The sequence below is a fragment of the Arthrobacter humicola genome, from assembly GCF_039531445.1.
GTDB classification, from domain to species: Bacteria; Actinomycetota; Actinomycetes; order Actinomycetales; family Micrococcaceae; genus Arthrobacter; species Arthrobacter humicola.
The window spans coordinates 1-57,032 of sequence record NZ_BAAAQB010000043.1 but is presented as its reverse complement, the minus strand read 5'-3'; the positions used below and the strand labels follow the sequence as shown (position 1 = coordinate 57,032).

Here is a 57,032-nt window from a genome sequence, read left to right as displayed (position 1 = left end):
GGCGGCGTCGACGAAATCCACGTCGTCTACACCCGCTTCAAGTCGATGGTGACCCAGGAGCCGACGGTCGTCCGTCTGCTGCCGCTCGAAGTTGTCGAAGAGACGGCCGCGTCCGAATCGGACCTGCTGCCCCTCTACGAGTTCGAGCCGGAAACGGAGCAGGTTCTCGATGCCCTGCTGCCGCGCTACATCGAATCACGTATCTTCGCCGCCATGTTGCAGGCAGCAGCTTCCGAGCTCGCAGCCCGCCAGCGGGCGATGAAGTCCGCCGGCGACAATGCGACGGACCTCATCAAGAAGTACACGCGTCTGCGCAACACTGCCCGCCAGGCTGAAATTACGCAGGAGCTTTCCGAAATCGTGGCCGGTGCCGACGCGTTGAACGCGTCCTAGCCAGCCCGGGTCCGGATCCAGCTGTACCTGCACTAAAAGATAAACTTAACCCCACGCCATCTACTGAGTGAAGTGAGAGAGATGACTGCCACTGCTACCGAACACGTAGCCGCAACGTCCGGTGCTACCGGCCGTATTGCACGTGTTATTGGCCCGGTTGTCGACGTCGAATTCCCGGCTGACGCAATCCCCTCGATTTACCACGCACTCACCACCGAGATCACTCTCAACGGTGAGACCAAGACCATCACCTTTGAGGTTGCCCTGCACCTGGGCGACAACCTCATCCGTGCCATCTCCCTCCAGGCCACCGACGGACTTGTCCGCGGTACCAGCGTGGTGGACACCGGTGCCCCGATCTCCGTGCCCGTGGGCGACGGCGTCAAGGGACACATCTTCAACGTGCTGGGACAGCCCCTCGACGTTGCCGAGTCCGAACTCCAGATCACCGAACGTTGGCCGATCCACCGCAAGGCTCCCGCCTTCGCGACCCTGGAAGGCTCCACGGAGATGCTGGAAACCGGCATCAAGGTGATCGACCTCCTCACCCCGTACATCAAGGGTGGCAAGATCGGTCTGTTCGGTGGTGCCGGCGTCGGCAAGACCGTGCTGATCCAGGAAATGATCACCCGTGTTGCCCGCAACTTCGGTGGCACCTCGGTGTTCGCCGGTGTCGGCGAGCGTACCCGTGAAGGTAACGACCTCTGGGTCGAAATGGAAGAGGCAGGCGTCCTCAAGGACACCGCCCTTGTATTCGGCCAGATGGACGAGCCGCCGGGAACGCGTCTGCGCGTGGCACTGTCCGCCCTGACCATGGCGGAGTACTTCCGCGATGTGCAGAACCAGGACGTGCTGCTCTTCATCGACAACATCTTCCGCTTCACCCAGGCAGGTTCCGAGGTCTCCACCCTCCTCGGCCGCATGCCCTCGGCCGTGGGCTACCAGCCCAACCTGGCTGACGAGATGGGTCTCCTCCAGGAGCGCATCACGTCCACCAAGGGCCACTCCATCACCTCGATGCAGGCCATCTACGTTCCCGCAGATGACTACACCGACCCGGCTCCGGCCACGACCTTCGCACACCTCGACGCGACCACGGAACTTTCCCGTGAAATCGCCTCCCGTGGTCTGTACCCGGCCGTTGACCCGCTGACGTCGACCTCCCGCATCCTGGATCCGCAGTACATCGGCCACGACCACTACAACACGGCCGTCCGCGTCAAGCAGATCCTGCAGAAGAACAAGGAACTTCAGGACATCATCGCCATCCTCGGCGTTGACGAACTTTCTGAAGAAGACAAGATCGTCGTGTCGCGTGCACGCCGCATCCAGCAGTTCCTCTCACAGAACACCTACACCGCCAAGCAGTTCACCGGCGTCGAAGGCTCCACCGTGTCCATCAAGGACACCGTTGAAGGCTTCACCGCGATCTGCGACGGCGACCTCGACCACGTAGCAGAGCAGGCGTTCTTCAACGTCGGCGGCCTGGACGACGTCGAGCGCCAGTGGGCCAAGATCCAGGAACAGACCAAGTAATATGGCTGAGCTTGAGGTTGAGATTGTCGCAGCGGACCACTTCGTGTGGTCCGGAGCGGCCAAGATGGTCAAGGCCCGCACCAGCGATGGTGAAATCGGAATCCTGCCCGGCCACTCGCCCCTGCTGGCGATTCTGGCCGAAGGTGAGCTGGCAATCGAGCCGGTGTCCGGTGACCGCATCTCTGTAGTTGTTGATGGCGGGTTCTTCTCCGTCGACAACAACAGGGTGGTCATTGTTGCTGACAACGCCCAAATGGGCGAAGCGGCTACTGCGGGGATCCGCTAGCACGACCTTGATGAACGATATTGGTTTGCCGTTCATCGTCCTGGCAACTGCGTTTGCGTTGCTGGTCTTTGCACTGTGTCTTTCGGGGGTGCGCCGCTTCAATCTGCGGCGTGCCCTCGGCACGGTGGACGCCTCCATCTGCACGGCTGGAAAAAGCTGGCAGATGGGGGTTTGTCGTTATCAGGACAACGAGCTCGAGTGGTTCCGGCTGGTCTCACTGAGTGTCCGTCCCAAGCACACCTTCCGGCGCAGCTCACTGGAGCTGCTGGGCCGGCGCAAGCCCACCGAATCAGAGCTCCTCAAGGTCCAGCCTGACGCCGTGATCGTGGAGCTTCGCTACGAAGGCCAGGAGGTCCTTCTTGCGATGCGGTTCGACGCCTACACGGGATTGTCTTCCTGGCTTGAGGCCGGACCGGTCATCGGCGTCGGCACCTGGCGCTAGCGCCTGTGGACGCATCATGGCTGGGCGTCTGGAAGCAGGGCGTGCGCCGGACGCTGGCGCATTTCCGGGCTGTACCGTTCACTCTGACAGTCCTCACGGCCTTCCTTGCCATCGGGGCGCTCACGGGCAGTTTCCTGTCCGGGCCGCCGCACGCGTTGCTGCCCATTGCTTCCGTCAGCGCCCCGGGCCTGAAGGCAGGGCACTGGTGGTCGCTGTTCACCTCCCTGTTCTTCGCCACCAATCTGCTGGCCTACCTCGCCGCGTCGCTCATGATCCTGCTGCTGCTGGGCCTCGCCGAGCGGCATCTGGGCACGCTCCGGACGGCCGTGTTCTTCTTCGTGGGCCAGTTCGCGGCTGTGACCCTGTTCCTGCTGATCACGCAGCTTGCCCGGTACCTCGGCGACGGCTGGCTGGGCCTCATGGTCAGCGCCCGGTTGATCGGCCCCTACGCGGCCGTCCTTGCCGTCGTCCTGGCGGCCAGCGCGCTTCTGCCGACGCTATGGCAACGACGCCTGCGGACCGCCGTCGTGTCCGTCTCCCTACTGCTGGTGCTTTACGTGGGCCATGCGGAGACTGTGGTGGGGCTCTGCGGGGCACTCGCCGGCCTGGCCGCGGGCTGGTGGATCCAGGGCGACCGGGGCACCCTGCACCGCCACCGTTCAACGGGACGGGAAACGCGGAACCTGCTGGCCCTCACGGTGACCATCTTCGCGGTGGGACCGATCCTTACTGCCGTTGTCAGCAGTCCCACCGGGCCCCTTGCCTTGTTGCGCGACGTCGTGCTGAACCCGTTGCCCACGCTGAGCCAGCTGGAGGAAAACTGCGGCGGTACCGTTGACGTCAACTGCCTGGAGGCCGGCCGTGCCGGTTTCGCCGGTCCGCTCGGCCTCGCGCTGGCGGTCGTCCCGGTGGTCCTCCTGCTGATCTGCGCGGACGGCATGCGGCAGGGCCGCCGGCTTGCCCTGCGGATCGCCATCATTGTCCAGCTGGGGGTGACGGCCCTGGCCGCCGTGTACCTCGCCCTGTTCGCCCGCATTCCGCACTATCCCAACCGGCCCGGCCCGGCCGTGATGGGCTCAGGCTTCGTCCACGTCCTCCCGCTCGTGGCCGTTCCGCTGCTGGTCGTGGTGCTGCTCTGGTTCAACCGGCGGCAATTCAGGGTGGAGACGGCTCCGCAGGCACGGCGGACCCTGGCCCTTGTGGTCGGCGGCACGTGGCTGGCGCTCACCGGCGCCTACACGGGGGCGTGGCTGGCGGCCGGCGGGATGGACCGCGACGGCGGACCGCTGGGCCTGGTGGCGGAACTGGCCCGGCAGTACCTGCCGCTGCCCATTCCCGGCGCCTACAGCCGGCTGTTCCAGAACCGCAACGCCGTCGAGGCCTTCTTGTTCGCCTATGCCGGCATCATCTTCTGGGGCGTCGCCCTGGCCGCGGTCTGGCTGGTCCTGCGGCGGCGGCTTCACGGTACCGGGATGAACAGTACCGACGTCGGTTCCTGGGACCGGGACACGGCCCGTGAGCTCATCCGCCAGGGCGGCGACTCGCTGTCCTGGATGGCGCTCTGGGAACCGAACAAATACTGGTTCACGCCGGACCGTCGCGGCGGGATCGCCTATCAGCAGCACGGCAACGTTGCCCTGACGCTGGCCGGACCGTTCGGACCCGCGGCGCTCCATCAGGAGACCGCGGCCGGCTTCATGCGTTACTGCGCCGAGAACGCCCTGATCCCGTGCTTCTACTCCTGCACCGACGGTCTCTGGCCGATGCTGAGTGCCCGTGGCTTCCGCAGGGTGGCCGTGGCCCAGGAAACCAGGCTTGCGGTGCGCGAACTCGAGTTCAAGGGCAAGCAATGGCAGAACGTCCGCACAGCCCTGAACCGTGCCGCGAAGACCGGCGTCCGGGCCGTCTGGGGCCGCTACAGCGGGTTTCCGGCCCCGCTGCGCGCCCAGCTCAGCGAGGTCTCCGAAGAATGGGCGGCTCAAAAGCACGTCCCCGAAATGGGTTTCACGCTCGGCAGCATGGACGAGCTCGACGACGACGAGGTGCTCTGCTGCCTGGCCGTGGACGCCGCGGGACGGGTGCACGGCGTCACCAGCTGGCTGCCGGTGTTCGAGGACGGGCGGATCGTCAGCTGGACCCTGGACTTCATGCGCCGGCGCGGGGACGCTTTCCCCGGCGTCATGGAGTTCCTCATCGCCTCCGCCGTCCAGGAGCTCAAGCGCACCGTGGAGGTCATCTCCCTGTCCGGCTCACCGCTGGCCAAGGACCGCTCCGGAGACGATGCGGGGGAGCGGGAAGGCGACGACGGCGGCGGTGCCTTGGGCGGTGGCCCGGGGGGAGGAAGCACGGGGGACGGCGACGCGGGGCCGGGGGACGGCGGACGCGGCGACGCGGGACCGGAGGGCCTGGCCGGAATCCTCGACGTCGTGGGCCGAGCCCTGGAGCCGGTCTACGGCTTCCGGTCGCTGGCAACCTTCAAATCGCGCTTCAAACCCGACTACCGCACGCTGTACCTGTATTACCAGGATCCGCTGCAGCTGCCCGCGATGGGCAGGGCCCTGAGCCGGGCGTACCTTCCCGGGTTATCCGTCCGGCAGAGCGCACGCCTGCTGCGGACCCTGGTGCGCTAGCGCATTTGCGGCGCGGCAATTCGGACGAGCATTGGTTCCGCCGCAGCGGCGCCCGCGCAAAAGCAGTGCGGCCGAAACAGGGAGCCCAACAATGCAGGGCGCCTAACAATGCAGGGCGCCCAACAATGCAAAAAAATGATCCCCGGCACTAATGCCGGGGATCATTTATTGCGGGAATTGCCGTAGCAGTTCCCTGCGGGAGACTAGACCAGCGTCACGCCGGTAGCCTGGGGGCCCTTGGCGCCCTGGCCGATCTCGAACTGAACGCGCTGGTTCTCGTCGAGGGTCTTGAATCCGCCGGTCTGGATCTCGGAGTAGTGAACGAAGACATCGCCATCGGAGTCATCCGGGGTGATGAAGCCGAAGCCCTTTTCTGCGTTGAACCACTTGACGGTTCCCTGTGCCATTTGTTTCTCCTCATTGTGGATCTTGAATAAGTCCGGCGCACTTCACACCGGCCTTGGTCACTCTGCGAGAAGAACCTTGGCTTCGGGCCCGGATCCCGGACCGTGGCGGCAGGAGCTTCACGCTCGCAACATGTCTTGCGAGCATGAAAAAACACCTACACAAAGACTCGTATAAGAATTTCATGACACTTGCGTCAGGTCAACGGGCGCAAGCGAGAATTGCATAAATTTTGTGCAAAGAATCCCTTAACGCGAATCTGCGCCCGGAAAAGCCTGCCGCGGGGCGTACTCAGAAGAGCCGGGACTCGCTGTCGTCAACGCCGCGCATGGCGTCGTAGTCCAGGGTGACGCAGTCAATTCCGCGGTCCTTGGCGAGGACCTTGGCCTGCGGCTTGATCTGCTGGGCCGCGAAGATCCCCCGGACCGGTGCCAGTAGCGGGTCCCGATTGAGCAGTTCCAGGTAGCGGGTGAGCTGTTCGACGCCGTCGATGTCACCGCGCCGCTTGAGCTCAATGGCCACGGTGGCGCCGTCGGCGTCCCGGGCGAGGATGTCCACCGGGCCGATCGCGGTGAAGTATTCGCGGCGGATCAGGGAGAACCCTGTGCCGAGCAGTTCAATCTGCGCGGCCAGCAGCCGCTGGAGGTCCGCCTCGACGCCGTCCTTGATCAGGCCGGGATCCTGGCCCAGTTCGTGGGAGGTGTCGTGCAGCTGCTCATGGATGTTGATGATGAGCCGGTCATCGGTCTTGGCGGACTGGACCGTCCACTGCTCGATGACGCCGACCTCGACGTCGACCTCGTCCGGGGTGGAGACCCGCAGCGAGGCAGGCGGGCTCATCCAGTTCAGCGGCTTGTAGGACCCGCCGTCGGAATGGACCAGGACCGAGCCGTCGGCCTTGACCAGCAACAGCCGGGTGGCCAGCGGGAGGTGGGCTTTGAGGCGGCCGACATAATCGACGGAGCAACGGGCTATGACTAAACGCACCCGGTCCACTCTACCGTCTGTGCCGGCGGAGCAGGGAGGCAGCCGGGCTGGGGCAGAATGGAACCATGCCACGTTCCAACCGACCCCGTCGCACAGTGTCAGGAAAGACCGTGTCAGGAAAATCAGGCTCCGGTGCCAAACACGGAGCCAGGAACGGTCCGGCGCCGGAACTTGATCTGGAGCGCGCACGCTCGGGTTTTGCCCGCCGGGAGAGCGCACCGGACGGCGAATGGATGGTCCGCTCCATCACCGCAAGCCGTGCCGAGAAAACCTACATCTGCCCCGGCTGCTCCACGGCCGTGCTGCCCGGGATCGCCCACCTGGTGGTCTGGTCCGAGGACCACCTCTTTGGCGCCGCCGCTGGCCTCGCGGAGCGCCGGCACTGGCACAGCAACTGCTGGCGGTCACGGACGTACTGGTACCGCTGACGGGTAGGGGTAACAGGTATCGCCAAGCGTTATAGCTAAGCTTGTCAGCATGACTTTTGATCCGGCGTCGTACGTCTTCACCCAGCCGTCCGCGCCCACCCCCATCCGCGCTTCCACCGTCCTGCCGGCCCGCCGCGAGAACGTCGAACTCCGGACCTCGGACGGACACCGCCTGGTGGGCGAGCTGGCGGTCCCGGAATCGGGCGAGATCAAGGCAACGCTCATTACGCTGCACCCGCTGCCGACGCACGGCGGCTTCATGGACTCGCACGTCTACCGAAAGGCGTCCTACCGGCTGCCGGCCCTGGCCGGGATCGCCGTGCTGCGCTTCAACACCAGGGGCACGTCCTCGCCGCGGGGGACCAGCGGGGGCGCCTTCGAGGAAGGCGTCGGCGAGCGGCTCGACGTCGAGGCCGCCGTTCGGTTCGCAGTGGACCGCGGCCTGCCGAACCGATGGCTCGTTGGCTGGTCCTTCGGTACCGAGCTCGCCCTCATGTACGGCGCCACGGAGCCGGTGGCCTCGGAGATCGGGGGGGCTGTCCTGCTCTCACCCCCGCTGCACCGGGCCACGGACGTGCACCTGAAGGAGTGGGCCGAGGCCGGCAAACCGATCAAGGTGCTGGTCCCCGAACACGACGACTACCTGCAGCCCGCGGCGGCAGCGGAGAGGTTCGCCGTCGTCCCGCAGGCCGTAGTGGTAGGCGTCGAGGGCGCCAAGCACCTGTGGGTGGGGGAAAAGTACGCCGGGCGCGTGCTTAACGAAATCGTGGACGAGGTCCTCCCTGGACGCGCCGCGAGAGGCAGTGCCGGAACCGGAAGCGCCGGAACCGTGCTGCCGCAGGAATGGGACGGGCCGGTGGCCACGGCGCACGCCTGATCAAAACCGCACCGGAAAAGGACAGCCGCACCGTGGATCCACGGTGCGGCTGTCCTTTTCCGGTGTGAAAACGACTTAGCGGTTGTCCTGGCGGGCGATGAAGATCTCCTTGAGCAGCAGTAGGACCGCCGCCGCAGTGGGGATGGCGATCAAGGCGCCGAGCACGCCGAGCAGGCTGCCGCCGGCGATGACCGAGATGACGGCGACGGCACCGGGTACTGCCACGGCTTTCTGCATGATCCGCGGCGAGATGAAGTAGGCCTCGAACTGGAGGTAGGCGAAGTAGCAGATGGCGAACACGAGCGCCGTCTGCCAGCCGGCCGTCAGCGCAACGAGTGTCACCAGGCAGCCGGCAATCATGCCGCCCACGAGCGGGATGAACGCCAGTAGGGCCACGACGAACGCGAGCAGTGTTCCGAACGGCACGCCGATGATCGACATCACGATGAAGGCGAAGGTGGCGTTCAGTACCGCCACAGCGGCCTGGCCGATCACGTAGTTGCCCACCGAGCCGGTGATTTCCTCCGACAGGGCTTGAACCCGGTGGCGGCGCGAGCGCGGCGCGAGCCGGTAGCCCCATTTCTTCATGGCGGGCAAAGCCGCGAGGAAGTACAGGCTCAGGACCAGCACGATCAGCGCGCCGAACAGCCCGTTGGCCACCGTGGAGCCGAAGCCCACAACGCCGCCGAAGATTCCGCCCATGGCATCCGGGTTGTTGACGAACTTCTCGAGCTCCTGCGTGATGCGGTCCCGGATGCCGAACTGCTGGTCAATGCTCCGGAAGAAGTCCGAGTCAACGAACTCCTGGACCCACTTCGGCGCCTGCTGCACAATTTGCGTCACCTGCTGCACGATCGTGGGGATCAGGGTGGCAAAAAACGCCGCGACCGCGAGGGCCAGGGTGGCAACGGCCATGAGGATGCCGGCGGCCCGGGGGACGTTCTTGCCTTCGAGCCAGCGCACCACCGGGTCCAGTCCGAGGGTGATGAACAGCGCCGTGACGATCCACAGGAGCAGCTGGGTGGTATTCGAGCCGATCCAGTAGACCAGGAGTGCGACGCCTACGCCCACCGTGCCCATGAAGCCCATATATAGGGGATGCTGGGCGGACATCCGGGGGCCGGGGCTGCCGAAGCGTCCGGCGTCACCGGCCTCGGCTGCCCCTTCGTCCCCGGCCTCGTGCTCCGGAGGCATTTCGAAGCGGAGCCGCGGCTGGGCTCCCGGCAGGGGCTGACGCAACCGCCGGGCCAAGGACAAAAGCACGCCGGCGGCGGCCACCCGGGGGCGGGAGGCAATCGGCTGCGGGGCAGGTTTCTGGCTGCCGGATTCCTGGGCTTCTTCCGGTCCTGCGGAGGACGAATCCGTATCTTCAGTCACTGCGGTGAATGCCCTTAATTCTCTGCGGCGCCATGGCGGCTGCGCTGGTGTGATGATCACCGCAAACACTATCAGCAGGCTTGTCAGCTCAAGGGCGGGGCGCCGGCGCGGGGGCCCCGGACGGGGGCGGGCCGGGCCGCCGATCTGACTCGCGGGTAACAAAACGGTTACTATTGAAGCTACGTGTCCGCTGATGATTGGTGTATTTTGCGTTTCAAGACTGCAGTCGCCCTGGTGCTGCTCGGCCTCCTGACACTGCTGGCTGGAATTGGCCAGAAGACCTTTTGGGCTCCTCCGGAGACCATCACGGCCACCGCTCCGGCCGGTACTGCGGCGCCGCTGACCGTCTTCGACGAGAAGCTGAGGACGCTGCACCCCGGGACCGTGAAGATCAACGTCAAGGGCGAGGGCAGCTTCATGCTGGCGGCAGGACGCCCGGACGACGTCAACGCCTGGGTGGGCAAGACCGCGCACAACACGGTCGCCGGCGTGTCCGACGACGGCACGGCGCTGCAGCTGACGCATACCGACGGCGAAGCAACCGCGCCGTCGCCCGCCGGATCGGATCTTTGGGTCACCACCGAAAACGCCAGCGGTGAAATGAACTATTCCTGGAACGCGCCGGCAGACGGCGACTGGTCCCTCCTTCTCGCAACGGACGGCACCAAGCCCGCCCCGAGCACCATCACGATGACCTTCCCGAACGACACCTCCACGCCCTGGGCCATTCCGTTCATGGTGCTCGGCGGCCTGCTGATCATCGCCGGCGTGGCACTGCTGGTCCTCAAGCCCAAGGCCGGCAACCGGAGCTCCGGCACCCCGACCGGCGGGGGTGAAGGCAGCCCGTTCGCCCGCCGCGCGCAGGCCAAGGCCGCGGCACGCCGCGGGAGCCGGGGTTCAACCGGCGGCACGCTGCCGGCCGGCCCTGGAGAGACTGCCCCCGACACCGCGCCGCAGCCGGCCACGCCTGAAAAGACCGCGCCTGAAAAGACCACGCCTGAAAAGACCACGCCGGAACAAACCGTGCGTGAACAAACTCTGCGTGAACAAACTGTGCCCGAGCAGAAGCGGGGTGCCCGCACCGCACGCCGAACCGGCGTCGTGGTTGCCGTGTTGACGGCCGCCGCCGTCACCGGAACCTCCGTGGCAGCCCAGGCCAGCCAGACGCCGGTCCCCTCGCCGAGCGCCAGCGCCCCGGCATCCAGTGCTCCGGCTGCCAGTGCCCCTGCCTCCGCCAGTGCGACTCCGGGCACCTCCAGTCCGGACCAGGCCGCCGATGCCCCGGTACTCCTGGACGCCCAGTTCCGCCGCGTCCTTGAACAGGTTGCCGGTGCCGTCGATGCCGGCGACGCGGCCAAAGACGCCGCCAAGCTGCAGCCGCGCGTGGCACAGTCCGAGCTCGAGGTGCGTACGCAGAATTACAAGATCCGGTCCCAGGTGGGCTCCTACGAGGCCCGGATGCCGGTCCGCTCCACGAAGCTCCTGACCACCGTGGTCACCAACAAGCGCAGCTGGCCCCGGTCCGTCATGGCCGTGACGCAGGGCGAAGGCAACGTTGTCCCGCAGGTGCTGACCCTGACGCAGGCCTCCCCGCGGGATAACTACAAGCTCGTCAGCAGCACGCCGCTGCAGCCCGGAGCCACGTTCCCGGCGATCGGGCGGGGCGGCACGGAGACGCTGGCACCCTCAGACAAGTCGGGCCTGCTGTACAGCGGCGAGGAAGCGCTCGCCGGGCTGGGTGACCGCCTGACCAAGGCCGACTCCGCCTTCAAGGACAAGCTCGTCGAAGGCCAGTCCTCCCCGTACATCGCCGACACCCTCGCCTACCAGGCCGACGTCGTCACGTCCGGCGTCAACGGCACCTTTGCCTTCACGCACAAGGTAGCCCCCGAGAACACTGTCGTGTTCCGTACGGCCGACGGCGGGGCGCTGGTCCTGGGCCGCCTGAACTTCTCCTTCGACGGCACTCCGAAGGCCGAGGGAGACAAGCTCACGATCGGCGACGACGCGGCTGCCCTGGCCGGCGGCAAGGAGACGAGCACCGGCATGGTGCTCAACTTCGCCGAGTCGGTGGCGGTCTATGTTCCGCCGGCCGGGTCCAAGGATCCGATGAAGCTCGTGGCCGCCACCCGCGGCCTGGTCGGGGCGGCTTTCAAGTAGCCGCCACCGGCGGCGCGGGTGGCGCCGGGCGGGGCTTCAATGGCTAGAGTGGAGCTATGACAACGCCAGCTTCCCGACCGGTCCCGCCAGTTGCCGCCAACCCGCTGAACCTGCGCGGCGCCGTCGATCTCTCCGCCCTGAAACAGCGCCCCGCGCCGCCGGCTGCAGGTGCGGGCCGGACAGGCTCCGCCGACGCTCCGCCCGCTCCGGCAGCCGGCGGGGCCGAGCACGCCAATCGTCCGCTGCGGGTAGACGTCACCGAAGGCAACTTCCAGGAACTGGTGGAGCTCTCGGCGCAGGTGCCCGTGGTGATCGCCCTGTGGGCCTCCTATTCGCCGGACTCCGGGCAACTCGTGGGCATCCTGGAGGACATCGTCGAAAGCTACGACGGCCGGCTGGTGCTCGGCGCCGCGGACATCGACGCCTTTCCGCAACTGGCCCAGGCCTTCCAGGTCCAAGCCGTGCCGACCGCCGTCGCCGTCGTCAAGGGCCAGCCCGTCCCGCTCTTCCAGGGCGGTGCCGACGAGGAGCAGGTGCGCAGCCTGTTCGATGAACTCCTCAAGGTCGCCGCGGCCAACGGGGTGACCGGACGGATCGGCGCCGGCGGTCCCGGCAGCGGGGAACCGGAGGCTCCGCCGCTGTCGCCGCTGCACCAGGCCGCTTTCGACGCGATCGAGGCCGGCCACTACGACGCGGCCGCCGCCGCCTACCGGCAGGCCCTGAACGAGATGCCCTCCGACGCCGAGGCCAAGGCCGGGCTGGCGCAGGTGGAACTCATGGCACGCCTCCAGTCCTTTTCCGGGCCCGACGCCGACGCCCTCCGCCGGCTCGCCGCCGATGAGCCGGACAACCTCGACGCCCAGCTCGGCGTCGCAGACCTGGACATCGCCGGCGGCCACATCGAGGACGGCCTCGGCCGGATCGTGACGTTCATCGGCCGGAACTTCGGCCCGGAACGGGAGACCGCCCGGGTCCGGCTGCTCGAACTCTTCGACGTCGTGGGCACCGGCGACGAGCGCGTCGCCAAGGCTCGTCAGGGACTGGCCCGGGTGCTGTTCTAGTGGGATCCGCACTCTTCACGCCGCTGGAGCTGAGGTCCCTGCGGCTGCAGCACCGCGGCTGGGTGTCCCCGATGTGCCAGTACAGCTGTGAGCCTGAAACCGGCGAGGGGGTGCCCACCGACTGGCACCTCATGCACCTGGGCTCGTTCGCCACCGGGGGAGCGGCCCTGATCCTCACCGAGGCCAACGCCGTGAACGCGGCGGGCCGGATCAGCCCCCGCGACGCCGGCATCTATAACGACCGCCAGGCCGCGGCCTGGGAGCGCATCACCGCCTTCGTGCACCGGCACGGCACTGCGGAGACCAGGATCGGCACCCAGCTGGCGCACGCCGGCCGCAAGGCGTCGTCCTACTGGCCGTTCTCCGGAAAGTCGGGCAGCGTACCGGCGGCCGAGGGCGGCTGGGACACCGTGGGCCCCGGCACCGGTGCCTTCGACGGCTACGCGCCGCCGTCGGCCATGACTGACGCGGAGATCGACGGCGTGATCGCCGATTTCGCCGCCGCCGCCGTGCGGGCCGTCGCTGCCGGTTTTGACACAATCGAAATCCATGGCGCCCACGGCTACCTGCTGCACCAGTTCCAGAGCCCGCTCGTCAACGACCGCACGGACCGCTGGGGCGGGGACGAGGCCGGCCGGAACCGGCTGACGCTTGCCGTGGTGGACGCCGTCCGCGGCGTCATCCCCGACTCCATGCCGCTGCTGCTGCGGATCTCGGCCTCCGACTGGGCGCCGGGCGGGATCGACGCCGAGGCCTCGGTCCGGCTGGCCGGTGCCGCCGCGGAGCATGGAGTGGACCTGGTGGACGTTTCTTCCGGCGGCGCCGTGGCGCACCAGCAAATTCCGATCGGTCCCGGCTACCAGACCGGGTTCTCGGCCCGGATCCGGCGCGAAACCGGGGTCAAGACCGGCACGGTGGGACTCCTGACCTCGGCCGGGCAGGCCGAGCACGCGGTGGCCACCGGCCAGGCCGACGGCGTGTTCATCGCCCGGGCCGCCCTGCGGGATCCGCACTGGTGGCTGCGGGCAGCGTTCGAGCTCGGCCACGACCTTGCCTGGCCGCCGCAGTACGAGCGCGCCATACCCCGGCATTCGTTCTAGAACTCCACGGTTGTGGGTGCGGGGTGTTGCTGCGGGGGCGGTTGCGGGCGCGGGGGAAGCTACGCCCTGCGGACGATCCTTTTCGCGACCGGGGGCAGTTAGTCTAGCGTCATGACTTACCAACCCCCTGACCAGCAGGGACAGCCAGCCCCGCACGGCCCGTCCGCGCCGACGGTCCCTGCCCTGTCCCTGCTCGGCCTCGCCAAGCGCTTCGGCGACAAAATCGCCGTCGACGGCATCACCCTGGACGTTCCTGCCGGATCCTTCTACGGGGTCGTCGGCCCCAACGGCGCCGGCAAGACCACCACCTTGTCCATGGCGACGGGACTGCTGCGCCCCGATTTCGGGACCGCGCTGGTCCATGGCGTGGACGTCTGGCAGCATCCGCTGGAGGCCAAGAAGCTGATGGGGATCCTGCCCGACGGCGTCCGGCTGTTCGACCGCCTCAGCGGCGAACAGCTCGTCACGTACGCCGGCCTGCTGCGCGGCATGGACAGGGACACGGTGACCGCGCGCGTGGCGGAGCTGCTGGCAGCCCTGGACCTCGGCAACGACGCCGGCACGCTGGTGGTGGACTACTCCGCCGGCATGACCAAGAAGATCGCCCTGGCCTCGGCACTGATCCACGCGCCGCGGCTCCTGGTCCTGGACGAACCCTTCGAATCCGTGGACCCCATCTCCGCGGCCAACATCCGCGACATCCTGGACCGCTACGTCGCCTCCGGCGGAACGGTCATCGTTTCGAGCCACGTCATGGACCTGGTCCAGCGCATGTGCGATCACGTCGCCGTCGTCGCCGGCGGCCGGGTCCTCGCAGCCGGCACGGTGGAGGAAGTCCGTGCCGGGGCGAGCCTCGAGGACCGCTTCGTGCAGCTCGTGGGCGGCCGCAACCACACGGAGGGACTGGAATGGTTGCGCACCTTCTAAGGCTCAAGCTGACCCTCCTGCGCAACAGCGTGAGGCGCAGCCCCTGGCAGCTGGTGGGCCTCGGCATCGGCACCCTGTACGCCCTGGGAATCGTCGGGCTCCTGGTGGCCGGGCTGCTGCTCCTGCGCGGCCAGGAGATTGAGCTCGCCCAGACGGTCGTGGTCCTGGGCGGCGCGGCAGCACTCCTGGGCTGGGCCATCATCCCGGTCGCGGTCTCTGCCGCCGACATGACCCTGGATCCGGCCCGCTTCACCACCTTCGCCGTGCCCATGCCGCAACTGCTGGCGGGGCTGGCGCTGGGCGGCCTGATTGGCATACCGGGCCTTGCCACCTCCATCGTCGCGCTCGCCACTGTGGGCACCTGGTCCCGCAGCGTGCCCGCCGCGGCCGGCGCGCTAGTGGGCGCGGTGCTGGGCGTGCTGAGCTGCGTCGTGCTGTCCAAGGTCGTGACCACCGCGACGGCAGGGCTGGCGAGCTCCCGGCGCTTCAAGGACATCAGTGCCGTCGCCTTCCTCATCCCGCTGGTCCTCATGGGCCCCATCGTGGCGGGCATCGCGAAGGGAATCGCAGGTTCAGGCGACTTCCTGGCCAGCTTGGCCCGGACACTGTCCTGGACACCCGCCGGTGCGGCCTTTTCGCTCGGCGGCGAGCTCGCCGCCGGCCACTACGGGGCAGCCGCCGTGAAATTCCTCATCGCGGTGGCCACGCTGGCGGGGCTCGCCCTGGCCTGGAAGGTCCTGCTGCAGCGTGCCCTGGTGACCCCGCCTTACGCGGGAACCTCCAAGCGCCGTTCCGGCGGTCCGGGCCTGTTCGGGGTGCTCCCGGCGACCCCGGCCGCGGCCGTCGCCGCGAGGTCTTTGTACTACTGGCTGCGCGATCCCCGCTACGCCGGCGCCCTCGTCGTCGTGCCGCTCCTGCCCGTGCTGTTCCTGTTCCAGGGCAGCCAGAGCGGGTTCTACGGCCCGTTCCAGTTTGTCGGTCCGCTGACGGCTTTCCTCCTGGCCTGGTCCATCTCGACGGACGTGTCCTACGACAGCACCGCGTTCGCCCTGCACGTGGCTACCGGAGTGCGCGGCGCCGACGACAGGCTCGGCCGGGCTTTGGCGTGCCTGAGCTTTGCGCTGCCCGTCGTGCTCCTGTTCAGCGTGGGGCCGTTCTTCGTCACGGGTGACTGGGCCAAGCTGCCCGCGGTCCTGGGGCTGTCGTTTGGCGTGCTGTTCAGCGGGCTGGGCCTGTCCTCCGTGGTCTCGGCGCGCTACACGGTGAGCGTCCCGCTGCCGGGAGACAGCCCGTTCAAGAAACCGCCGGGCAACGTGGCCCAGACCCTTGCCGTGCAGCTCGGCGGCATGGCGGTTCTCATGGTCCTCGTGGCGCCCGAAGTGGCGCTCGTGGCCGCACAGTTCATCACAGGCAGCACCGTGCCCGGCTGGATCGCCCTGGTCCTGGGGCCGGTTCTGGGGCTCGCGCTGTTCGCCACCGGGGTCAGGGTTGGCGGAATCTGGCTCGACCGCCGGGCACCGGAGCTGCTGGCACAACTGGCCGTCAACCGTTGACGGGTGCATGCTGGGAGTGCGCAGACCCGAACGCCAGATAAGCCAGGTGAAGGCAGGGATTATGGAAGTTGTCATCCTTCCGGGCAGCAAGCAGATCGCATCGCTGGCGGCCGATGCGGTGGAAGCCTTGCTTCGCCGCAAACCCGGGGCCGTCCTGGGCCTGGCGACGGGCTCCACCCCGTTGCCCATCTACAGCGAGCTGGCGCTGCGGCACGAGCGCGACAGGCTGGACTTCAGCCAGGTCCGGGCCTTCGCCCTGGACGAGTACGTGGGACTCCCGGCGGACCATCCGGAGTCCTACCGCCAGGTGATCGCCCGCGAATTCACCGCCCGGGTCAACATCAGCCCCGCCAATGTGCACGTGCCCGACGGCGCCGCGGCAGACATCCCCGCGGCCTGCCAGAGGTTTGAAGACGCCATCCGCGATGCCGGGGGAGTGGACCTGCAGCTCCTCGGCGTCGGAACCGACGGCCATATCGGGTTCAACGAGCCAGGCTCGTCCCTCGCGTCCCGGACCCGGATCAAGACCCTGATCGAGCAGACACGCCGGGACAACTCACGGTTTTTCGGCAACCTCGCCGAGGTCCCCCACCACGTCCTGACGCAGGGTCTGGGCACCATCCTGGACGCCCGCCACGTGATCCTCGTCGCCACCGGCGCGCAGAAGGCCCAGGCCGTCCGGGATCTCGCGGAGGGCCCGGTCTCCGCCATCTGTGCAGCGTCGGTGCTGCAGCTGCACCCGCACGCCACAGTCCTCGTGGACGAGGCGGCGGCGTCCTCCCTGCGGCTGGCCGATTACTACCGCCACAGCTATGACCATAAACCTGCCTGGCAGGGCCTCTAAGCCCGGCCGCCGGCATCGCGCAGCCCCGCCGCGGGCGCCGCGCGGGTCCGGCCGCGCGCTTCCAACGGCTAAGATGGGTGTCATGACTAGCATGACCGATCCTCTCGAAAACGACCCGATGCGCGAGCTCTCCGGAGCCGGGACGTCAACGGCCACGATCGAGCGCGAGGAACTGCGCCAGGAAGTGGAGCCCGGTGACCGGGAGCGCTTCTCGCACTACGTGCGCAAGGAAAAGATCATGGAATCCGCGCTGACCGGCGAGCCCGTGATCGCGCTCTGCGGCAAGGTCTGGACGCCCGGCCGCGACCCCCAGAAGTTCCCGGTGTGCCCCGAATGCAAGGAAGTTTACGAGGGCCTGCGCCCCGGGAACGACGGCGGCAAGGGCTCCGGCGATAAATAGCGGCACGTGAGGGCTAGCGGACCGCACAGGATCCGTTAGCCGTCACGGTGCGGCGCTTCTGTAGTCCCCGGAAGCGCCCTGTAGTGCCCGTGCAATGTTCCTCTACGGCAGCGCGCCGCTGCGCTGCCGCGAATTTGTACTGCCCACGGTCCATCCGAAAAAGATTGGTGTTTTTGTGCTTAATTGGGTTTCTCCGTCGGCTGCAGCCATGCGCGGATGGGGGGCGCCCCAGTGACAGAGACACTCTTCGGCGGACCCACGCTTCCCCCCGCCTATCCCGAGCGGGCCGCCTGGGGCACCGCCCCGAAGCTGCGCGCCTGGCAGCAGGAGGCGCTGGACAGCTACTTCAGCACCCATCCCAAGGATTTCCTTGCCGTCGCCACCCCCGGCGCCGGCAAGACCACGTTCGCCCTGCGGGTGGCGTCCATGCTCATCGAGTCCGGCGTCGTGAACCGCGTGACAATCGTGGCGCCCACCGACCACCTGAAGCGCCAGTGGGCCGACGCCGCCGCCAAAGTGGGCATCGCGATCGACCCGAACTTCAAGAACGCCGACGGCCAGCACGGCCGCGGGTTCATCGGCGTCGCCGTCACGTACGCTCAGGTGGCCAGCAAGCCCATGCTGCACCGGGCCAAGACCGAGGCCGCCCGCACGCTGGTGATCCTGGACGAAATCCACCACGGCGGCGAGGCGCTGTCCTGGGGAGACGGCCTCCGCGAGGCGTTCGACCCCGCGGCCCGCCGGCTGTCCCTGACCGGTACCCCGTTCCGCTCCGACACCTCGCCCATCCCGTTCGTGGAGTACGCCGAAGACCGGGACGGGATCCGCCGCTCCAAGGCCGACTACACCTACGGCTACGGCAAGGCGCTCCGGGACCACGTTGTCCGCCCCGTCATGTTCATGGCCTACTCCGGCCAGATGCGCTGGCGCACGAGCGCGGGCGATGAAATGGCCGCCTCCCTGGGCGAGTCGGCCGTCACCAAGGACATCACCTCGCAGGCCTGGCGCACCGCGCTGAACCCCGCCGGCGAATGGATCCCCGCCGTCCTGGCCGGAGCGGACAAGCGCCTGAGCGAAGTGCGGCGGAGCGTCCCTGATGCCGGCGGCCTGGTCATCGCCACCGACCACGAGGACGCCCGGGCGTATGCCGGCCAGCTGAAGAAGATCACCGGCGAATCGCCCACGGTCATCCTCTCCGACGACGCCAAGGCCTCCAACAAGATCGAGGAATTCTCCGCCGGCGACAAACGCTGGATGGTGGCCGTGCGGATGGTGTCCGAAGGCGTCGACGTGCCGCGGTTGTCCGTCGGCGTCTATGCGACCTCGACGTCCACCCCGCTGTTCTTCGCCCAGGCCGTGGGCCGCTTCGTGCGTGCCCGCAAGCGCGGAGAAACGGCGTCGGTGTTCCTGCCCTCGGTGCCGCAGCTGATGGCGCTGGCCAACTCCATGGAGGCCGAGCGTGACCACGCCCTGGACCGCCCGGAGAAGGACGACGGCGACGGTCTGTTCAATCCCGAGGACTCGCTCATGGACGAGGCCAACCGTGAGGAGAAGGCCTCCGACACACTGATGAAGGGCAAGTTCGAGGCCCTCGACTCGCAGGCGTCCTTTGACCGCGTGCTCTTCGACGGCGGCGAGTTCGGCACCGGCGGCGAGGTGGGCTCGGAGGACGAGCTCGATTTCCTCGGAATCCCCGGACTGCTCGACGCCGAACAGGTCGGCACGCTGTTGCGCCAGCGCCAGCACGAGCAGCTGAACCGCAAGAACAGGCGCGCCCCGCAGGCCGGTGCCGCGCCCGAGGCGGCAGTGCCGGCCGTGCCAGACCACCGGATGCTCATGGACCTGCGCACCGAGCTGGCCAAGAACGTGGCGGCGTGGTCTGCCCGGACCGGGACCCCGCACGGCGTCATCCACACCAAACTCCGGACCGTCTGCGGCGGCCCCGCCGTCGCCCAGGCCAACGAGGAACAGTTGCAGACCCGACTGCGGAAGCTTCAGGACTGGTTCATCGGGCGGAAATAGCCGCCCGCGCCGCTCAGCAGGGCAGCAAAAGCGAAGGGACCAGGCCGATGGCCTGGTCCCTTCGCTGTGTGAAACAGTCTCTTGCGCTCCGGTTACTGGCCGTTGCCGCAGATCTTGCCGTAGGTCTGGCCGGCCGCGGTGTAATCGGCCTTCATGGTTTCGAGCCTGGCGGCGTCGGGGTTGGGCTTGGCGGACTCGTCGAAGTATTCGATGATGGTCTGCAGCGGGGCCCGGAGGTCATCCGAAGCGGCAGCCTTGATGGGCCGCAGCTGGTTGGCGACCCTGTTCATGCCGGCTTTGTCAGACGTCGCCGACGGGGCGGAGACCACGGTCTTGACCCGGGCGCAGGTTTCCTCGTTGGTCAGCTGCGGGGAAGCCGAGCAGCCGGCGGCGGCGAGCAGCGCTCCGGCGGCAATCAGGACGGTCAGGGTCTTCTTCATGGTGTACTCCGGGGTTCTACGGGACGGTCAAAATAGCAAGACTGGCGACTTGGCAAGGATTTCGAGTCTACTGCGGCGGCGGGCTCAGAGGACATCGACGCCGCCGAACTCCATCTCGGCCACGGCGTCGTCGAGGTCTTCGGCGATTCCGGCCGTCAAGCCGCGCAGCACCGTGACGGAGTAGCCCGCCTGGACGGCATCCAGGGCGGTCGCTTTCACGCAGTAGTCCGTGGCGATGCCCACCACCACGATATCCTCGACGTCGTGGCTTTGCAGCCAGTCGTCCAGTCCGATGGCATCATCGCCGGCGGCGAAGGCACTCACCGAGTCTTCGGCGTCTTCGGCGCCGGGGCCGGTTTCGGAGACGGGCATGGCGCCGGGCTTCCGGTCCCCGGTGGGGACGTCGTCCTCGGGGGCCAGGAGTCCTTCAAAACCGGAGTACGCCGCGGCGAACTGGCCCTTGCGGAAGTATGCCTGGATGTACTCGGGGTCCAGGTCCGGGTGCAGTTCGGCCCCCCGGGTGCCCGCCACGCAGTGCCGCGGCCAGCTGTCGACAAAGTCGGGTTCCTCCGAGAAATGCGCCCCCGGATCGATGTGCCAGTCCTGGGTGGCCACGATGTGGTCGAACTGGCTGTGGTGGGCGTCGACGTACTCGCTGATCTCGCCGGCGAGGGCGGCCCCGCCGGCGACGGCGAGGGAACCCCCTTCGCAGAAATCGTTTTGGACGTCAACAATGATCAGGGCGCGGGACATTCAGTCCTCCTCGTAGATGGTCGGGATTGCCGCCTCGCCGCGTTGCAGCCGGTTGACGACGGCGGGGAGCTCCCTCATGGTCTCCGCGTGGCGCCGCCGGGCGCGCTGGACCCCCTCGGGGCCGGTCCACCCGGGCAGGAGCTCGCCGTTCTTGACGAACTGCTGCAGGAGCGGACGGTCATTGCCGTCATCCTCCGGGTGGTGGCCGACACCGACGATTTCCTGGGTGGCGGTTCCGCGCTCGTTGAGCCTGCGCAGCGCGTACTTGCGGCCGCCCTTGCTGGCTTTGTTCTTGGCGGCCTTCGCGACGGAAATGAAGTCCCCGGCGTCGTCGGTGCGGCTGACGAGCTTGTAGACCATGCTCGCCGTCGGGGCCCCGGACCCGGTCACCAGCGACGTCCCCACGCCGTAGGAGTCCACGGGTGCGGACTGCAGCGCCGCGATGGCGAATTCGTCGAGGTCGGAGGTCACCACGATCTTGGTGTGGTCATTGCCGAGCTCGTCGAGGAGCTGGCGGACCCACTGGGCCTGGGCCACGAGGTCCCCGGAGTCCAGCCGGACCGCGCCGAGTTTGTCCCCGGCGAGGTCGACGGCCGTGCGGACCGCCTTTTCGACGTCGTACGTGTCCACCAGGAGCGAGGTTTCCGGGCCGAAAGCGGAAATCTGGGCCTCGAAGGCCTCACGTTCCGTGTCATGCAGGAGCGTGAAGGAATGGGCGGCCGTGCCCACGGTCTTCAGCCCGTAGCGCAATCCGGCCTCCAGGTTGGAGGTGCTGTCGAACCCGGCAATGACCGCGGCACGGGCAGCGGCGGCGGCCGCCTCCTCATGTGTCCGGCGCGACCCCATTTCGATGCACGGACGGTTTCCCGCCGCCGTGATCATCCGGGACGCGGCGGAGGCGATCGCGCAGTCGTGGTTGAGCACGGAGAGCAGGTAGGTCTCCAGGATGCAGGCCTCGGCGAACGTGGATTCCACGATCAGGACGGGGGAGTTCGGGAAGTACGCCTCACCCTCCGGGTACCCCCAGATGTCGCCGGAGAAGCTGTAGCCGGCCAGGTACTCCAGCGTCTGGTCGTTGACCACCTTCGTCCGGCGCAGGTAGTCCAGTTCCGGCTCGCCGAAGCGGAAGTTTGCGATACCCTCCAGCAGGCGTCCGGTGCCGGCGACGATCCCGTAGCGGCGGCCGTCCGGCAGCCTCCGGGCGAAGGCCTCGAAGACGGATTTCCGGTGGGCCGCACCGGACTGCAGAGCACCCTGCAGCATGGTCAGCTCGTAATGATCGGTGTACAGGGACGTGCGGGGACGGTCCCAGCCAGCTGATGAACTCACAAATTCACTCTAGTGTGCATCCCCATAGAATGGACAGATGACCCTCAGCGTTGCGCTTGGCCCCGACACACGGGAGAGCACCCAGACCGGAACGGTGACGTCCACCGACGTCCTGACCGCCCCGGATATCCCCTGGAACCTCGTGATCTGGAATGATCCCGTGAATCTGATGAGCTACGTGAGTTACGTGTTCCGCAGCTATTTCGGATACTCGGAGGCCAAGGCCAACAAGCTCATGATGGAGGTCCACAAGAAGGGCCGCTCGATCGTGGCGCACGGCAGCAAGGAACAGGTGGAGCAGCACGCGGTCGCCATGCATGGCTACGGCCTCTGGGCGACAGTGGAAAAAGCCACCGGCGGCAGCGGGAGCGGTTCAGGCAAAGGCAAGGGAAAACGTGGCTAAGGCATTCAAGTACGGGCTCAAGGGCATCAAGGGCTACCTGGAGCCGGCCGAACGGGAACTGCTGCGGAGCCTTTTTGCCGACGTCATCTCCATGCTCGAGCCGGCCGAGCGGGCCAACGAGGACCCGCTGGCCGCCCTGGTGGGACTGGACGCCGACGCCCGCGAGCCCTCGGACCGGGCCCTGCGCCGGCTGCTGCCGAACGTGATGAAGAACGACGACGACGCCTCCCTCGAGTTCCGCCGGTACACCGAGCGCTCGCTGCGCGAAAGCAAGATCGGCGCGTTGAAGGCGGCCGCCCTGAGCCTGGACAGGGAGGACCTTGTCCTGACCCCGGCCGACGCCCGGCACTGGGCCACGGCCCTCAACGATGTCCGGCTGGTCCTGGCCGAACGACTCGACATCCGCGACGACGCCGACGCGGACAACGTCCACCTCATGCAGGACTGGTCCCAGGCCGAGGACGTGGAAAGCTACCTGGCGCTTGTTTACAACTTCACCACGTGGCTGCAGGAGTCTCTGGTCCAGGCGATGGTGCACTCGCTCGATGCCCGGCGCTGAGCGCGGACGTGTGACACATGAGACACGAGTTGCACGCCACAATGTGATGGCCGCCCCGCAGGCGTTGTCCTATCCTCGAATAATCATGACTTCAGCATCGAGTATGGACCCGGCCGCAGCTGTTGCCGCGGACACCCCAACGAGCAATACCGCCACAGGCCCCTCGGGCCCCGAACCGGCATCGGAGCTGGGATCGCGTCCCATCGGGGTCTTCGATTCCGGCGTCGGCGGGCTCACGGTGGCCCGGTCGATCATCGACCAGCTGCCCAACGAATCCATCCTGTACGTCGGCGACACCGCTAACGGCCCCTACGGTCCCCTTCCCATCGCCGAAGTCCGCGCCAACGCCCTTGGCGTCATGGACGAGCTCGTGGACTCCGGCGTGAAGCTGCTGACCATTGCCTGCAACTCCGCCTCGGCCGCCGTGCTGCGCGATGCCCGGGAGCGCTACACCGCCCGGTACGGAATTCCGGTGATCGAAGTGATCCAGCCGGCGGTGCGTCGCGCCGTCGCGGCGACCCGTACGGGCCGGGTGGGCGTGATCGGGACCTCGGCCACCGTGGGGTCGCGCGCCTACGAGGACACCTTCGCGGCCGCGCCGGACCTGGAGATCACGTCAGTGGCCTGCCCGGCGTTCGTGCCCTACGTGGAGGCCGGGATCACCACGGGGCCGGAACTGCTCGCCGTCGCCCGCGACTATCTGGCACCGCTCATAGCCGCCGGCGTGGACACCGTGGTGCTCGGCTGCACGCACTACCCGCTGCTCACGGGCGTGATCTCGTTCGTCCTGGGCGAGGACGTCACGCTGGTCTCCAGCGCCGAGGAAACGGCCAAGGATGTCTATCGTGCCCTCGCCTCCAGCGGGCTCGAGCGCATGGACGCCGCGGCCCCCGAGCACAATTTCATTGCCACCGGGGATGCCGCCCAGTTCGAACACCTCGCCCGGCGCTTCCTCGGCCCCGAGGTCCTCAGCGTCCGCCACGTGGACCACGTCGCGGCGCAGTACCCCACCGGCAGCCTCGCCCGGATCACCCCGGAGATGATTGCCGCCGCCCAGGCCGGCACGGGCCGGCCGCGGATCTCCAACTTCGTGGGCGGATCCGCGGGCGGGGGAACACTGCTGTGAAGCTGACCATCGTGGGCTGCACCGGATCCTTTCCGGGGCCGGGCTCGCCGGCGTCGTGCTATCTGCTGACCGCCAGCGACGGCGAGCGGAACTGGAAGATCGTCCTGGACATCGGCAGCGGCGCGCTGGGCGCGATCCAGCGCTACACGGACCTGGAGGACATTGACGCGATCTTCCTGACCCACCTGCACCCGGACCACTGCATGGACCTGTGCGGCCTCCATGTTGCCGTGCGCTGGAAGCCGGGCGGCTGGGGCAAGGGCCGGATTCCGGTGTGGGGACCGGCCGCCACCGCCGACCGCATGGCCACCGCCTACGGCCTGGACCTGGATCCCGGGATGCACGAGGAATTCGACTTCAGTAACTGGTCCGAGCGCAAGCCCGTGGCCATGGGCCCGTTCACCGTCACCCCGTACGCCGTCAACCACCCGGTGGAAGAGGCCTACGCGCTCCGCGTGGAGGTCACCGAACCGGACAAGGTCGGCGACCCCGTCACCCGCGTCCTGAGCTACTCCGGGGACACCGACTCCTGCAGCGGACTCGAGGATGCGGCCCGCGACGCCGACCTCTTCCTGTGCGAGGCGGCCTTCGAGGAAGGCCGCGACGACGCCATCAAGGACGTGCATCTGACCGGCAAGCGCGCGGGGGAGGCCGCCGTCGCCGCCGGTGCCCGGCGGCTGCTGCTGACGCACATCCCCGTCTGGACATCCCCGACCACCGTCATGGCCGAGGCCAAGGAGGTCTTCGGCAAGGACGTGGCCGTCGCCGTCGCGGGTGTGCACTACACCGTGTAGACGCCGGCACTGTTTCGACGCCGGCACGGTTTCGACGCCGGCACAGCCGGGGCCGGGCAAGTCGATAAGCTAAAGACATGACTTCCCAAGCTCCTACTGTCCCCGTCATCCGCGCCGACGGCCGCACCCCCGATCAGCTGCGCCCGATCAGCATCACGCGCGGCTGGTCCAAGCAGGCCGAGGGATCGGCCCTGATCGAGTTCGGCAACACGCGCGTGCTGTGCACGGCCTCCCTGACGGAGGGCGTCCCGCGCTGGCTCAAGGGCGAGGGCCGCGGCTGGGTCACCGCCGAATACGCCATGCTGCCCCGGGCCACGAACACCCGATCCGACCGTGAATCGGTCAAGGGGAAAATCGGCGGCCGCACGCACGAGATCTCCCGGTTGATCGGCCGCTCACTGCGCTCCATCATCGACACCAAGGCCCTCGGCGAGATCACGATCGTACTGGACTGCGACGTCCTGCAGGCCGACGGCGGTACGCGCACCGCGGCCATCACCGGCGCCTACGTGGCCCTCGCGGACGCCATCCGCTTTGCGCGCGAGAAGAAGATGATCGCCAAGAACGCCGAGCCCCTGATCGACACCATCGCCGCGGTGTCCGTCGGCATCATCGACGGCGTGCCGATGCTCGATCTGCCCTACGTCGAAGACGTGCGCGCCGAGACGGACATGAACGTCGTGGTGACCGGCTCCGGAAAATTCGTGGAAGTCCAGGGCACCGCCGAGGGCGCGCCCTTCGACCGCGACGAGCTGAACAAGCTCCTGGATCTGGCGTTGCTGGGCACGGAGCAGCTCGCCGCCATCCAGCGCGACACCCTGGCGGAAGCCCCGTGACGGAGGCGCCCTCCACGGACCTGCGGGATGCCGGCAGCACGGCGCCCCGGCTGGTCCTCGCCACCCATAACAAAGGCAAGCTGCGGGAACTCCGCGAGCTGCTGCGCGGCCAGGTGCCCGGACTCGACGTTGACACGCAGGTCGTGGATGCCGGCGCCGTCGGAGCCCCCGACGTCGCCGAGACCGGGGTGACCTTCGCCGAAAACTCGCTCCTGAAGGCGCGGGCCGTGGCGGCGGCCACCGGGCTCGTGGCAATCGCCGACGACTCCGGACTGTCCGTTGACGTGCTGGGCGGTGCGCCCGGGATCTTCTCGGCGCGCTGGTCCGGCCGGCACGGAGATGACGCCGCGAACCTGCAGTTGCTCCTGGCTCAGCTGGCCGACGTGCCGGATGAGTACCGCGGGGCCGCGTTCGTCTGTGCCGCGGCGCTGGCGGTGCCCGGGTCCGCGGCCGAGGACTGCCGGGAAGTCGTGGAGTACGGACAGCTGGAGGGGATGCTCCTGCGCGAGCCGCGCGGGGAAGGCGGCTTCGGCTACGACCCCGTCCTGCAGCCGAGCGGATTGGACCGCAGCTGCGCCGAGCTCAGTTCCGAGGAGAAGAACGCCATCAGCCACCGGGGCCATGCGTTCCGTGCACTCCTGCCGGCCATCGTCGAGGCCCTGGCCGGGACGTAGGCCGCCGCGGCAGGTGCCGTGTGATGCCCGCTGAGGGCGTTATGAGTGCTTAAAGCAAGAGAGGCGCCCCACACTGTGGGGCGCCTCTTACGTGCGGTGTGTCAGGGGGTCCTGCGCTCTTCTTCGGGCTCGTGCTCCTCGATGAACTCCTCCACGACGTCCGTGCCGTACTTCTCGGCCTGCCGCCTGGCGATGGCGCCGCGGATGACTTCGATGGCGATCGGGATCACGGAGACCAGGACGATGGCGATGAAGATGATGTCGAGGTTGTCCTTGACCCACGGCACCTTGTCTCCGAGCAGGTAGCCGAGGAGGGTGACGCCGCCGCCCCACAGCACCGCGCCGATCACGTTGTAGGTGAAGAATTTGCGCTTGCTCATCTGCGCGACGCCTACGATCACCGGGACGAAGGTGCGGATGATTGGGACGAAACGAGCCAGGATCAGGGCCTTGCCGCCGTGCTTTTCGAAGAAGGCGTGCGCGTTTTCCACGTTTTCACGCTTGAACAGCTTGGAATTGGGCTTGTTGAACAGGGAGGGTCCGGCAGTGGCCCCGATCAGGTAGCCCACCTGGTTGCCGATGATCGCGGCGACGATGATGAGCGCCGTCAGGACCCAGATGTTGACCTGGATGGTGCCGGTGGCCACGAGCAGCCCGGCCGTGAACAGCATGGAGTCGCCGGGCAGGAAGAAGCCGATCAGCAACCCGGTTTCGGCAAAGATGATGCCGCAGACCAGCAGGACCACCCACGGTGCAAAGGCCGGATTCGCCAGGAAGACCTGCGGGTTGAGCCAGTCGGGGAGGAAGGAGGCCAGATGTGGCTGCACCGGGCCGGCGCCGCCAAGGGCGGACACGGCAAAGTCGCTCATAGCTATAAGGTTCACCCGTTAAGGGTACTTGACGGCCGCCGGCCGGCCCCTGCAGTGCTGCGGGGCCGGCCGCGCCGGTGCGGGAGGTCCCGCCGTCGGGCGGTAAAGTTGAGCCGTGGGTTTGGACTTTACGGCGATCGACTTTGAGACCGCGAACGGCTTCCGCGGTTCACCGTGCGCCGTTGGCCTGAGTAAGGTCCGCGACGGCGTCGTTGTTGAGGAAGCCTCCTGGCTTATGCGGCCGCCGGAAAACCACGACACCTTCGACCACCACAACGTCCGGATCCACGGCATCCGCCCGGACCAGGTGGCCGGCCTGCCGCGCTTCGGGGCGCTGTTCCCCGAGATCGGGGCGTTCATCGGCGGCGATGTGCTGGCGGCCCATAACGCGGCGTTCGACCTCGGCGTGATCCGCTCGGGCCTGGAGGTGTCCGGACTGCCCGGTCCCGCCTACGATTACGTCTGCACGGTGGTGCTGTCCCGGCGCTGTTACTCGCTGGTGTCCAATTCGCTGCCGTACGCGGCCGAGGAAGCCGGCGTGCCGCTGGTCAACCACCATGATGCGGCCGAGGACGCCCGCGCGTGTGCGGGGATCCTGATCGACATCGCCGCCCGCAACGGGGCGGCGAGCATTGCCGAACTCTATCTGTCCCTGGGCATGGCAGTCTCGCACCAGCCGGCCTTCGACCCCCGGCTCGACCCTTTGTCCAAGGCCACGCTGGCCGCACTGGAAGCGCTCGCCGGGGGAAACGCCGGGAGAAATGTTGGGGCGCCGTCGGGCCGCCGGTTCGTTGCCGGCTGGCCGGAGGAAGGGCCCAACCCGGAACCCAATGCCGGGGCCAGCCCCGACCACCCGTTGTTCGGCCAGACCGTCGTGTTCACCGGCGAACTGGCGATTCCCCGACCCGAAGCCAAAATCCGCTCCGCCGAGCTCGGCGCCCGGCCCGAAAGCCGGGTCACGGCCCGCACCACCGTCCTGGTGGTGGGCGACGGCTTCGTGGCCGCGGACCTGCGCTCCGGCCGGATCACCGGCAAGGCCCGTCGCGTCCTGGAACTGCACGAACGCGGGCAGCGGATCGAAGTCCTGTCCGAGGGGGAATTCCTCCAGATGGTCGGCGGGCACGTGGCCGCCGCCACCGCCTGAACCGGACAGCCCCGAGGCCCGGATAACCCCGCCGGCCTGGGCAGGCATAAACCTGCCGGCAGTCACATGGCGCAACAATCATTCCCCCTGTAGCGCGCACGCTCGTAGCCTTGGCGGATGAGCAAACTGATGGATGCACAGACTCCCGCCGCTCGGTCGAAATCAGTGGCGTCGAAGCGCGGAATTGACTGGGGCAAGGTGTTCGCGTTCCCGAACCCGGTGAACGAGTACTCCGCCCGCATCACCGCGGCACTGGTCGTGGTGCTGTCCGCAGCGACCCTGCTGACCGGTTTCGGCTGGGGGCTCGCCATCATCGCGGCGGGGTTCTGGCTGCGCGTGCTGTTCGGTCCGCGGATCTCGCCGCTGGCGCAGCTCTCGGTCAAGGTCATCACGCCCTGGCTCGGCCGCACGCGGCTTGTTGCCGGCCCGCCCAAGCGGTTCGCGCAGGGCATCGGCGCCGCCGTGTCGACGGCCGCCGCGCTGCTGCTGGCCGCCGGCCTCGCGCCGGCCGCATGGGTCCTGCTGGCTGTGCTGATCGCCGCGGCGTCCCTCGAAGCATTCGCCGGGTTCTGCCTCGGCTGCACCATCTTCGGATTCCTGCAGCGCCGCGGGGTCATCCCCGAGGACGTCTGCGAGGCCTGCAACAACATTTCGCTCCGGCGCGCCTAAGGCCCGCCGCCAGAGATCCGGCGCGCCAATGATCCGACGAGTCTGCCTCGGACATGTTCTCGGCAGGCTCTGACGATTGGACATAGTGGCAATATGTCCAGTCCTCGCCACCGCGAATGCGCATGTCACGAGCTGCTGCGGCCAGGGATGGACATGTCGCTCGCGGTGGGACCCGACTGGGCATGTCCTGGGCACACAGCAGTGGCGGATGGACATGCCGTTCGCAGTGATGCACGACCGGGCATGTCCGGAGGGATGCGGCAACCCGGAATGGACATGCCCGTTGCGGCGAGGCAAAACTGGGCATGTCCCGCGGAAAAGCCGGCCCAGGTGACGGCAGATGGACGGTCCCGCGCTGCACGAATACCGAAGACCTGACGCCAAGCGCACAGGTTCTCGGCGACGCTACGAGCCGGTGACAGCCGCCAGCCGTGACGCCATGCCCCGGATGACCTCCGGTGCCTCCAGGGCCGCCAGCCAGCCGGCCGGCAGACACTGCTCGCCGTAGTACGCCCCCAGGATGTTCCCCGCGATCGACGCCGTCGAGTCGCTGTCCCCGCTGTGGTTCACCGCGACGGCGATGGCCGCGCGGAAGTGGGCCTCGGCGCGCTCCTCGGCGGCACCGGCCGCCGTCGCTGTCTCTGTCCCGGTTCCCGGGGCGGTGGCCAGCACGGCGTAGAGCGCGACGGCGAGGGCTTCCTCTGCCACCCAGCCCTCGCCGAGTTCGCGGACCAGGTCCTCGGGGCTGAGCCTGTCCCCGGGCCCCGGCTTGTCCCCGGCCAGCCGCAGGGCCGCCTCCAGCCGGGACACCACATCGGCGTCCGGGTCCTCGCCCTTCCGCAGGATGCCGCCGCACAGCTGCGCGAGGGCCGATTCCGCGGCTTCGCGCAGTCCGCGTCCGGTAGCCAGGGCATGGATGACCAGGCTGAACACCCCGGCGCTCTGTCGTGCCGCGGGGTGTCCGTGGGTCAGCGACGCGGCGTCAGAGCTGAGCTTGTAGACCGTCTCGGGCTCGAGGTGGGGGATCAGGCCGAACGGCGCCGAACGCATCACCGTGCCGCAGCCCTTCGACTCGGGGTTGACCGGCCGCTGCACGGTCCCCATCTCGCCCGTGGCGAGTCCGCTCAGGCACGCGTTGCCGGGTGCCCGGCGGTTCTTCAGAACGTCCTGGCCGTCGATCCAGCGCGGCGGCTGGACCGGGGCCGACGCCGGCACGGCGACCCCCTGGGTGCCCAGCCAGCGCAGGTACGCGAGCCACAGGCACGCGTTGATGTCGGCCGACACGCCGTCGTTCGCCCATTCGAGCGCCTCGAGGAGGCCGTCCGCCGTGTACAGCGTCATTTGCGTGTCGTCCGAAAACGGGCTGGCGGCGTCGAGAGCGGAAAAGTCTTGCAGGCCCGCGGGGCCGAACCGGGCGCGGATCGCGGAAATGCTGTCGAACTCGACGGCGTAGCCCAGTGAATCGCCGAGCGCGCCGCCCAGCAGGCAGCCGTGGATGCGCGAACCGTGGGCAGGGGAGTGTGACGGGCCGGGTGCTGGGGCTGGTGCGGGCGTGGTCCCGGGCTCGGTGCTCATGTCTTCAAATTTACCCGCCGCCGCGCGCACTACCCAATGAACGCCGGTAGGGTGCTGTTAGGACCCGTCCAGCGGTCGGGCGAAGCAACCGCCGGTGGTGCCGTCGCCAGGCCAGGAAAGACAATCAGGCCACACAGGACGACCAGAGGACACGAATGCGCGAACCGACGTGGCGGAAGACCGGAACTACGCCCGATTACAGATTCTCCCTGGCCAACGAACGGACGTTCCTGGCCTGGATTCGCACGTCCCTGGCCCTGATTGCCGGGGCCCTGGCGATTGACCAACTGGCCCCGGAAATTGCTCCCGCACCGATTCGGATTATTCTGTGCGTCATCCTCGCGTTCCTGGGCGCCGGCCTGGCCGCACTGTCCTACCAGCGGTGGGGACTCATGGAGGCGGCCATGCGGAACAACCGCGAGCTGCCGTTCTCCGGGCTGATGCTGGTGATGACCATCGGCGTCGCGGCCGCGGCTCTGGTGTTTGCCGCCCTGATCCTGCTGGCGCGGTGAACCCCGAAGAGGCCCGGGATCCCGGGCTGCAGCCCGAGCGGACGTCTCTGGCCTGGCGCCGGACCCTGCTGGCCCTGATAGTGGCGGACCTGCTGATCTGGCGCAGCTGGGCGCTCGCGGCGTCCCGGGGCGGTCCTTCGGGGCGTGTTGATTACCTGGGCGTCTGCGCATTCGTCGCCATGGCCGCCACCCTGATTCTGGGCGTGTGCGTGCTGGTCCGCGGGCACGAACTCCGGAGGTCCACGACCGCGCCTTCGGCAACGCTGCTGCGCTGGGCCGCAGCCGCCGTCATGGCCCTTGCCTCCAGCGCCGTGGCCGCGGTAGCGCTGGGGCGCTAAGCCGCAACCCAGCGAACATCCAGATTCCGCTGGCAGACTGCTGGCGAAGCTATTCTCCGGGCGGCTCGATGCCGTACCCGGTCCATGACCCGGCGGCGGGCCAGCGACGGCGCACTTGCAGCCCCAGGGCGCGCCGCCACCAGCAAAGGAAGTCCTGACCATGACCCTGCCTGTGCCAGCCCACGACACCGTCGGCGTCCAGCCGCCGGCCGCCAGCGACGATGCGCCCCGGCCGGCACTCCTGGCCCGGCTGTCCGCCGAGGCGTTCGGGACCCTGATCGTCGTGGTCGCAGGTCTGGGCGTGCCGCTGTTCACCATTCCGCAGTCGAACCCGCTGCCCGCCGCACTTGCCGCCGGCGTGGCCCTCACGGCGGCGATGCTGGCCGTCGGCTACATCTCGGGCGGCCATTTCAACCCCGCCGTCACCCTCGGCAACGTCATCGCGGGCCGGATTGGGCTGGCCGACGCCGCCGCGTACATCGGCGCCCAGCTCGTGGGTGCCGTGCTCGGCGCCGTCGCCCTGTTCGGCGTCCTGCGTACGGTGCCGAAGATTGACGACAGCCAGGCCGCGTTTGCCACGGTGACGGCCGGTTTCGGCGAGCACTCGATCATCCAGGTCCCCATGGCCGGCGTCTTGCTCGTTGAGGTCCTTGGCACGGCCCTGCTCGTGGCCGTCTTCCTGGCCACCACGGCCGGCCGGAACCCCGCCAAGGCGGCGGCCCCGTTTGCGGTCGGCCTGACGATGGCGATGCTGTTGCAGTTTGGGCAGGCGATCGGCAATGTTCCGTTCAACCCGGCCCGCGCCACGGCCTCGGCCATCTTCAGCGGTCCGGATGCGCTGGGGCAGCTGTGGCTCTTCTGGGTAGCGCCCGTGGTGGGTGCGGCCATCGCCGGACTCGTCTTCCGCGGCTTTGCCCAATCGACGGCCCCGGCAGCTCCCCGGCCGGACGCCCGTCCCGCGCGGCCCGCGCGCGGCAAGTCCGCCGGCAAGGCCCCCGCTGGCCAGGCCACCGCCGACAAGGCTGACGCGGAGCTCGGGAATGCAGAGCTGGATGAGGCGGAGCCGGCGAATGCTGAGATGGACAACGCAGAGCTGGCCGACGCACGGCCGGCCGGCGCCGCCCGCGCCGGGGACGACGAGGCCCGCAGCTTCTTCGACCGTAAGGGCCGCGAGTAACCCCCGTCACTCCTGCGGGGTGGTGGCGCAAGAGTGTCGGCCCCAGCCGATAACGTAGGAATATGCGGTTACTGCACACCTCCGACTGGCACTTGGGCCGGTCCTTCCACGGCGTCGGCATGCTGGACGCCCAGCGCGACTTCATCGACCAGCTTGTCACCTTTGTCCGGGACGAGGCAGTGGATGTCGTCCTCATCGCCGGGGATGTCTACGACCGCGCGCTGCCGGGTGTCGACGTCGTCGGCCTGCTCGATGACGCGCTGGTGCGTCTCACGGGAGCCGGCGCCCAAGTTGTCCTGACGAGCGGCAACCACGACTCCGCCATCCGGCTGGGATTCGCCTCACGGCTGCTTGAGCGCGGGGGAGTGCACCTGCGCACGCGGCTGAACGAACTGGACCAGCCCGTGCTCTTTCCTCTCGGCGATGCCGCAGCGGACAACGCCGCAGATGGGGATGCCGGTGGGGATACAGGGGACCAAACAGGGCCGGTGCTGGCGATTTACGGAATCCCGTGGCTTGAGCCCCGGCTCGTAGCTGAACAGCTGGGCGTCGAGACCGCGAGCCACTTTGAGGTCACACGCGCCGCCACAGAACGGATCCGGGCAGACGTGAGCCGCCGGAGCGAGACCCGGACCGTCCATTCGGTGGTCCTGGCGCACACCTTTGCCAGCGGAGGCATCAGCTCTGACAGCGAACGGGATCTGAGCATCGGCGGCGTGGGCGCCGTCCCGCTGGATCTCTTCGACGGCTTTGGCTACACGGCCCTGGGCCACCTGCACGGCCGGCAGGAACTCTCGACGGCGGTGCGCTACTCCGGCTCGCCACTGGCCTACTCCTTCTCCGAAGCGAAGCACAAGAAGGGCGGCTGGCTCGTGGAGGTCGACGCCGATGGAATCGGCGAGGTGCGCGAAGTGCTGTGGGACGCACCCCGGGCCCTTGCCGTGCTGCGCGGGAAGATCGAGGACCTCCTGGCGTCGGAGGAATTCGCGTGGGCGGAGGGCGCCTATTGCCAGATCACGCTGACGGACGCCGCGCGCCCCGCGCAGGCGATGGACCGGCTGCGGGCACGGTTCCCCGACACCCTGGTGCTCGGGTTCGATCCCGACGGCCCCGGCGCGGCGCCGAAGGCCAGCTACAGCAGCCGGCTGGCCGAGGCCGACGACGACCTCTCCGTCTGCTGCGGATTCCTCGACCACGTCCGCGGCAGGCCCGCGTCCGACGCCGAAGCAAAGGTTCTCGCCGAGGCCCTCGAAGCCGTGCGCCTGGAAGGGGTGTCCCTGTGAGGATCCACCGCCTTGAGATTTCCGCCTTCGGCCCGTTCGCCGGCACGGAGCGGATCGATTTCGACCGTCTCAGCGCACACGGGCTGTTCCTGCTCAACGGCGCCACCGGCGCCGGAAAAACCAGCGTCCTGGACGCCATCTGCTTCGCCTTATACGGCGCGGTTCCCGGTGCCCGGCAGGACGGTAAGCGGCTGCGCAGCGACCACGCGGAAGCCGCCGCCGAGCCCCGCGTCACCTGCGAGTTCTCGGCCAAGGGCCGGCACTTCGAAGTTTCCCGCTCGCCTGCCTGGGACAAGCCGAGCGCCCGGGGCAAGAACGGCTATACGGTCCAGCAGGCCAACACGCTGCTGCGCGAACGCATCGACGGCGTGTGGGTGGAGAAATCCGGCCGGAATGACGAGGCCGGAGCCGAGATCGCCGACGTCCTGGGCATGAACCGGGAGCAGTTCACCCGCGTGGTCATGCTGCCGCAGGGCGACTTCGCCGCCTTCCTGCGGTCCAAGGCATCCGACCGGCTGGAGCTGCTGCAGAGCCTCTTCGGGACCCAGCGCTTCGAGGCGGTGGAGCAGGAACTGTCCCGGCAGGCGCAGACCGCGAAGGCGGAGGTGGCAAACCTCACCACCAGGCTCGACCTGCTGCTGGCCCAGGCCGAGTCCGAAACCGCGGCACTCGACCTCGACCCGGCCGATGCCCCCGGCAGGGACGCCCCCGATGCCCTCCTGGCCTGGCTGGACGACGCGGCGGCAGCCGTCGCGACCGGGCGCCGGACCGCGGCCGCGGCAGCCGGGCAACACGCCGCGGATCAGGCCTCACTGCTGGAAGCCGCCACCGCGCGGGCCAGCCGCCACGCCAAACTTGCCGCCGCGGAACAGCGCCGGAATGATGCCGACGCCGCCGCACCCGCCCTGGCGGAACAAGCCATCACGCTGGGCCTGCATCGGAAAGCCGAAGTGCTCGGCGGCCAGCTGCGGGCCGTCGAAAGTGCCCGGGGCGCCGAGGACCTGGCGGGAACGGCCCTGCTGGAGGCCGCCCGGCAGTTGAGGTCCGCGGCCGTCACCGACCCCGAGCTCGCCGGGCTGGACCTCGTCGATGCCGGGGCGGACACCGGCCGCGAGCCCGAAGCCTTCGACAGCGCAGCCCTCCGGAACGGCCTCGGACAGCTGCGGTCACTGCGCGCCGTGCTCACCGAGCGCCTGCCCGACGAATCCCGGCTTACGGGGCTCACCGACCGCAGCAGCCGGCTGCGCCTGCAACTGACGGCCCTGGAAACACAGCAGCGGACCGGCGCCGCGGCCCTGGACGCCTTGCGCACTGAATCGGAGGCGCTGCTCACCGGAATCGTCCCCCTTGAGGAGCTCGCCGCCGAAGCCCAGCTCCGCACCAAGGAGGCCACGGCGGCGGACGAACTCGTGGCGATTGTTGGCCGCTACCTCACTGCGGAGGCCGGGTCCTCGGCAATCGCGGAACGTCACGCAGCGGCCCGGAACGACCACCAGGATCTGAGGCAGCACTGGCTCGACCTCCGCGAACAACGGCTCACCAACGCCGCCGCCGAGCTCGCCGCCCAACTCCTCGCCGGAGTGCCGTGCCCGGTCTGCGGCAGCCCGGAGCACCCGGAGCCGGCTCCGGCCGCGGCCTCTGCACTGGCCGTCGCGGAGGCCGAGAAGGCCGCACAGCAAGCCAGCGACGATGCAGAAGCGGCGCTGGCCGCCCTCGGGCGTGAACTCGCCGAGGCCCGGCAGGACGTCGCCGTGCTGGCGGCCCAGGGCGGCAGCACGCCTCCCGAGGAAGCCCGTGCCGATGCAGCACTTGCCCGTGAACGGGCCGACGATGCCGCCCGCGCTGCCACGGACCTTGCTGCCGGCCGGGCCCGGCTGGCAGAACTCGAGACGGCAATCGCCTCGGCAGAGCGGGCGAAGGCCGAGGCCGCCTCCGGCATCGCCCAGACGCAGTCCACGATCGCCGAAGTCGACGAACAGGCAAAAGTTCTCGAGCATGCCCTGGACAAGTTGCGCGCCGGCCACGCCAGCCTTGAGGAGCGGCTCGCAGCCCTCACCGGAACAACAGCGATCCTGGAGCGCGCAGACGCCGCCCAGTCGGCCCTGGAACAGGCCGGGGCCCGCACCGCGGAGGCTCGCCGACAGCTGGACCAGGCGCTCCCCGCCACAGGTTTCAGCACCGAAGCCGCGGCACGGGCCGCCCTGCTGCCGGCTCCGGAGGCGACAGGGCTCGAAGCCGCCATCCGGGCGGGACAGGACGAGGCCGCGAGGATCCAGGAACTGTTCGCCGGAGAGGAGCTCGCCCTGGCTGCCGCCGAGCGGGCCGCCGGGGAGCTGGTCAGCGAGGCCGCCCTCGAAGAACTCCAAGCCGCGTCGGCGGCGGCGGAACGCCAATCCCGGGACGCCGAGCTCGCGGCGGGCCTGGCAGAAAATTCCGTCCGGACCCTCGGGCGCATCGCCGGCGAGTATGCAGAACTTGCCGCGGCCGGCCGGGCGCCGCGGGACCGTGCCGCGCTTCTTGGCGCCGTGGCAGAGGCGGCCAGGGGCGGAGGCGACAACACCTACCGCATGAGCCTGAACAGCTATGTCCTCGCCGCCCGGCTGGAGCAGGTGGCCGTCGCCGCCTCGGAACGACTGATCGGCATGAGCGACGGCCGCTACACCCTGCAGCACACCGATGCCAAGGCCGCGCGCGGCGCCAAGTCCGGCCTCGGCCTGGAAGTGGTGGACGAGTGGACCGGCCAGCGCCGGGACACCGCCACACTTTCCGGCGGCGAGTCCTTCATGGCTTCGCTGGCCCTGGCCCTGGGGCTCGCAGACGTCGTGCAGCACGAGTCCGGGGGCGTGGACATCGAAACCCTCTTCGTGGACGAAGGGTTCGGTAGCCTCGACGACCAGGCGCTGGAACAGGTCATGGACGCCCTCGAAGGCCTCCGGGACGGCGGCAGGGTAGTGGGGCTCGTGAGCCATGTGGCGGAAATGAAGCAGCGCATCGGCACCCAGCTCCAGGTGGTCAAGGCCCGCAACGGTTCCACCCTGCACATCAGCGACGACGCCCGGGCCTGACCAGGACCTGCCGTCGCGGCGCCGGGTCAGCTACCATGGACTCGTTACCGGGTCGCGCGCATCGGGAGGAGGGACGATGCGCACCATTGAACGAACCCGGAAACCATGTCCCCTTCACCGTCTTCACTGGCGTCTGCTCTTGACGCGACCCCCTCGGCCGGCCAAACCACGTCTGCCGACACCGTGCCCGAACCGGCCGTTCAGGCCCCCGCGCTGCCCGCCCCCGCGCCCGGGAAGGGCGGCCGCTTCGCCCGCCTGCCGCTGCTGGCCGGGCGGACTTTCATCCCGCTGGGGCTCTTCGCGCGACTGCCGCTGGCCATGCTCACCGTCGGCGCCCTCACCCTTGTCACCGCCGTCACCGGATCCTATGCCGTGGGCGGCGCCGCAGCCGGTGCCGTCGGCATCGGTTCCGCGCTGGGCGCTCCCGTCCTGGGCGTCCTCGCGGACCGGCTCGGACAGCGCGGAGTGCTGCTGGTGTCCGCCATCGCCAATACCGCGGCCATTGTCGCCCTGATCCTCGCGGCGTACCTGATTTCCGGCATGCAGGACCTTTCCGCCGCCGCCCCCGCGCTCGCCGCGGCCTTCGTGGCCGGGGCCAGTTGCCCGCAGGTCGGCCCGCTCGCCCGGGTCCGCTGGATGGCACTGACATCCCGGACGTCCGGTGCCGGCCGCGCGGCCGGCGCAACCTCCGCGGACCTGGACACCGCCCTGTCCTATGAGAGCACCGCGGACGAACTCACGTTCGTGCTTGGTCCCGCACTGGTCGGTGTTCTCGCCAGCCTGCTCGCGCCGTGGCTGCCGCTGGCCCTCGCTGCGGCACTGACCGTTGTCCTCGTACCCGCCTTCGCCGTCCACCCCACGCACCATGCCGTCATCCGCACCCCCCGGCGGCCCGCTGCCGGTTCCGTCGCCGGGACGGCAGGGGTGCGGGACCGGGACGCCCCGACGCCACGGCGCCTCCGGACCCTGGCCGCCGTCGCCCTTCCCGTGCTCGCGATGGTGTGCATGGGCACGTTCTTCGGCTCCACCCAGACAGCGCTGAGCTCCTTCTCCGCCAGCTTCGCCACGTCCGAGCTCGCGGGCCTGCTCTACGCCGCCATGGGACTCAGCTCTGCCGCAGCCGCCCTCTCGGTCGCGTACTGGCCCCGTCGCCTCACGGTCAACGCCCGCTGGATCGCCTGCGCGGCACTCATGGCCGGCCTTGCTCCGCTGTTGCTGCTGCCCGCGACGGCACTGCCCATGGTCCTCGTGCTGCTCGTCCTGGGCCTGCCCGTCGGCCCGCTCATGGTCACCGTCTTCGCGATCGGCGGCCTCGTGGCTCCGGCCGGAAAGCTCGGCACGGTCATGACGGCCCTGGCCAGCGGCATCGTCGCAGGCACAGCGCTCGGATCCTCCATCGCCGGACAGCTCGCCCAGAACTTCGGGTTTTCAACGGCGTTCCTCGTGCCGGTGTGCGCCGCGACGGCGCTGTTGCTCCTGGGGACGGCCGCCGCCGTCGTCGTCCTCCGGCAACGCGGGAAGAACACCCCCCAACTGACTAGCAGCTATGGTCGTTTTGAGCGCTGAAAACGGCCCTGGCTGCGAGTCAGTTGGGACAGGACGACGGGCCAGGGCGCGGGCGTTTAGCCCAACTGCGCCTCGATGCGCCGGGCCGCCTCAGTCAGGGCGCCGGCGACCTCGTCCGGATCCTGTGCCGCGCGGATGTAGACCACCGCGAGGGCGGCCGGCCGGCCTCCGGGCACGCGCAGCGGCACCGCAAGGGAGGACACGCCGGTAATGACCTCGTCGTGGCTCGCCGCAAAGCCGCGTCGCCGGGCCTCGGCCGCTTCGGCCCGGTACGGGATGCCCGGGGCCAGGGACTGCCACTCCTGCTCCGTGAAGGCGGACTGGATGGCGATACCCGGCGCGCCGGCGCTGATGGGATGCCGCGACCCCGGGTGCTGCACGACGGCGGGGCCGCTGTGCCGCGGATCAACGGTCACCAGCGTCACGCACTCCTCCCGGTCCCAGACGGCCACGAAGGCGCTCATCGTCAGGGTGTTGGCCAGTTGGGTCAGCTCCGGCAGGGCCGCGGACTGCAGGTTGCGCGAGACGCCCCGCGCCAGGACGGCAAGGCCCGGGCCCGGCTGGACACGGCCGCCGTCGTCGCGCACCAGCAGCGAATGGTCCTCGAGCGTGCGCAGGATGCGGTAGGCCACGGAGCGGTGGACGCCCATGGCGTCGGCGAGTTCGGCGATGGTGAGCGGCTGCTGTGCTTCGGCAAGGATCTCCAGGGCCCTGATGCCGCGGGAGAGCGTCTGGGACGGGGAGGCCTGGGCGCTGCCGGCGTTCGGGGTCATGGGATCCATCCTAGGGGCGGGGTCGCGGTAAGCCGGGTTCGCGGAGGCTCTTGTGTTCCGGCTCACGGTCCGCTAGCGTTCTATATGGGAACTATTTGTTCGATTATAGAACACCAGCGTATAAAAAGCCCAAGTATAAAAAGCCCAAGAGAAAATACAGCGCCAGGACAACTACAGCCCGTGAGAGCACGCGCTGAAAGCGCAGCCTGGGAGACCGCCACCGAACCCAAGGGATCATCGATGATTGCCGAGCCTCGCGACCATGCCGGGGATGCCCCGGGCGCCGGGCGTGTCCACGGCCGGGCGGCCGACCCGCGGGCCAACCACTTCCGGGGCAGCCTCGGCAGGTACGCCACCGGCGTCGCGATCGTCACCTTCGACGGGGTGACGAAGCGCCACGGCATCACCGTCAACTCCTTCACGTCCGTCTCGATGGACCCGCCGCTGGTGCTGGTGAGCATCGCCCGGACCGCCAAGGCGCACGATGAACTTGCCGGCCGGCCCTTCACGGTGAACATCCTCGGCGCCGAGCAGCGGCAGCTGGCCATGCACTTCGCCGGCCGCCCCGGCCCCGAGCCGCTGTGGGTGGAAGGGGAGACCGCACCGCGGCTGTCCAATGTGCTCGCCTACTTCGCGTGCAGGCCCTGGGCGGCCTACGACGGCGGCGACCACACCCTGTACATCGGCGAGGTCGCGGACTTCAACTACCGCAACGGCGATGCCCTGGCGTTCGCCAACGGATCGTTCACCACCATCCCGGAAAGCCAGCTGGGCATGGAAGACCTGCTCTAGCCCCGCACCCCTTCAAGACCGCTCAGCTCAACGACGACTGGAGAAAGACCAATGGGTATCCGCACCGGACGGCAGTATCTGGACAAGCTCAACGCCATGACCCCGCATGTGGTGATCGACGGCGAGGTGGTCAGCGAGAAGATCGCCGAGCACCCCGCCTTCCGCAACGTGGCCCGCTCCTACGCCAGGCTCTTCGACATGCAGCACGACCCGAAGTACCAGGACGCGCTGACTTACACCTCGCCGAGCACCGGCGACCTCGTCAACGCGTCCTTCCTGGTGCCGAGGACTATTGAGGACCTCCAGCGCCGGCGCCGGGCCATCTCCACGTGGGCCGAGTCCTCCAACGGCTTCCTTGGCCGCTCCGGGGACTACATGAACTCCTCGCTCACCGCGCTCAGCACGGCCGAGACGTGGTTCTCTCAGGCGGATCCGAAGTTCGGTGAGAACATCCGCAACTACTACGAGTGGGCCCGGGAGAACGACGTCCTGGCCACGCACACCCTCATCCCGCCGCAGGTGAACCGCTCGGTCTCCGGTTCGGAGCAGCTCGGCGGCCAGCTCTCGGCCCGGATCATCGAGGAGCGCGAGGACGGGATCGTCATCCACGGTGCGCGCATGCTTGCCACCATCGCCCCGATCGCCGACGAGCTCCTCGTCTTCCCGTCCACGGTGCTCCGCGGCACCCCGGAAGACGCGCCCTACTCCTACGCCTTCGCCATCCCCAACGATGCCCCGGGCCTGCGCTACCTCTGCCGCACCTCGCTCTACAACGGCGGCAGCACCCACGACGAGCCGCTCGCCTCCCGCTATGAGGAAATGGACGCCGTCGCGGTCTTCGACCACGTCTTCGTGCCCAACGAGCGCATCTTCATGCTCGGCAACCCGCAACTGTGCAACAGCTTCTACTCCGAAACCGGCGCCGGCGCGCTCATGACCCACCAGGTGGTCACCCGCACCATCGCCAAGAGCGAGTTCTTCCTGGGCCTGGCATCCGAGCTGGCCGAATCGATCGGCATCGACGGCTTCCAGCACATCCAGGAGGACATCGCGGAGCTGATTATCGACGTCGAAATCGGCCGGGCGCTGGTCCGTGCCTCCGAGGCCGACGCCGAGCTCAACGACGCCGGCGTCATGCTGCCCAAGTGGTCCACCCTGAACGCCGCCCGCAACTGGTACCCGAAGATCGCCCAGCGCTTCCCGCAGATTATCCGCAAGTTCTCGGCGTCGGGCCTCATGGCGCTGCCGGGCGAGGCGGACGTGAACAGCGAGGCCCGCGCGGACATCGAGCTGTACCTGCAGGGCAAGACCCTGACCGGTCCCGAGCGCGTCCGGCTCTTCAAGCTGGCTTTCGACGCCTCGATTTCCGGGTTCTCCGGCCGGCAGTCGCTCTATGAGTACTTCTTCTTCGGGGACCCGGTCCGCATGGCCGGCGCCCTCGTGAACAGCTACGACCGTGAGCCGGTCCGCGCCCGGATCCGCGACTTCCTCGCCCGCACCGACTGATGGGCGAAAGACGCACCCTGGAAATGTGTGCGGGATATCACATTTTCATAGTAGTATCCTACATACCAACTGACCGTTCGATCAGTAAATAGAGTGATCCGCAGCTCCTGCGGCACGAGTTCCACGAGGCACCAGCTAGTCACTTCGCACCCACCCCGGGCAGTACCTCTGCCCCCAGCAACGGAGTTCCAATGACCGTAACTTCATCCGTAGATTCAGTAGCGGGTCCCAGCAGCAAACACGAGGAACGCAAGGTCCTCGCCGGGACGCTGGTCGGCACCACCATCGAGTGGTACGACTTCTTTATTTTTGCCCAGCTGACGGCGACGCTGCTGTCACCGTTGTTCCTGGCCCCACTGAACGCATCCAACCCGGGCCTGGCACAGATCCTGTCCTTCGCCCTCATCGGCATCAGCTTCCTGTTCCGCCCGCTCGGCGCGATCGTTGCCGGCCATCTGGGCGACCGCCTCGGCCGCAAGGCCATGCTCGTCTTTACGCTGGTCATGATGGGCGCCGCTACGGCCCTGATCGGCATGCTGCCCACCTACGCGCAGATCGGTGTCTGGGCCCCGATCCTGCTCATCACGCTCCGCGTCATCCAGGGCTTCTCGGCCGGCGGTGAATGGGGCGGCGCCGCGCTGATGGCCGTGGAGCATGCTCCGCTGAGCAAGCGAGGCCTCTTCGGCGCCTACCCGCAGATCGGTGTACCGGTGGGCATGATCCTCGCCACGGGTCTGCTGTTCTTCCTGAACACCAGCATGTCCAAGGACGACTTCGCCTCCTGGGGCTGGCGTGTGCCGTTCCTGCTCTCCATCGTGCTGATCGTCGTCGGCTACCTGATCCGCCGCGCCGTGTCCGAAAGCCCCGTCTTCAAGGAGATGCAAGACCGCAAGGAAGAGAGCAAGGCCCCCCTCGGCGAGCTGATCCGCAAGCACAAGAAGGCCGTCCTTTACTCCACGATGATCTTCATCGGCAACAACGCCGCCGGCTACCTGCTGATCGCCTTCTTCATCTCCTACGCCACCAAGACGCTGAAGATGCAGACCCCGCAGATCCTGCTGGCCACCACGTTGGCTTCCTTCGGCTGGCTGATCTTCACGCTGGTTGGCGGCTGGCTCTCGGACAAGATCGGCCGCGTCAAGACGTTCCTGCTCGGCTACGCGATCGTCTTCGCCTGGATGATCCCGATGTTCGCCCTCATCGACACCAAGGACATCGTGCTCTACGGCGTGGCGCTGTTCGTCCTCACGATCGGCCTGGGCCTGTCCTACGGCCCCATGTCCGCCATGTACGCCGAGATGTTCCCCGCCAAGGTCCGCTACTCCGGCATCTCGATCGGCTACGCGTTCGGCGCCATTCTCGGCGGCGCCTTCGCGGCCATGATCGCCGAAGCGCTCCTGCAGGGCACGCACTGGACGGGCTCCATCGGCATCTACATCATGATCCTGTGCGTCATTTCCGCGGTCGGCGTCCTGCTGGCCGGCGAAACCCGCGGCCGCCCGCTGGGCCTCAGCAAGCACTAGAACCGCACAACAGCGACGCGGGGTCACCTGCGGGACATCCGAACCATTCGGACGGGCCGCAAGTGGCCCCGCGTTGCTGTTCTAGTACCCGGGGGCGCTGCCCTTGAACTGGGACCATTTCCCGGCCACCCTGCCGTCGTTTGAGGCGACGATGAGGTCTCCGCGCAAGGTCGGGCCCAGGACGTTCCGGATACCTTGGCCGGCAGGCCGGGCATCCTTGTCCCGCCAGACTTCGGTCACCGTGTAGCCGTCGAACGTTGCGATGACAAAGGAGTACCCGGAGGCAACATCGGGACAGAAGCCAAAAAAGGCCGGCGCGTCATCCCCCACGCGCCTGATCCGGCTGATGCCCTGGCATAGATGCATACCCAGACTTGCCGGCGCGTCATAGGCGAGATCCAGCGTGTACTGCCCGGTGTGAATTTTGCCCTCGGTGCGATTGATCCGGTGCAGTCCGGAAGGATTGACATCCCCCGCCAGGAGGACGCAGCGGGGCAGGGGCAGAATGCCCACAGTCTGCGTTCCGTTCGTACCCGAGAAGTAGTGGGCTTCCTGCCATGTTGCCCCGAGGTTGTCGGAGTAGAGGACTCCGTTGGAGCCGGCTCCGGACATGTTGTCCCCAAAATTAAGCCAGATACGGTCCCAGTAGGGATCCCAGGCCACTCCGTGAAGGTGATGCCCCTTCGTGCTGCGGCCCTTTGCCGTCAGCCATGCATTCAGGTCAAAGATTGTCGTCCACGTCCTGCCGTAGTCCAGGGACAGATACGTGTAACGCGCGTTCTTGCCCTCGGCGATAATTTCCGTGCCACCGGACCACGTGTAACCGGATTTCGGTCCGTATTCGTTGGCCAGGACAATGTTGTCGTGGACGGCGAGCCCCAGGCGGAAGCAAACTTGACCTGGGGATTGGACCCGTTCAGGACCACCGTCCACGAGGCCGAGCCGGACCCGTAGCCGCTGGACACATATGCGCGCCGCATGTTGGTGGCCGTAATCAGGACGAACACCAGCAACTCTCCGTTGTCCAGGGGAACGACGGCTTCGACGAACTCCCCGGCAAACGTCCTGACAGTTGTCCAGGTCAGCCCTTCGTCCCGGGTTTCCTTCAAAGTGCCGCTGTAGCAGTTCCATCCCCGGACCCGGTTCCTGTCCATGGCCACCATGATCTCCGACTGCAGCCGGGACGTTCCCGTGAGGGTGGTCGCAGTCAGGGGTGCCCGGTCCGGGACCGCGTAGGCGACCGGGGCCAGCGGTGCTTCGGGCGCGGTCACGGCGGCGGCAGCTGGTGGAGCGCCCAGGACCGGGAGAACGGCCGGCAGCGATGCCGCTGCGACTAGACCCAACATTGAGCGGCGTCCGATTTCAGCCATGAGGCACGTTAGGACGCGCACCTTGCAAAAAGGTTGGGCACTGCGGCTTCGGAGGGCCTAGACGGCCAGGAAGCTGATGGCCCCCTGCTTGAAGGCACGGCTGGTGACGGCGTTGGTGTGGTTACGGCCGGGCAGGGTGAGCTGCTCCACCATGGCGCCGGACTTGGCCCCCAGGGCGGCGAGGTCCGGCATGGAAGCAGCGCGGTCGTCCTTCTCCCCGGCCACCAGCAGCATCGGCATGGGCGGGATTGCCTCAGCAGGATCGAACGGCTCGCCCTTGATGGCCTCCACGAGCGAGAGCAGCGCGAAAATGTTATTGCTGGGCAGCAACTGGGCCATCTTCAGCAGTTCGGCGGTCGATGCGTCGGCGATCGGAGTGCCGTCGGCCAGGTACCGCTGCGCGGCCACGAGGTCAAAGTCCGCCAGCGGATCCGCGGTGTTCGGCCCGCCCAGCACCAGGCGGTGCACGAGCTCATGCTGGGTGGCGCCAAACTCCCAGGCCAGCCGGGACCCCAGCGAATAGCCGATCACGTCGAGCCCGCTGGACGGATCGCCGTCGCGCAGGGGACGCGCGCCGGCGTCGAACGCGATCTGGAGCAGGTCCGCACGGATCCGGCTGGGGGAGTAGGAGTCCATGTCCTCGGGGGCGCCACTGCGGCCGTGACCTGGCAGGTCCACGGTGATGACGCGCCGGCCGGCGTCCAAAAGCGCGGTGAGCCAGCCGGTGTCCTCCCAGTTGAGCTTGGAGGAGGAGGAAAACCCGTGCAGCAGCAGGATCGGACGGAGCCCGGCGTCGTTCTGGGGCTCATGCACCTCCACATACAGCTGGGGGTCGGTGCCCTCCACGGTGTGGGAATGCTGTTCGCCGGTGTGTCTGCCGCTCATGGTGTCAGTCCTCATCAAGTACGGCGCTCAGGCGGACCCGGCGCTTCGGTGCCTCTTCCTTCGGGACCGTGCCCACGATGCCGGCGGTATTGTCCGGGACCTCGAACACAATCAGGGGCTCGCCGACATTGATCTTGTCACCGGGCCCGCCGTGGATACGCACCACTTTACCTGCCTGCGGGCTGGGCAATTCAACGGCCGATTTGGTGGTTTCGACCTCCACGAGCGGCTGGTTGCGCTCCACCTGGTCTCCCGGGGAAACGAGCCATTCCAGCACGGTCGCTTCGATCAGGCCCTCGCCGAGATCCGGCAGCGGGAAGGAAATTTCAGCCACGTTTGTACTCCAATACTCGCTGGATCCCGAAGAGGATCCGGTCAATGTTCGGGATGTATTCGTCTTCCAGATCGCCGGAGGGATACGGGACGTCGAAGCCGGTGACGCGCTCCACCGGCGCCTTGAGCGTGCCGAAGCAGCTCTGTGTGATCAGCTGCGCCACTTCGGCGCCGAGGCCTGAGGTGAGCGGCGCTTCATGGACGACGACGGCGCGGCGCGTCTTGTGCACGGAGGCGGCCAGCGCCTCGGCGTCGATCGGCTTGAGCCAGCGCAGGTCCAGGACCTCGATATCGATCCCGTCTTCCGCGGCGAGCTCGGCCACCTGCAGGCAGCGGGCCACCATGGCGCCCCACGCGACGAGCGTCAGGTGGCGGCCCTCGCGCATGACCTTGGCCCCGGTGGGGGAGACCCCGGCCGCATCGTGCCTGGCGAGGTCGACCTCGCCCTTCTGCCAGTAGCGGGACTTCGGTTCCATGAAGATGACCGGGTCCGGCCGCGTCGCGGCGTACTTGAGCAGGTGGTAGGCCTCGTGCGGGTTCGACGGCGAGACGACCTTCAGGCCCGGGACGTGGGCAAAGAGCGCCTCGAGGCTTTCGCCGTGGTGTTCGGGTGCCCGGATGCCGCCGAAGCTGGGCACACGCAGCGTGATCGGCATGGGCATGGTGCCCCGGCTGCGGTAGTTCATCCGGGCGATCTGGCACACGATCTGGTTGATGGCCGGGTAGGCGAAGCCGTCGAACTGGACCTCGGGGATGGGGTGGAAGCCGGCCATCGCCAGGCCGACGGACATGCCGAGGATGCCGGATTCCGCCAGCGGGGTGTCAAAGACCCGCTGCGGGCCGTGCTTGGCCTGCAGGCCGTCCGTAATCCGGAAGACGCCGCCGAGCCGGCCGCAGTCCTCGCCGAAGATCAGGGTTCTCGGGTTGTCCGCCAGGACCTCGTCGAGGGCGCGGTTGAGCGCCTGCTGCATGGACATCACGGTGGTTGATGCGGGAATTTCCACCACAGCATCGCTTTCAAGCATCGAGTTAGACATGTTCGGACTCCTCGCGCCAGTTGGCGGCCTGGGCCTGCAGGGCAGGGGTGGTTTCCTGGAAGACCAGGTCAAACATTTCAGTGCCGGGCCGGGATCCGAGCGCCTGGACGCCGGTACGGATCTGTTCTTCTTCGGCCTTGGCCGCTGCGAGGGCCTCCGCAAAGAAGGCCTCGTCGGCGATGCCGTCGGCGAGCAACCGCTGGCGGAGCCGTTCGAGCGGATCGATGCCGGCGCCGTCGCGCTCCTCGTCGAGGGAGCGGTAGCGGCCCGGATCATCGGAGGTGGAGTGCGGTCCGCGGCGGTAGGTCATCGCCTCGATCACAACGGGTCCGTTGCCGGCCCGGGCGTGCGCGAAGGCGCGGCGGGTTGCCTCGACGACGGCGGCGACGTCGTCGCCGTCGATGTGCAGTGCCGGGATGCCGTACCCGGCGGCGCGGGCGGCGACGGAACCACCGGCCACCTGACGTTCGGTGGGCACGGAGATGGCCCACCCGTTGTTCTGGATGAAGAACACCACGGGCGCCTTCATCACGGCGGCGAAGTTCATGGCCTCATGGACATCGCCCTGGGACGACGCGCCGTCGCCGAAATACGTCAGGGCCACGCCGTCCTTCCCGTCCAGCGTCTGGCCGTGGGCCCAGCCGACGGCGTGCAGCACGGAACCTGCGACGACCGCCTGGATCGGGGCCAGCCGGGATTCCATCGGGTTGTACAGCCCGCCATGCCACGTGGCTTTGTGGGTGGACATGTAGGCCACCATGTCCACGCCCATGGTGCGGGCGACGCCCATCTCACGGTAGGTGGGGAAGACGAAGTCGCGGGTGGTGTCCACGGCGTAGCCGCTGCCCACCTGGGCGGCTTCCTGGCCGAGTTCGGGCGCGTAGCCGGGGATGATGCCCTGCCGCTGCCAGGCGATGGCCGAGGTGTCGAGGTGCCGGACGGCCACCATCAGCGAATAGAGCTCGCGGAGCTCATCGGCAGTAAGGGCCCCGGCATCGGCGCCGGAAGCCACGGGGAGAAGTGTGTCCATGCCTGTGACCCTAGTCACCGGCGGCAGGGTGGGCAATCAGCCTAGGTATTGCTGGCCAGACTGCATAATTCTGCGTCACCCTAAGCCTAAACATGTGGCAAGTTGTCTAGCGTCCCGTGAATCCGGCCTGCCGTGGCCGTGCCCCGCCTCCGGGGTGCCGCGCGGGCGCAACGGCCGTGCCGGGGGAGTGCCGCTGCGCGGAAGCGAAGCGGCACTCCCTCCAGGCTATTCGGACTGCCGGGCGGCGGCCCGGTTGCGGGTGACGCGGGCGCCGATCCAGCATGCCGCGGCGATGCCGGCGACGAGGGCCAAGGTGCTGAAGAGCTGCTTGCTGCTCTCGGGGCTACTGAAGCCGACGGCGAAGATCAGCGCCAGGAGCGCCAGGCCGAAGATCGTCAGCCCGGGGAAGCCCTTCATCCGCAGCGGCAGCCGGGTGCCGTCCCGGTCCGCGCGGCGGCGCAGGATCAGCTGCGACACGAGGGCTGAGCCCCACACCACGAGGCACGTGGACCCGACAAGCTGGAACAGGGCCGGCAGGATCTGGTCCGGGAAGAGCAACTCCAGGACGGCGGCCAGGAAGCCGAAGGCGACAGAGACGCTGACGGCCAGCACGGGGACCCGGGCCGTGTTGAGCCTCGAGAGGAACCGCGGGGCCTCCCCGCGCTCGGCGAGCGAGTACACCATGCGCGATGCGCCGTAGAGGTTGGCGTTCAGGGCGGACAGCAGTGCGACGACGGCGACCAGAGTGATCGCGGCGCCGGCGCCGGGGATCCGGGCGGCGTCGAGCACGCCGGCGAAGGGGGATTTCAAGGCCGCCGAGGTTGAGGGCAGGACGGCGGCGATGACGAATACCGAGCCGATGTAGAACACGAGGATCCGCCAGACCACGGTGCGGATCGCCTGTGCCACGCTGTGCTGCGGGTTCTCCGTCTCGGCCGCGGCGACGCTGACGATCTCCGTGCCGCCGAAGGCGAAGATCACTACGAAGAGCGCGGTGGCGATGCCGCCCAGGCCCGCCGGGGCAAAATTGGAGGTGAAGTTGCTCAGTCCCGGGGACGGGACGTCCGGCAGCCAGCCCAGCAGCAGGGCCGCGCCGATGCCGAGGAACAGCAGGATGGCAGCCACCTTGAGGATGGCGAACCAGAACTCGAACTCGCCGAAGTTCTTCACGCCGGCGAGGTTGACCGCCGTGAACAGGGCCATGAAGATCAGGGACAGCGCCCAGACGGGGATCACCGGCCATACGGTGAACAGGAGGGCGGCCGCACCCAGCGCCTCAGCGGCGATGACCACCACGAGTTGCAGCCACCAGAGCCAGCCGACGGTCGCGCCGGCGGTCTTGCCCATGGCCTTCTGCGCGTAGACGGAGAACGCGCCGCTGTTGGGGTTGGCAGCGGCCATCTCGCCGAGCGCCCACATGACCAAAATGATCAGGGTTCCTGCGACGAGGTAGGAGATCAGTACGGCCGGCCCCGCCGCCTGGATTCCGGCACCTGAGCCGAGGAACAGGCCGGCGCCGATCGCACTGCCCAGTCCCATCATGGTCAGCTGCCGCGGCTTCATGCTGTGCCCCAGGGTCGGGGCCGGACGGGCGGCGGGTAACTTCGCGGTGGACTTCGTTGTCATGTGGCGAACCTTCGTGTGGTTTTTGATCTGGGCGTCCTTATGGGACCTATTGAATTTACCGTCTTTCGCCCGGCCTTTCCGGCTGCCGCAGTGCCAAGGCCGTGAGAGCATGGTGGCAGTTTGCTCACTGAATCGGGAATTCGGCAACGGTTTGTCCGGCCCGGGCTGCTTGGGAGGGAAGAATTCATGGACGTCGATCCGCTGGACGCAAAGATTGTCCGATTTTTCACGGATTCACCGAGGGCCTCTGTCCTGGAAGCCTCGCGGGTCCTGAAGGTGGCCCGCGCCACAGTGCAGTCGCGGCTGGACCGGATGCAGGACGGCGGCGTGATCGGCTCCTGGGTGCCGCAGCCCGATCCGGCGCACTTCGGCTTCCCCGTGGTGGCGTTCTGTTCCCTCACGATCAACCAGGACCTCGGGCACGACGCCGTCGTGGAGGCCCTGGCGCAGATCCCCGAGCTGATTGAAATCCACACAGTCTCCGGGAGTTCGGACCTCATGGCCCGCATAGCCGCGCGCTCCAATTCAGACCTCCAGCGCGTCCTCGATGCCATGATCGGCACCAGGACCGTCCTGCGCTCCTCCTCCGTGATCGTCCTCAACACCCACTTCCAGGGGCGCACCCTGCCGCTGCTGGAGGCTGCGGCCGGACGCCGGTGAATCCACGGCGGCCCTACACGACGCTGAGGTTCCCGGGCAGTCCGGAGCGCCCCGTGAGCAGGAGCAGCAGGTCCGGGGCCGAGGGCAGCCGCGCGCCGATGGCCCCGGCGAGTTCCAGGGACGCGGCGATAGCGGGGGAGAGCGTATCGGGCGGCGGGAGGCCGATGGCGCGGGCCAGGTCCAGGCCGTGCACGGCCAGTTCGAAGCTGCGGGTCGGCAGGTAGTCGATCAGGGTCATTGCCCCGGCGGCGGTGGCGACGGGCGCGTCGTCCGGGGTCTTCGCGACGAGTTCCGTGACCCGGTCCACGAGCTTCCTGACGGCGGCGGCCGGGTCCTGCCCGAGGGCTTCGCCGGCCTCGCGGCCGCGCGCGGCGATGGCCTCGGGCAGTACGCCACCGCGGATCGCGAGGAAATAGGCTACCGGGCCGTCGAGCCTGTCTCCGCTGGCGGGGGTGGAGAGGTACGTCTCGACGGTGCTCAGCGCACGGCTCGTGTGGCCCGTCAGTGCGCGGACGTCCCACTCGCCCAGCGCCGGCCTGGTCCAGGCGGCTTCGGGCACGTGTTCCACCAGGTCCAGGAACGCACGCGCCGCTCCGAGGTAGCAGTATCTAATGTCCGCAGCATCCATACCGCCGATTATTGTCCCGCCGGCGTGAGCTTCCAACCGCGGCGGCAGTGACGGCAGGGCCCGCAACATTTCGCTTCAGGAGCCAGTGGTCGTAGAATTAGTTCTAGTCACATTGACTATAACTAGTCCGGCGGTCGGGCCGGCACCTTCCGGGGGTCCCCACGGGGACCGCCCAGAAGTCTGGAATGCGGGGTGAATCGCCGTTTACACGACAGCTGCCAACGTCTCGGAGCGCCAGCTCGCCCCGCCGTCGCTGGCCATCTCCACCGTGATCTTTGCGCTGCGTCCCAGCGAGCGGTCCGGACGGCCCACCCTTTGGATCCCGCTGGTGCGCCGGATCCGGGAACCGTTCAAGGACCTCTGGGCACTGCCCGGCGGCCCGCTCACGCACTCCGAGTCCCTCCAGGATGCCGCGTCCCGGAACCTGCGCGAGACCACCGGACTGGCCCCGAACTTCCTCGAGCAGCTCTACGCCTTCGGCGGCCTGCACCGCTCACCCACCCAGCGAGTCGTCTCGATCGTGTACTGGGCGCTGGTCCAGCCCACGGAGGCCGCGCTCGCGGACGAGTCGGAAAACGTGCGCTGGTTCCGCGCCGACCGGCTCGGCGAGCTCGCCTTCGACCACAACGCGATCATCGACTACGCCCTGTGGCGGCTGCGCAACAAGATGGCCTACGGATCCATCGCGTACCACCTGCTGGGCGAGTACTTCACCCTCGCCCAGGTCCGGGAAGTCTACGAGGCCGTCCTGGACCGCGAACTCGATCCGGCCAACTTCCGCCGGCAGGTCAAGGCCACGCCGGAAATCGAAGAAACCGACCAATACCTGCAGGGCGGCAAGCACCGCCCGCCCCGCCTCTACCGCTTTACCGGCCGCCCCGGCCTTGACCCAGACAACAGGAGCACACCATGAGCAGCGTCAACACGGCAATCCAGCTGATCACGCGCGAACAGGCCACCACCATGGCAGGCGGCGCGGCGGCCAACACCTGCAGCCCCGCCCTGGCGCGCGGGCCGTGGGACTTCGACCTCGCCGAGGCCCTCGCCGGGGTGCCCGCGTACGGTCCCGGCGCCTCATCCGCCGACGCCGCCCCGGCGTCGACCCCGCGGCAGGGGCAGCTGCCGGAGGAGTACAAGCTCGCCAGCGACGCCGAACTCGACGCCCGCATCCGCGCCGCGAAAGCGGCACTGGGGGAACGTGCCGTCGTGCTGGGGCACTTCTACCAGCGCGACGAAGTGGTCGAATACGCCGACTTCGTGGGCGATTCCTTCCAGCTCGCCAACGCGGCACTGACCCGCCCGGAAGCCGAAGCCATCATCTTCTGCGGCGTCCACTTCATGGCCGAAACCGCGGACATCCTGTCCCGGCCCGAGCAGGCCGTCATCCTGCCCAACCTTGCCGCGGGCTGCTCCATGGCGGACATGGCGGACATCGACTCGGTCACCGAGTGCTGGGAACAGCTCGAGGAGCTTTTCGGCACGGAACCCGACGCCGACGGCCGGGTTCCGGTCATTCCGGTCACCTACATGAACTCCTCGGCCGCCCTCAAGGGCTTCTGCGGCGAGCATGGCGGCATCGTCTGCACCTCCTCGAACGCCGCCACCGTGCTCGAATGGGCGTTCGAGCGCGGCCAGCGCGTGCTCTTCTTCCCGGATCAGCACCTGGGCCGCAACACCGCCAAGGCCATGGGCGTCCCGCTGGACCGGATGCCCATGTGGAACCCGCGCAAGGACCTCGGCGGCAACGATGAACAGGCGCTGCAGGACTCCCGCGTGATCCTCTGGCACGGTTTCTGCTCCGTCCACAAGCGCTTCAACGTCGGCCAGATCGACAAGGCCCGGGCCGAGTTCCCCGGCGTGCAGGTCATCGTGCACCCGGAATGCCCCATGGAGGTGGTCGACGCCGCCGACTCCGCCGGCTCCACCGACTTCATCCGCAAGGCGATCGCCGCCGCCACGGAGCCCACCACCTTCGCCGTCGGCACGGAGATCAACCTCGTCAACCGGCTGGCCGCGGAGTACCCGCAGCACACCATCTTCTGCCTGGACCCGGTGATCTGCCCCTGCTCCACGATGTACCGCATCCACCCCGGCTACCTTGCCTGGGTCCTGGAAGCGCTCGTCCGGGGCGAAGTGGTCAACCGCATCACGGTGGAGGACGACGTCGCGGCCCCGGCAAAGGTGGCGCTGGAACGCATGCTGGCGGCGCGGCCGTGACCAGGCGGCTGGTGATCGTCGGCAGCGGCGTTGCCGGGCTCTACGCCGCGCTGCTCGCTTCCGACGCGGCTGCCGGCAGCGGCCGTGACATCGGGGTGGTCCTCCTGAGCAAGGGGACGCTGGAGCAAAGCAATACCTTCTACGCCCAGGGCGGTGTCTCTGCCGTCCTGGCGGCCGAGGACGCCGCCCCCGGGGACTCCGTAGCCGCCCACATCGCCGACACCCTCGCCGCCGGCGCCGGGCTCAACGACGCCGAGGCCGTCCGGGTCCTCTGCACGGAGGCCGTCCGGGACATCGCCGGCCTGGGCCGCTACGGCGTGCACTTTGACGCCCGTCCCGACGGCGGCCCGGCCCTGGGCCTCGAAGCCGCGCATTCCGCGCCGCGCATCCTGCACGCCGGCGGGGACGCGACGGGCGCCTGCATCGCCCGCGGGCTGGTCGCCGCTGTCCTGGAACGGGCCGTCCAGGGCCTGCTCCGGGTGGAGACCAGCGCGTTCGTCACGGACCTCCTGACCGACGCCGGGCCCGACGGCCAGCCCGGATCACCCTCGCGGCCCGGCAGCACGACGCCGCCCCGGGTCACCGGCGTGGAATATCTGGCCGGCGGCCGGACCCACCAGCTGGCCGCCGACGGCGTCCTCCTCGCCACCGGGGGTGCCGGCCGGCTGTTTGCCCGCACGAGCAACCCCTCCGTCGCGACCGCCGACGGCCTCGCCCTGGCCTGGCGTGCCGGCGCCGCGGTGCGGGACCTCGAGTTCTTCCAGTTCCACCCCACCACCCTTGCCGCCGAGGAGGTCCCCGGCGGCCCGCCTGCCCTGCTCATCTCCGAAGCGGTCCGCGGCGAGGGGGCGGTGCTGCTGGACTCCGCGGGCTACCGCTTCATGCCGGACTACCACCCGGACGCCGAGCTCGCCCCGCGCGACGTCGTCTCCCGCAGCATCGCCCTCCACCTGGCCGCCACGGGCGCCGCACCGGACAGCCCGGTCTACCTGGACGCGCGCGGCATCGAGTCCGCCCGCGGCACCGGCTTCCTCGCCCGGCGGTTCCCGACCATCGCGGCCGCCACCCGGGGCGCCGGGTATGACTGGACCGCCGAGCCGGTACCCGTGTCCCCGGCCGCCCACTACTGGATGGGTGGCGTCTGCACCGATCTGTGGGGCCGCACGTCCGTTCCGGGCCTTTATGCCGCCGGCGAGGTCGCCCGCACCGGCGCCCAGGGAGCCAACCGATTGGCGAGCAACTCGCTGCTGGAGGGTCTCGTGTTCGGCCGCCGCGCCGTCGAAGACTTCCTGCGTGCCCCCGCGCCGGAGACGACATGGTTCTCACCGGCTCGAGGGGACGTCCACGCCGGTAGCCTCGACCTGTCCGCGGCCGCTGTTCCTCCACGCACCGGCGCCGCCAGGGTTCCCTTCAGCCGTGCAGCCCTCGGCCGGCTCATGACCGCGGCTGCCGGAGTGACGCGCACCGGCGCCGAGCTCGCCGCCGCCGCGCTCCAGCTGGGGCAGTGGGCGGCGGGGCTTGCCGCCGGGGACAGTGCCGGCCTGGACCAGGGCGCCCGCGAGGACCGGAACCTGCTCCTCGCGGCCCGCTTGCTTGTGGCGGCTGCCCTGAACCGCACGCAGTCCGTCGGAGCCCACTACCGGGCGGACACCTCCCGCCTGGCAGACGCCGCCCGCCTGGCAGACGCCGCCCGCTCGAACGACACTGCACCCACGGAAGACCATGCCGAGGCTGCCGTGCAGTCCGGTTCCGCCTCACTGACCTCCAGCGGCCGGCATCATGCCGCTGCCCGCTCCATGCAAAGGATCTAGCCATGACAGCAACCGCTGCCCCGGAAACCCTGCCCTCCCGCACCGCGGCGCTCGCCGGGAGCCTGCCCCAGGCCGCCGTCCTGGCCGTCCTCCACACGGCGCTCCAGGAGGACGCCCCGTACGGCGACATCACCTCGCAGACGCTCATCCCCGCGCAGGCGCGCGCGAGCGCGGTATTGAACGCCCGCGTTCCCGGCGTGCTGAGCGGCAGCGAGGTGTTCGCCGCGGCGATGACGCTGACCGACCCTGACGCCGTCGTCGAACTCCTCGTCAACGACGGCGAGTCCTTTGCTGCCGGAACTGCACTGGCCCGGGTGACCGGGAACGCCCGCGCCGTGCTGCTGGCCGAACGCGTCGGGCTGAACCTGGTGCAGCGGATGAGCGCCATCGCCACCAGGACCGCCGAGTTCGTGGCGCTCGTGGGCGGTACCGGCGCGCGGATCACCGACACCCGCAAGACAACGCCGGGGCTCCGGGTCCTGGAACGCTACGCCGTGCGCTGCGGCGGCGGCGCCAACCACCGCTTCAGCCTCTCGGACGCCGTCCTGGCCAAGGACAACCACCTGGCGGTCCTCACCGGGGGCGATCCGGCGAAGCTCACCGAGGTGCTGCGGCGCGCCAAGGCCCAGCTCGGCCACACGACTCACTTCGAGGTGGAAGTGGACACCATGGAGCAGATCGAGCCGGTCCTGGCCGCCGGGGTGGACACCATCATGTTGGACAACTTCTCCCTGTCCGATCTGGCGGCCGGCGTCCGGCTGGTAGGCGGCAGGGCCCGGGTCGAAGCCAGCGGCAACGTCAACCTCGCCACCGTGGCGGACATCGCGGCCACCGGGGTGGACGTCATCTCGATCGGCGGCCTGACCCACAGCGTCACGGCCCTGGACCTCGGCCTCGATATCGAGCTGGCTGTCGCCCCCGCCGCCGACCCGGCAGCGGGCTGAGGCCCGCCGTGATCTTCCTCGACGCCGCGGCCACCACCCCGGTCCGCCGCGAGGTGCTGGAAGCCATGTGGCCGTACCTTACGGGCGAGTTCGGCAACCCGTCGAGCCACCACTCCCTGGGGGACACGGCTGCCACGGCGCTCGCCGGGGCCCGGACCACGACGGCCAAGGCCCTGGGCTGCCGGTCCGGGGAGATCATCTTCACTTCCGGCGGCACGGAGGCGGACAACCTCGCCGTCAAGGGTATCGCCCTGGCCCGGCGCGCCGCCGATCCGGGCTTGGACCGGGTGGCGATCAGCGCCGTCGAACATCCCGCGGTGGAAGAATCCGCCCGGTACCTCGAACGCGTCCATGGCTTCGGCGTCGACGTGATTCCCGTGGACCGCTACGGGCAGGTCACGGAAGAGGCGCTGGCTGCCGTGCTGGGGCCCCGGACCGCGCTGGTCAGCGTGATGTACGCCAACAACGAGGTCGGGACGGTGCAGCCCATCGCCCGGCTCGCGGCGCTGGCCCGGGGCCGCGGAATCCCGTTCCACACCGACGCCGTCCAGGCCGCCGGCTGGCTGCCGCTGGACACGGGCGCGCTGGGCGTGGATGCGCTGAGCATTTCAGGCCACAAGCTGGGCGCGCCCAAAGGCAGCGGCGCGTTGTTCGTGCGCGGCCGGATCCGGCTGGAACCGCTGGTCCACGGCGGCGGCCAGGAACGCGGGCGCCGCTCCGGCACGGAAAACGTCGCCGGAGCCGTGGCGCTGGCGACGGCACTGACGCTTGCCCGGGCCGCACAGCCGCGACCGGCGGAACAAGCGGCCGAGGGCGTTGCTTCCGACGTGGCGGCAGAACCGGCTCAGGACCCGGCCCGGCGCGTCGCGAACCTCCGCGACGACTTCATTGCGGCCGTGCTGGCCGGTGTTCCCGGGGCCATCCTCACCGGGCATCCCACCGAGCGGCTGCCCGCCGTGGCTTCCTTCTGCTTCCCGGGCACCAGCGGCGAGTCAGTGCTGCTGGAACTCGAACGCCAGGGTGTGATCTGCTCCAGCGGGTCGGCGTGCGCGGCGGGCTCGGACGCGCCGTCGCCCGTGCTGCTGGCCATGGGCATCGAACCCGAGGTCGCCCAGACGGCCGTGCGGTTCAGCTTCGATGCGACCGTGACCGCGGAGGAGCTCCGTCAGGCCGCCGCTGCCGTGGGCATCGCCGTCGCCGGGGTCCAGGCCCTCGGCACCTGAATCGTTGCTCTATCATTTATGGCTGTTCCGGGGCGGGCAAAGTCATATGGTCGCTGCAACGCTCTGATTGATGGAGCGTTTGATGGTCAATGTGTTTTCCCTGGATGCGCGTACTGAGTTCTTTGATCTGGTGT

54 protein-coding genes (1 of these 54 running past the window's edge) are annotated in these 57,032 nt (G+C 68.6%); 38 read left to right on the top strand and 16 right to left on the bottom strand.

Annotated elements, in window-relative coordinates:
* The 5 genes from ABD243_RS20155 to ABD243_RS20135 all read left to right on the top strand — a co-directional run.
* Positions 1-393, top strand: partial view of a F0F1 ATP synthase subunit gamma gene (locus ABD243_RS20155; RefSeq protein ID WP_091253400.1) — the end only. It extends 501 nt beyond the left edge of the window; 393 of the gene's 894 nt are visible here — the last part of the coding sequence; its start codon lies off the left edge, out of view; its stop codon occupies positions 391-393.
* A gap of 81 nt (positions 394-474) precedes the next feature.
* The gene (gene atpD / locus ABD243_RS20150) at positions 475-1,929 is read left to right on the top strand and encodes a F0F1 ATP synthase subunit beta (RefSeq protein ID WP_091253402.1); all 1,455 of its coding nucleotides are present in this window, start codon (positions 475-477) and stop codon (positions 1,927-1,929) included.
* A 1-nt stretch (position 1,930) separates the two neighbouring features.
* Positions 1,931-2,215 (top strand): F0F1 ATP synthase subunit epsilon, encoded by a 285-nt coding sequence (locus ABD243_RS20145; protein ID WP_091253404.1) that lies wholly within the window; start codon positions 1,931-1,933, stop codon positions 2,213-2,215.
* A gap of 10 nt (positions 2,216-2,225) precedes the next feature.
* Complete coding sequence (locus tag ABD243_RS20140; RefSeq protein WP_091253406.1) at positions 2,226-2,657, top strand: DUF2550 domain-containing protein; 432 nt, start codon at positions 2,226-2,228, stop codon at positions 2,655-2,657.
* Between the two features lie 5 nt (positions 2,658-2,662).
* Complete coding sequence (locus ABD243_RS20135; protein WP_344368177.1) at positions 2,663-5,287, top strand: bifunctional lysylphosphatidylglycerol flippase/synthetase MprF; 2,625 nt, start codon at positions 2,663-2,665, stop codon at positions 5,285-5,287.
* 203 nt (positions 5,288-5,490) lie between these two features.
* Here ABD243_RS20135 and ABD243_RS20130 read toward each other — a convergent pair whose 3' ends face one another.
* Together ABD243_RS20130 and nucS are read right to left on the bottom strand one after the other, a co-directional pair.
* On the bottom strand, positions 5,491-5,694 hold the full coding sequence (locus ABD243_RS20130) for a cold-shock protein (RefSeq protein ID WP_011692441.1): 204 nt from the start codon (positions 5,692-5,694) through the stop codon (positions 5,491-5,493).
* A 289-nt stretch (positions 5,695-5,983) separates the two neighbouring features.
* Complete coding sequence (gene nucS / locus ABD243_RS20125) at positions 5,984-6,679, bottom strand: endonuclease NucS (protein ID WP_116766621.1); 696 nt, start codon at positions 6,677-6,679, stop codon at positions 5,984-5,986.
* Positions 6,680-6,744: 65 nt separating this feature from the next.
* Here nucS and ABD243_RS20120 point away from each other — a divergent pair, with 65 nt between their 5' ends.
* Together ABD243_RS20120 and ABD243_RS20115 are read left to right on the top strand one after the other, a co-directional pair.
* Positions 6,745-7,107: an ATP/GTP-binding protein gene (locus ABD243_RS20120; protein WP_116766483.1), complete on the top strand. Its 363-nt coding sequence runs from the start codon at positions 6,745-6,747 to the stop codon at positions 7,105-7,107.
* Positions 7,108-7,156: 49 nt separating this feature from the next.
* Positions 7,157-7,984, top strand: a complete 828-nt coding sequence (locus ABD243_RS20115; RefSeq protein WP_344368175.1) for an alpha/beta hydrolase — start codon at positions 7,157-7,159, stop codon at positions 7,982-7,984.
* 75 nt (positions 7,985-8,059) lie between these two features.
* On the opposite strand, the gene ABD243_RS20110 is transcribed toward ABD243_RS20115, so the two are convergent.
* On the bottom strand, positions 8,060-9,361 hold the full coding sequence (locus ABD243_RS20110) for an AI-2E family transporter (protein ID WP_344368174.1): 1,302 nt from the start codon (positions 9,359-9,361) through the stop codon (positions 8,060-8,062).
* A 207-nt stretch (positions 9,362-9,568) separates the two neighbouring features.
* On the opposite strand from ABD243_RS20110, the gene ABD243_RS20105 reads away from it, so the two are divergent.
* From ABD243_RS20105 to ABD243_RS20070, 8 genes are all read left to right on the top strand, one after another.
* Positions 9,569-11,521: a hypothetical protein gene (locus ABD243_RS20105; protein ID WP_344368173.1), complete on the top strand. Its 1,953-nt coding sequence runs from the start codon at positions 9,569-9,571 to the stop codon at positions 11,519-11,521.
* A 56-nt stretch (positions 11,522-11,577) separates the two neighbouring features.
* Positions 11,578-12,582, top strand: coding sequence for a tetratricopeptide repeat protein (locus ABD243_RS20100; protein ID WP_344368172.1), 1,005 nt, complete (start codon positions 11,578-11,580; stop codon positions 12,580-12,582).
* Positions 12,582-13,682: an NADH:flavin oxidoreductase/NADH oxidase gene (locus ABD243_RS20095; RefSeq protein WP_344368171.1), complete on the top strand. Its 1,101-nt coding sequence runs from the start codon at positions 12,582-12,584 to the stop codon at positions 13,680-13,682. Before ABD243_RS20100 ends, ABD243_RS20095 begins: the two co-directional genes overlap by 1 nt.
* Before the next feature lie 111 nt (positions 13,683-13,793).
* On the top strand, positions 13,794-14,609 hold the full coding sequence (locus tag ABD243_RS20090) for an ABC transporter ATP-binding protein (RefSeq protein ID WP_344368170.1): 816 nt from the start codon (positions 13,794-13,796) through the stop codon (positions 14,607-14,609).
* Positions 14,591-16,162, top strand: a complete 1,572-nt coding sequence (locus tag ABD243_RS20085; RefSeq protein ID WP_344368168.1) for a transporter — start codon at positions 14,591-14,593, stop codon at positions 16,160-16,162. The genes ABD243_RS20090 and ABD243_RS20085 overlap by 19 nt, the downstream gene beginning before the upstream one ends.
* A gap of 61 nt (positions 16,163-16,223) precedes the next feature.
* On the top strand, positions 16,224-17,006 hold the full coding sequence (nagB, locus tag ABD243_RS20080) for a glucosamine-6-phosphate deaminase (RefSeq protein ID WP_344368167.1): 783 nt from the start codon (positions 16,224-16,226) through the stop codon (positions 17,004-17,006).
* An 82-nt stretch (positions 17,007-17,088) separates the two neighbouring features.
* The gene (locus ABD243_RS20075) at positions 17,089-17,406 is read left to right on the top strand and encodes a DUF3039 domain-containing protein (RefSeq protein ID WP_370122952.1); all 318 of its coding nucleotides are present in this window, start codon (positions 17,089-17,091) and stop codon (positions 17,404-17,406) included.
* A gap of 231 nt (positions 17,407-17,637) precedes the next feature.
* Positions 17,638-19,428 carry a DEAD/DEAH box helicase gene (locus ABD243_RS20070; protein WP_344368164.1) on the top strand — a complete coding sequence of 597 codons (1,791 nt, stop codon included), beginning with the start codon at positions 17,638-17,640 and terminating at the stop codon, positions 19,426-19,428.
* A 92-nt stretch (positions 19,429-19,520) separates the two neighbouring features.
* Here ABD243_RS20070 and ABD243_RS20065 read toward each other — a convergent pair whose 3' ends face one another.
* From ABD243_RS20065 to ABD243_RS20055, 3 genes are all read right to left on the bottom strand, one after another.
* On the bottom strand, positions 19,521-19,868 hold the full coding sequence (locus tag ABD243_RS20065) for a hypothetical protein (protein ID WP_116766493.1): 348 nt from the start codon (positions 19,866-19,868) through the stop codon (positions 19,521-19,523).
* 84 nt (positions 19,869-19,952) lie between these two features.
* Positions 19,953-20,621, bottom strand: a complete 669-nt coding sequence (locus ABD243_RS20060; RefSeq protein ID WP_344368163.1) for an isochorismatase family protein — start codon at positions 20,619-20,621, stop codon at positions 19,953-19,955.
* Positions 20,622-21,950 (bottom strand): nicotinate phosphoribosyltransferase, encoded by a 1,329-nt coding sequence (locus ABD243_RS20055; RefSeq protein WP_344368162.1) that lies wholly within the window; start codon positions 21,948-21,950, stop codon positions 20,622-20,624.
* Between the two features lie 37 nt (positions 21,951-21,987).
* Here ABD243_RS20055 and clpS point away from each other — a divergent pair, with 37 nt between their 5' ends.
* The 6 genes from clpS to rdgB all read left to right on the top strand — a co-directional run bounded on the left by clpS (position 21,988) and on the right by rdgB (position 26,342).
* Positions 21,988-22,353, top strand: a complete 366-nt coding sequence (gene clpS, locus ABD243_RS20050) for an ATP-dependent Clp protease adapter ClpS (RefSeq protein WP_091253439.1) — start codon at positions 21,988-21,990, stop codon at positions 22,351-22,353.
* Positions 22,346-22,912: a DUF2017 domain-containing protein gene (locus ABD243_RS20045; protein ID WP_116766496.1), complete on the top strand. Its 567-nt coding sequence runs from the start codon at positions 22,346-22,348 to the stop codon at positions 22,910-22,912. The genes clpS and ABD243_RS20045 overlap by 8 nt, the downstream gene beginning before the upstream one ends.
* 85 nt (positions 22,913-22,997) lie before the next feature.
* Positions 22,998-24,038, top strand: coding sequence for a glutamate racemase (murI, locus tag ABD243_RS20040; protein WP_344368161.1), 1,041 nt, complete (start codon positions 22,998-23,000; stop codon positions 24,036-24,038).
* Positions 24,035-24,832: an MBL fold metallo-hydrolase gene (locus ABD243_RS20035; RefSeq protein WP_344368160.1), complete on the top strand. Its 798-nt coding sequence runs from the start codon at positions 24,035-24,037 to the stop codon at positions 24,830-24,832. Before murI ends, ABD243_RS20035 begins: the two co-directional genes overlap by 4 nt.
* Before the next feature lie 77 nt (positions 24,833-24,909).
* Positions 24,910-25,668 carry a ribonuclease PH gene (gene rph, locus ABD243_RS20030; RefSeq protein ID WP_344368159.1) on the top strand — a complete coding sequence of 253 codons (759 nt, stop codon included), beginning with the start codon at positions 24,910-24,912 and terminating at the stop codon, positions 25,666-25,668.
* Entirely contained in the window at positions 25,665-26,342 is a 678-nt protein-coding gene (gene rdgB / locus ABD243_RS20025) for an RdgB/HAM1 family non-canonical purine NTP pyrophosphatase (protein ID WP_344368158.1), read from the top strand. Before rph ends, rdgB begins: the two co-directional genes overlap by 4 nt.
* A 101-nt stretch (positions 26,343-26,443) precedes the next feature.
* On the opposite strand, the gene ABD243_RS20020 is transcribed toward rdgB, so the two are convergent.
* The gene (locus ABD243_RS20020; protein WP_091253452.1) at positions 26,444-27,211 is read right to left on the bottom strand and encodes a VTT domain-containing protein; all 768 of its coding nucleotides are present in this window, start codon (positions 27,209-27,211) and stop codon (positions 26,444-26,446) included.
* A 115-nt stretch (positions 27,212-27,326) separates the two neighbouring features.
* Between ABD243_RS20020 and ABD243_RS20015 the strand changes: the two genes are divergently transcribed.
* Positions 27,327-28,355, top strand: coding sequence for a 3'-5' exonuclease (locus ABD243_RS20015; protein ID WP_344368157.1), 1,029 nt, complete (start codon positions 27,327-27,329; stop codon positions 28,353-28,355).
* Between the two features lie 117 nt (positions 28,356-28,472).
* The gene (locus ABD243_RS20010) at positions 28,473-29,024 is read left to right on the top strand and encodes a DUF4395 domain-containing protein (RefSeq protein WP_116766500.1); all 552 of its coding nucleotides are present in this window, start codon (positions 28,473-28,475) and stop codon (positions 29,022-29,024) included.
* Between the two features lie 405 nt (positions 29,025-29,429).
* Here the strand turns inward: ABD243_RS20010 and ABD243_RS20005 are convergent, their stop codons facing one another.
* A complete protein-coding gene (locus tag ABD243_RS20005) occupies positions 29,430-30,599 on the bottom strand; it encodes an ADP-ribosylglycohydrolase family protein (RefSeq protein WP_344368156.1) in 1,170 nt (389 codons plus the stop codon).
* Between the two features lie 155 nt (positions 30,600-30,754).
* Between ABD243_RS20005 and ABD243_RS20000 the strand changes: the two genes are divergently transcribed.
* From ABD243_RS20000 to ABD243_RS19975, 6 genes are all read left to right on the top strand, one after another.
* The gene (locus ABD243_RS20000) at positions 30,755-31,111 is read left to right on the top strand and encodes a YidH family protein (protein WP_091253459.1); all 357 of its coding nucleotides are present in this window, start codon (positions 30,755-30,757) and stop codon (positions 31,109-31,111) included.
* Positions 31,108-31,449 carry a DUF202 domain-containing protein gene (locus ABD243_RS19995; RefSeq protein WP_344368154.1) on the top strand — a complete coding sequence of 114 codons (342 nt, stop codon included), beginning with the start codon at positions 31,108-31,110 and terminating at the stop codon, positions 31,447-31,449. The genes ABD243_RS20000 and ABD243_RS19995 overlap by 4 nt, the downstream gene beginning before the upstream one ends.
* Positions 31,450-31,609: 160 nt before the next feature.
* Positions 31,610-32,626 (top strand): MIP/aquaporin family protein, encoded by a 1,017-nt coding sequence (locus ABD243_RS19990; RefSeq protein WP_344368152.1) that lies wholly within the window; start codon positions 31,610-31,612, stop codon positions 32,624-32,626.
* A 62-nt stretch (positions 32,627-32,688) separates the two neighbouring features.
* Positions 32,689-33,909, top strand: coding sequence for an exonuclease SbcCD subunit D (locus ABD243_RS19985; RefSeq protein WP_344368151.1), 1,221 nt, complete (start codon positions 32,689-32,691; stop codon positions 33,907-33,909).
* Positions 33,906-36,974 (top strand): AAA family ATPase, encoded by a 3,069-nt coding sequence (locus ABD243_RS19980; protein WP_344368149.1) that lies wholly within the window; start codon positions 33,906-33,908, stop codon positions 36,972-36,974. Before ABD243_RS19985 ends, ABD243_RS19980 begins: the two co-directional genes overlap by 4 nt.
* 105 nt (positions 36,975-37,079) lie before the next feature.
* Positions 37,080-38,540: an MFS transporter gene (locus tag ABD243_RS19975; RefSeq protein ID WP_344368148.1), complete on the top strand. Its 1,461-nt coding sequence runs from the start codon at positions 37,080-37,082 to the stop codon at positions 38,538-38,540.
* Positions 38,541-38,596: 56 nt separating this feature from the next.
* On the opposite strand, the gene ABD243_RS19970 is transcribed toward ABD243_RS19975, so the two are convergent.
* Positions 38,597-39,313 carry an IclR family transcriptional regulator gene (locus ABD243_RS19970; RefSeq protein WP_116766507.1) on the bottom strand — a complete coding sequence of 239 codons (717 nt, stop codon included), beginning with the start codon at positions 39,311-39,313 and terminating at the stop codon, positions 38,597-38,599.
* A 180-nt stretch (positions 39,314-39,493) separates the two neighbouring features.
* Between ABD243_RS19970 and ABD243_RS19965 the strand changes: the two genes are divergently transcribed.
* The 3 genes from ABD243_RS19965 (at position 39,494) to ABD243_RS19955 (ending at position 43,134) form a co-directional block, all read left to right on the top strand.
* Positions 39,494-40,105 carry a flavin reductase family protein gene (locus ABD243_RS19965; protein WP_344368144.1) on the top strand — a complete coding sequence of 204 codons (612 nt, stop codon included), beginning with the start codon at positions 39,494-39,496 and terminating at the stop codon, positions 40,103-40,105.
* Positions 40,106-40,156: 51 nt separating this feature from the next.
* On the top strand, positions 40,157-41,611 hold the full coding sequence (gene hpaB, locus ABD243_RS19960; RefSeq protein ID WP_344368143.1) for a 4-hydroxyphenylacetate 3-monooxygenase, oxygenase component: 1,455 nt from the start codon (positions 40,157-40,159) through the stop codon (positions 41,609-41,611).
* 191 nt (positions 41,612-41,802) lie between these two features.
* Positions 41,803-43,134 (top strand): MFS transporter, encoded by a 1,332-nt coding sequence (locus tag ABD243_RS19955; protein WP_344368142.1) that lies wholly within the window; start codon positions 41,803-41,805, stop codon positions 43,132-43,134.
* An 81-nt stretch (positions 43,135-43,215) separates the two neighbouring features.
* On the opposite strand, the gene ABD243_RS19950 is transcribed toward ABD243_RS19955, so the two are convergent.
* The 6 genes from ABD243_RS19950 to ABD243_RS19925 all read right to left on the bottom strand — a co-directional run bounded on the left by ABD243_RS19950 (position 43,216) and on the right by ABD243_RS19925 (position 49,415).
* A complete protein-coding gene (locus ABD243_RS19950; protein WP_344368141.1) occupies positions 43,216-44,067 on the bottom strand; it encodes a hypothetical protein in 852 nt (283 codons plus the stop codon).
* Positions 44,068-44,561: 494 nt separating this feature from the next.
* Positions 44,562-45,389, bottom strand: coding sequence for an alpha/beta fold hydrolase (locus ABD243_RS19945; RefSeq protein WP_116766512.1), 828 nt, complete (start codon positions 45,387-45,389; stop codon positions 44,562-44,564).
* Between the two features lie 4 nt (positions 45,390-45,393).
* Entirely contained in the window at positions 45,394-45,723 is a 330-nt protein-coding gene (locus ABD243_RS19940; protein WP_043482513.1) for a biotin/lipoyl-containing protein, read from the bottom strand.
* Positions 45,716-46,759, bottom strand: coding sequence for an alpha-ketoacid dehydrogenase subunit beta (locus ABD243_RS19935; protein ID WP_344368140.1), 1,044 nt, complete (start codon positions 46,757-46,759; stop codon positions 45,716-45,718). Before ABD243_RS19935 ends, ABD243_RS19940 begins: the two co-directional genes overlap by 8 nt.
* Complete coding sequence (locus ABD243_RS19930; RefSeq protein ID WP_344368139.1) at positions 46,752-47,789, bottom strand: thiamine pyrophosphate-dependent enzyme; 1,038 nt, start codon at positions 47,787-47,789, stop codon at positions 46,752-46,754. Before ABD243_RS19930 ends, ABD243_RS19935 begins: the two co-directional genes overlap by 8 nt.
* A 225-nt stretch (positions 47,790-48,014) precedes the next feature.
* The gene (locus ABD243_RS19925) at positions 48,015-49,415 is read right to left on the bottom strand and encodes an amino acid permease (RefSeq protein ID WP_344368138.1); all 1,401 of its coding nucleotides are present in this window, start codon (positions 49,413-49,415) and stop codon (positions 48,015-48,017) included.
* 186 nt (positions 49,416-49,601) lie between these two features.
* On the opposite strand from ABD243_RS19925, the gene ABD243_RS19920 reads away from it, so the two are divergent.
* Entirely contained in the window at positions 49,602-50,075 is a 474-nt protein-coding gene (locus ABD243_RS19920) for an Lrp/AsnC family transcriptional regulator (protein ID WP_344368137.1), read from the top strand.
* A gap of 13 nt (positions 50,076-50,088) precedes the next feature.
* Here the strand turns inward: ABD243_RS19920 and ABD243_RS19915 are convergent, their stop codons facing one another.
* Positions 50,089-50,703, bottom strand: a complete 615-nt coding sequence (locus ABD243_RS19915; protein WP_344368136.1) for a maleylpyruvate isomerase N-terminal domain-containing protein — start codon at positions 50,701-50,703, stop codon at positions 50,089-50,091.
* A gap of 196 nt (positions 50,704-50,899) precedes the next feature.
* On the opposite strand from ABD243_RS19915, the gene ABD243_RS19910 reads away from it, so the two are divergent.
* Genes ABD243_RS19910 through ABD243_RS19890 form a run of 5 tightly spaced genes read left to right on the top strand, consistent with a single transcriptional unit; the run spans position 50,900 to position 56,898 of the window.
* Entirely contained in the window at positions 50,900-51,616 is a 717-nt protein-coding gene (locus ABD243_RS19910; protein ID WP_091253495.1) for an NUDIX hydrolase, read from the top strand.
* Positions 51,613-52,920 (top strand): quinolinate synthase NadA, encoded by a 1,308-nt coding sequence (nadA, locus tag ABD243_RS19905; RefSeq protein ID WP_344368134.1) that lies wholly within the window; start codon positions 51,613-51,615, stop codon positions 52,918-52,920. Before ABD243_RS19910 ends, nadA begins: the two co-directional genes overlap by 4 nt.
* Positions 52,917-54,731, top strand: a complete 1,815-nt coding sequence (nadB, locus tag ABD243_RS19900) for an L-aspartate oxidase (protein WP_344368133.1) — start codon at positions 52,917-52,919, stop codon at positions 54,729-54,731. The genes nadA and nadB overlap by 4 nt, the downstream gene beginning before the upstream one ends.
* 2 nt (positions 54,732-54,733) lie before the next feature.
* A complete protein-coding gene (gene nadC, locus ABD243_RS19895; RefSeq protein WP_344368132.1) occupies positions 54,734-55,675 on the top strand; it encodes a carboxylating nicotinate-nucleotide diphosphorylase in 942 nt (313 codons plus the stop codon).
* An 8-nt stretch (positions 55,676-55,683) separates the two neighbouring features.
* The gene (locus tag ABD243_RS19890) at positions 55,684-56,898 is read left to right on the top strand and encodes a cysteine desulfurase family protein (protein WP_344368131.1); all 1,215 of its coding nucleotides are present in this window, start codon (positions 55,684-55,686) and stop codon (positions 56,896-56,898) included.
* Positions 56,899-57,032 lie beyond the last annotated feature (134 nt).

Excerpts from the sequence above, each read along its gene's own strand:
- ABD243_RS20100 (WP_344368172.1), top strand. The coding sequence starts at position 11,578 with ATGACAACGCCAGCTTCCCGACCGGTCCCGCCAGTTGCCGCCAACCCG.
- ABD243_RS20085 (WP_344368168.1), top strand. The coding sequence starts at position 14,591 with ATGGTTGCGCACCTTCTAAGGCTCAAGCTGACCCTCCTGCGCAACAGC.
- ABD243_RS19925 (WP_344368138.1), bottom strand. The coding sequence starts at position 49,415 with ATGACAACGAAGTCCACCGCGAAGTTACCCGCCGCCCGTCCGGCCCCG.
- clpS (WP_091253439.1), top strand. The coding sequence starts at position 21,988 with ATGACCCTCAGCGTTGCGCTTGGCCCCGACACACGGGAGAGCACCCAG.
- nagB (WP_344368167.1), top strand. The coding sequence starts at position 16,224 with ATGGAAGTTGTCATCCTTCCGGGCAGCAAGCAGATCGCATCGCTGGCG.
- ABD243_RS19930 (WP_344368139.1), bottom strand. The coding sequence starts at position 47,789 with ATGGACACACTTCTCCCCGTGGCTTCCGGCGCCGATGCCGGGGCCCTT.
- ABD243_RS20130 (WP_011692441.1), bottom strand. The coding sequence starts at position 5,694 with ATGGCACAGGGAACCGTCAAGTGGTTCAACGCAGAAAAGGGCTTCGGC.
- ABD243_RS19935 (WP_344368140.1), bottom strand. The coding sequence starts at position 46,759 with ATGTCTAACTCGATGCTTGAAAGCGATGCTGTGGTGGAAATTCCCGCA.
- ABD243_RS20060 (WP_344368163.1), bottom strand. The coding sequence starts at position 20,621 with ATGTCCCGCGCCCTGATCATTGTTGACGTCCAAAACGATTTCTGCGAA.
- ABD243_RS19915 (WP_344368136.1), bottom strand. The coding sequence starts at position 50,703 with ATGGATGCTGCGGACATTAGATACTGCTACCTCGGAGCGGCGCGTGCG.
- ABD243_RS19920 (WP_344368137.1), top strand. The coding sequence starts at position 49,602 with ATGGACGTCGATCCGCTGGACGCAAAGATTGTCCGATTTTTCACGGAT.
- ABD243_RS19970 (WP_116766507.1), bottom strand. The coding sequence starts at position 39,313 with ATGACCCCGAACGCCGGCAGCGCCCAGGCCTCCCCGTCCCAGACGCTC.
- ABD243_RS20020 (WP_091253452.1), bottom strand. The coding sequence starts at position 27,211 with ATGAGCGACTTTGCCGTGTCCGCCCTTGGCGGCGCCGGCCCGGTGCAG.
- ABD243_RS19985 (WP_344368151.1), top strand. The coding sequence starts at position 32,689 with ATGCGGTTACTGCACACCTCCGACTGGCACTTGGGCCGGTCCTTCCAC.
- ABD243_RS19945 (WP_116766512.1), bottom strand. The coding sequence starts at position 45,389 with ATGAGCGGCAGACACACCGGCGAACAGCATTCCCACACCGTGGAGGGC.
- ABD243_RS19955 (WP_344368142.1), top strand. The coding sequence starts at position 41,803 with ATGACCGTAACTTCATCCGTAGATTCAGTAGCGGGTCCCAGCAGCAAA.
- atpD (WP_091253402.1), top strand. The coding sequence starts at position 475 with ATGACTGCCACTGCTACCGAACACGTAGCCGCAACGTCCGGTGCTACC.
- nadA (WP_344368134.1), top strand. The coding sequence starts at position 51,613 with ATGAGCAGCGTCAACACGGCAATCCAGCTGATCACGCGCGAACAGGCC.
- ABD243_RS20065 (WP_116766493.1), bottom strand. The coding sequence starts at position 19,868 with ATGAAGAAGACCCTGACCGTCCTGATTGCCGCCGGAGCGCTGCTCGCC.
- ABD243_RS20115 (WP_344368175.1), top strand. The coding sequence starts at position 7,157 with ATGACTTTTGATCCGGCGTCGTACGTCTTCACCCAGCCGTCCGCGCCC.
- ABD243_RS20145 (WP_091253404.1), top strand. The coding sequence starts at position 1,931 with ATGGCTGAGCTTGAGGTTGAGATTGTCGCAGCGGACCACTTCGTGTGG.
- ABD243_RS20090 (WP_344368170.1), top strand. The coding sequence starts at position 13,794 with ATGACTTACCAACCCCCTGACCAGCAGGGACAGCCAGCCCCGCACGGC.
- rph (WP_344368159.1), top strand. The coding sequence starts at position 24,910 with ATGACTTCCCAAGCTCCTACTGTCCCCGTCATCCGCGCCGACGGCCGC.
- ABD243_RS20005 (WP_344368156.1), bottom strand. The coding sequence starts at position 30,599 with ATGAGCACCGAGCCCGGGACCACGCCCGCACCAGCCCCAGCACCCGGC.
- ABD243_RS20120 (WP_116766483.1), top strand. The coding sequence starts at position 6,745 with ATGCCACGTTCCAACCGACCCCGTCGCACAGTGTCAGGAAAGACCGTG.
- hpaB (WP_344368143.1), top strand. The coding sequence starts at position 40,157 with ATGGGTATCCGCACCGGACGGCAGTATCTGGACAAGCTCAACGCCATG.
- ABD243_RS20000 (WP_091253459.1), top strand. The coding sequence starts at position 30,755 with ATGCGCGAACCGACGTGGCGGAAGACCGGAACTACGCCCGATTACAGA.
- ABD243_RS20010 (WP_116766500.1), top strand. The coding sequence starts at position 28,473 with ATGAGCAAACTGATGGATGCACAGACTCCCGCCGCTCGGTCGAAATCA.
- nadC (WP_344368132.1), top strand. The coding sequence starts at position 54,734 with ATGACAGCAACCGCTGCCCCGGAAACCCTGCCCTCCCGCACCGCGGCG.
- ABD243_RS20075 (WP_370122952.1), top strand. The coding sequence starts at position 17,089 with ATGACTAGCATGACCGATCCTCTCGAAAACGACCCGATGCGCGAGCTC.
- ABD243_RS19975 (WP_344368148.1), top strand. The coding sequence starts at position 37,080 with ATGTCCCCTTCACCGTCTTCACTGGCGTCTGCTCTTGACGCGACCCCC.
- ABD243_RS20140 (WP_091253406.1), top strand. The coding sequence starts at position 2,226 with ATGAACGATATTGGTTTGCCGTTCATCGTCCTGGCAACTGCGTTTGCG.
- ABD243_RS19990 (WP_344368152.1), top strand. The coding sequence starts at position 31,610 with ATGACCCTGCCTGTGCCAGCCCACGACACCGTCGGCGTCCAGCCGCCG.
- murI (WP_344368161.1), top strand. The coding sequence starts at position 22,998 with ATGACTTCAGCATCGAGTATGGACCCGGCCGCAGCTGTTGCCGCGGAC.